The following is a 54,113-nucleotide window of genomic DNA, read 5'->3' as shown; positions in this document are numbered from 1 at the left end:
TGGTGGGTGGACAGCAGCACGGCCATGCCGCGTGCACGCAGCGCGGCAATCTGGTCCAGCACGCGGATCTGGTTGCCGAAGTCCAGGCTGGCCGTGGGCTCGTCCATGACCAACAGCGCGGGCTCCTGGGCCAGGGCGCGTGCGATCAGCACCAGCTGGCGCTCGCCGCCGCTCAGCTCGGTATAGGGGCGCAGCGCCAGATGGGCGATGCCCAACTGCTCAAGGCAGCCCAGCGCCAGGGCACGGTCGGCACTTGAAGGCCGGGCCAGCGCAGGCAGGCGCGCGGCACGGCCCATGAGCACCATGTCCAGCGCTTCGAAGCCGAAGACGCCGGCCTGAGCCTGGGGCACATAGCCCACGCGCCGCGCAAACTCGGCACGCGGCCAGCTGTGCACGGGCTGGCCCTGCACGCGCACCTCTCCGGCCAGCGGCGCCAGCAGGCCCAGCACGGTGCGGAACAGCGTGGTCTTGCCGCAGCCGTTGGGGCCCAGCAGGCACAGCACCTCGCCTGCGGCAATGGCCAGGTCAAGCCCCTGGCTGACGCGCCGGCGCCCATGGCCCGTGGCCAGGGCCAGCGTCTGCAGCACGGGTGGGGCCTGCACTTCAGTCATTGCGCCCCGTGCGCGACAGCAGGTAGAGAAAGAAGGGCGCGCCGACCAGGGCCGTGAGAATGCCCAGCGGCAGCTCGATGCGTGCCGCGCTGCGCGCCAGCGTGTCGGCCGCAACCACGAAGCCCGCGCCCAGCAGCGCCGAGGCCGGCAGCAGGCGCACGAAATTGGGGCCGACCAGCAGGCGCGCCACATGCGGCACCACCAGCCCCACCCAGCCCACGATGCCGGCCAGCGATACGGCGGCCGCCGTGCCCAGCGTGGCACAGGCCACCAGCAGCAGGCGCAGGCGTGCCACGGGCACGCCCAGGGCCAGCGCCTCCTCGTCAGGCAGGCCCAGCAGGTTGATGCGCCAGCGCAGCAGCATCAGGGGCAGCAGGGCGCACAGCATCACGGGCGCCGTGGCACCCAGCTCGGGCAGCGTCACGGCGCTCAGGCCGCCCATGAGCCAGAAGGTGATGGATGGCAGCTGCGTATTGGGGTCGGCCAGCGTCTTGACCAGGGCGATGCCCGCGCCCAGCAGCGCGCCCAGCGCAATGCCGGCCAGCACCAGAACCAGCACCGGGTCATGGCGGCGCACGCTGGCGCTGATGGCCACCACCGCGGCCACGGCGGCCAGCCCGCCGCCAAAGGCCAGGGCCTGCACGGCCGCCATGGTCCAGCCCAGGAAGATGCCCAGCACCGCGCCCAGGCCGGCACCGGCCGAGACGCCCAGGATGTCGGGCGAGACCAGCGGGTTGCGGAACATGCCCTGGTAGGCCGCGCCTGCCGCCGCCAGCGTGGCGCCCACGGCCAGGCCTGCGGCGATGCGCGGCAGGCGGATGTTCCAGAGCACGGTCTCGGCGCTGGCGGACAAGGGGGATGCCGTGCCCATTGCGCGCGCCAGCAGCGACTGCCACAGCTGCTGCGGCGCGATGGAGAACTGACCCGCCGCCAGCGCCCACAGCAGCACGGCGGCCAGCAAGCCCAGCGCGAGCACCCACCCCATGCGGCGGCCTGTGGCAGGCATCAACGCGCAGTCTCCATCAGCCTGCCCAGCGCTGCGGGCGACAGGTCGGCGCCGTAGAACAGGCGGTAGAAGTCGCGCACCTCGCGTTCCAACGGCGGCAGTCCCTGCAGTGCCGGCGCCTGCGGGTGGAGCTTTTCCAGCAGCCAGCGCACGCCGATCAGCCGGTTGACGCCGGGCGGACCATCCAGCCAGCCGAAGGGCCAGACCGGCGCGCAGTGCACGCGGCCCGAGCGCACGGCGGCCACGCCGCGCCACAGCGGGTCCTGGCGCATGCGCTCGGCAAGGCCGGGTTCCTGCGTGACGATGACCTGCGGGTCCCAGGCCAGGATCTGCTCCATGGACACGCGCGTGAGCCCGCCACGCCCTGCATCCGTCGCCACATTGCGCCCGCCCGCATATTCGACGGCTTCCACATTGATAGAGCCCGCCAGCCCTGTTTCCAGCCCATTGGCGCTGCGTGCGAAGTACACGCGCGGGTGCTCGGCCGGTGCCATGCCCTTGGTGGCACGCTGCGCCAGCGCCGCCACGGCATCGGCATGGCGGGCCAGGGGTTCGCCGCGTGCGGCCTCGCCCAGCAGGGCGCCGACCTCGCGCAACTGGCGTGCGTGGTCGGGCAGCGAGCCCTGGATCAGCACGCAGGGCAGGCCGGTCTGGCGCGCCAGCCGCTCGGTGGCCGAGATATAGGTGGCATCGGCCGTGCCGGCGTCCAGCACCAGGTCGGGCTGCAGCTTCAGCAGCGATTCCAGCGACATGGTGCTGCCGCGCCCGGACAGGCGGCCCAGATGCGGCAGCGCCTGCAGTGTGGGCCCCAGATAGGCGCGCGAGACATCGTCCAACTGCTGGGGCCAGCCCAGCAGCTTGTGCGGTGCCAGCGTGGCCACCAGCACGCCTGCGGGCGGGCCGGCCGCGAATACGCGGCGCAGCCTGGCAGGGTCCGGCATCTGTCCCATGCGGGCGGCAATCGTGGTTGCCTGGGCATGGCCGGGAACAAGAGCCGATGAGGCCAGCGCCGCCATGGCCTGGCCCAGCCAGCGGCGGCGGGTGAACAGAAGATCGGTCATGAAAATCAGGGGATGGGGCTGGCGCAGCCACGGCGCTCAAGCTGTGCCTGGCACCATTGCTCGATCTGCACCTCATCGGCTGCCAGCTCGGCATGCAGGCTGCCGGTATACCTGCGCCAGTCTTCAAGATGACGGGCCGCGACGGCCGTGAGCACGGGCGTGCCGGCCTCGACAAAGGCCGCGAATTCGGCGGCAAAGCCTTGCCCCGAGGCCTCGACGATGCCGAAGCGGTTGATCACCACCAGATCCACGCCATCGTCCAGCGCCTGGCGCAGCACGGCGCTGGCCTGGGCCAGGGCCTGGGGGTTGAGACTGCAGGCGCGCGAGGCGCAGCCCAGGTCCTGGGACAGCTCGAATTGGCGGTCACTGCGCAGGTCGAACAACTGCATGCGCTTGTTGCCGTTGGCATAGCGGTCCTGGCGATGCACCAGGCCGCCCACGCGCCAGCCCGCGCCTTGCAGGCGGCGTGCCACGTGTTCGAGCAGCAGCTCCATTGCATGCTCGTCGTCGGGATGGACCAGGGCGGCCAGGGGCAGGGTGGCAGGTGAGTTCATGGCATGCGGTGCTTGTGGAATCCAGGCAGGTTTTTACTCCTGGCCGCCGCCGGTGTCGTTGACCGGGGGCATGCTGTCGCGCCCGAAGATCCAGGGACCTCCGGCTGCCACATTGGCCAGCGCCAGTTCCTGCTGGCCCGGTGCGGACAGCAGATGCTCGGCCAGCTTTTGCGCGCTGCGGCGCTGGCCAGCGTCGGCCGGATGGCGCGGCCCGGGCGTGAGCAGCACATAGGGCCGGCGCATCAGCGGGTCGCCGTGCAGCAGCAGCTCGATGCCGGGTGCGCCCATTTTGCCGAAATGCAGCGGGATATGGCCGACCACGGCATAGGCCTGGAGCTCGGCCGCCAACTGCAGCACGGCCTGGGGGCGCGGCCCGGTGTCGGCGCGCAGCCAGCGGACGTCCGGCCGTATGCCGGCGCGGCGCCACAGCCGCTGGACCACGGTATAGCTGCCGGGGTCGCGCAGCGCGATGAAGGGCGAGCCGCTGGCAACGATGCGACGCATGGCCTCCACGCCATCGGCCGCGCCGCGCACGCGGGCCGGGTCGTGCGAAGGGCCAGCGAACACATGCTCGTTCCAGCCCCAGACCCGCGCGGCCGATGCCAGGCCGGCAGCCTCCAGCGACATGGCTTCGTCGCTCGCGTGAATGAGCAGCAGCTGGGCGCGGCCCTGGGCCATGGCAGGGATCACTCCCTCCTTGGGCGCGGCAACGGCGGTGCGCACGGACAGGCCCAGGCTGCGGTCCGCCATGTCGGCCAGGCGCGGCCAGACGCCGCACAGCGACAGGCCACCAACCACGGCCACGTCGACGCTGACAGCTTCTGCCGGCAGGCTGGCGCAGCCGCTCAGGGCTGCCAGCGCGGGCAGGGCGCCCAGCAGGCGGCGGCGAGGGTGGCAGATCGGTTCCATGGAATCGGGTACGGGCACAGTCTCCGACCCGGTTTCAGAAGCGATAGCCCAGGTTGACATACCAGCTGCGGCCCGGCATGGGCAGTCCGTCATCGAACTGGTACCACTTGTCGCCGATATTGGCCACGCCGAAGTCCACGGTGATGTCGCTGCGCGGCTTGTAGCGTGCACGCAGGTTGGCAATGCCGTAGCCCGACAGCTTGAGCGTCTGCAGCTGGCCGCTGCCCGACAGCGGCACGTAGCGGCCCTTCTCGGTCTCGACCTCGGCATTGAATTCCCACTGCGCCAGCGGACGCCACTGGACACCGGCCAGCAGGCGGTGGCGCGGCGTGTTGGTCAGCGTGATGCTGGAGTCGCTGGTGTTGCGGCGGTTCAGGTAGGTGTAGCTGGCGTTCATGCTCCACTGTGCCGACAGCTGCTGGGCCAGGGACAGCTCCATGCCGATGTTGCGCGTGCGCCCCACGTTCTGCGCCTGGTTGCAGGTGGTGCCGCCGCATTCGGCCGAGGCCACGACCACGGTCTGGATCTGGTTGCGCACGCGGCTGTAGAACAGCGCGGCCTGGCCCTGGCCGCCCTGCCAGGGCGAGCCGCTGACGCCCAGCTCCAAGTGGTTGGCCGTCTCGGGCTGCAGGTCGGGGTTGGCCAGGGCCGTGCCCATGCGTGCCGAGTAGCGGTCCTTGATGGTGGGAAAGCGCGTCTTGTGCGAGGCGATGAAATACGCCTCGCTGCCGCCGCCCAGCGCATAGCCGAGCTTGGCCACGCCATTGGTGGCGCTGGCGGAGCCCGTGGGCCACTGGTAGACCTCGCGCGCATCGCGCTGGTCGTGGCTGAGCGCCAGGTTCAGGCTCCAGCGCTCGGCCAGGGAGATCGTGTCCTCGACCACCAGGGAGCGCGTCACGTCGCGGTAGTGCTTGCTGGGGTCCTTGGCCGAGGCGGCATCGGTGTGCTCGTCGATCTTGTAGTGCGCGCCCAGGCGCAGCGCATGGCCCTTGAAACTGTAGTTGGCCCACTCGACGCTGGCGCCCTGGCTCACGTCCTTGTAGCTGCTGGTGGGGTCATGGCGCGTGTAGCTCGCGTCCGTGTACATGTCCAGGCCGTTTTGGTAGGTGTCGTGGTAGATGCGTGTCTTGAGCAGGTTGTCGGCATTGATGCGCGTGGTGCTCAGAAAGTACACGCTGTCCTTGTCCCAATAGGGCCAGCGCCAGTAGCGGATGACGTTCTTGCCCGTGGCGCTGCCGGTATACACGGGGTTGCCCTTCTCGCCTTCCTGGCGCACATAGCCCAGCGCGTATTCGTCCGTGGCATTGGGCGTGAGGCCCAGCTTGAACGACAGCCGCTTGTCCGTGCGGTAGGCGTTGTCGCGGTAGTTGCCCGTGTCGGTGGGCTGCTTCTTGAAGTCCTTGAAGCCCTTGGGCAGCGGAAAACTGTCCGCGTCCAGGTAGGAGGCGCCCAGCTGGTAGTACCAGGAGCCCAGGTTGCCGCCCAGGTTCACGGCGGCCTTGCGTTCGCCGCCTGCGCCTGCGCCGATGCGCGCATCGCCCTCGAACGATTTGACGGGCTTGCGCGTGACCAGGTTGATGGCGCCGCCCAGCGTATTGGGGCCATACATCAGCGAGGCGCCGGCCTTGGCCACGCGGATCTCGGACAGGTCGAAGGTGGTGAAGCGGCCGAAGTCCACATAGCCGTCATAGGGCACGTACAGCGGCACGCCGTCCACGAAGACCGGCACCTGGCGCGGATCGAAGCCGCGCAGGTAAATCATTTCCTCGTTGCGATTGTTGCGCGACAGCGTGGCGCCCGGCAGCAGGCGCACGGCGTCGGCCACGGTGTCGGCATTGCGCTGGCGCATCTCGGCGGCGCCCAGTCGCTGTTCATCGCCGGATATGGCCTGTGCTTCATCACGCGCACCGTGCACATCGACCGTGCCCAACTGGAAGGTCTGCGAAGCCTGGGCTGCAGGCGCACCCGATTGGGCCTCGACCTGGGCTTGCGCCTGCGTGCTGGCGGCCAGGCCTGCGAGCAGCAGGGCGTGTGTCAGTGCGGAGCGAAGGCGGAACGAGGGTGAGCAGAGGGCGGGTGAGGATGCGGGAGCGCAGGAGCGGGGCTGGCGGGTCACGGTTTCAGGTTCTTGTGTGGTTGAACGCGGGGAGCGGCTGGTTGTTTCCTTTTGAAAACAGGTTCCGGATTCTAGCGATATGCACTAGAAAACATAACGAGTGACAAAAAACCGTCTGCGGGAAGACTCGGGTTTTCTTTCTGGCCGTTGTGTGAATGCCCGGCCGTTCAGCGGCCGGGCGGTTCAATGGCTCAGCGCCTGCGGCCCAGGCGCTCGCTGGCCAGGGCAGCCGCCAGCCTGGCGTCCAGGGGCAGCGGTTCGTCGTGCAGGCGTGCTGCCAGCAGCTCGCCGCACAGCAGCGACAGGGTGAGCCCGCGCGAGCCCATGGCCGTCAGCGCCCACAGGCCGGGAGCCTGATCGGACACCGGTCCGACCACGGGCAGCCGGTCTGGCGAGGCCACGCGCACGGCGCCCCAGGTGGCGCGCGGTGGCGCGTCGAAGAAGCCTTGCAGGCCCTGGTAGGCACGTGGCAGCAGCTGCGCCAGCTTGGCGCCATTGGCTGCATGGGCGGCGGCCTGGTCTTCGGGACTTGGCGGCAGCACGGTCTCGTCGCGCTCGAAGGTCGATCCCATGACCCAGCCTGGCCCGGCTGCATCGCCGGGCAGCGGCATGGCAGGCACCAGGTTGCCATGGCCGTTGACGGGAAAGGGCGGCATGGCCTGCGCGCTGGCCGGGGTGTGCACATCCCAGCTGACCTGGCCGCGAATGGGCTGCAGCGGCCAGGCGGCCTGGGCGCCCAGGCTGTGCTCCAGCAGCGTATTCGTTGCGGGGCCCAGTGCGAGAACGACCAGTTCAGCCTCGGCCAGCAGATTGCCCTGTTCATCCAGGGCCTGCCAGACGGGCGCGCCACCTGCTGTGTCGGTGCATGCAAGACGCGCCACGCAGGCACGGCCCTGCCAGCGCACGCCCGGCAGCGCCAGCTGCGCCTGCACCAGCCGCGCCGGGCGTACCCAGCCGGCCTGCGCATGCCAGCAGGCCGGGGCGTCGGCGGGCAGGCGGGCCGCCGAGAGTTGATCGGCGCTTGCGGGCCGGCTCCAGTGGTCGCCAGGGCCGGGGGATTGCCAGTCGCGCGGCAGCCGCGGGGCGGCTTCCACGCCGTGCTCCAGCACGCCGGTATCGCACCAGTCCGTGCCCGGTTGCAGTAGGCCCTGGCCGGAGAGCATTTGCAACTGCGCCAGGGTCAGGCGTGCGCCGTCGCGGCTCAGGCGGGACAGCAGGCTGTCATCGGGCGAGACATGGGGGCAGAACAGGCCCGCGGGCAGGGCCGAGGCGCCCGCTGCAGGCGCGTCGGCAGCATCCAGCACGGTTACCTGCCAGCCACGGCGCGACAGGCTGGCGGCGGCGGCCGCACCGGCGATGCCTGCACCCAGCACCATGCAGCGCTGTGGGGTGATGGGTTCCTGCGGCTGTGCACGCGGCCCGCGCGGCCCACGCGGTTGCCAGGCCGGGTCGAAGACAGCATGCAGGTTGTGGCGCTTGGGGCGCACGCCATCCACCTTGCGCACCTGAAAGCCGTGCTGGGCCAGGGCATCGCGCACCGTGCGTGCCACGCACCAGGTGGACAGCTGCGTGCCGCGCCGGCAATGGCGCGCCAGCGCGCGCAGGGTGTCGGCGCTCCAGAGGTCGGGGTTGAGTTCCGGCGTGAAGCCGTCCAGGTAGATGCTGTCGGCCGTGAGCTGCTGGCGCCGCAGCATCGCCTGGGCATCGCCGATGTACAGCGTCAGCAGCACGCGCCCCTGCTCGAAGGCGAGGCGGTGCACGCCGGGCAGCAGGCCCTGGAATCGGGTGGCCAGCTCCTCGGCCAGCAGGCGCAATCCTGGCTCGCGCGGCATGGCCTGGCGCATGGCGTCGGCACTGACGGGAAAGGCCTCGGCCGAGACGAAATGCAGCAGCCTCGGGCGCCGGGGATCGGCCTTCCAGGCTTCCCAGGCCACGAGGAAATTCAGCCCGAACCCGAAACCGGTCTCCAGGATGCGCCATTGCGGCGCATCGGCCCAGGCCGCCGGCAGGCCGCAGCCGCCCAGAAAGACGTGGCGGGCCTGGTCCAGGCCGCCGAGTTCGCTGTGGTAGCGGTCGCCGAAGCGCGGGCTGTAGGGCGTGCCATCGGGCAGCCATTCAATGGGTTCGGACATGGGCAAGGGGCAGAACTACTCCTCCCAGCGCTGCTGGTAGGAGAACACGGGCAGCCGCCACTTGAAGCGGATGGCGGCCAGGCGCAGCGTGAGTCCGCCGGCAAAGCAGACGACGGTGCTGAGGTTGGAGCCCACTTCCAGCGTGCGAAGGCCCAGGAACAGCAGGCACACGGCCAGCGACACGCTGGCGTACAGCTCGCGACGGAAGACGACCGGCACCTGGTTGCACAGCACGTCGCGCAGAATGCCGCCGCTGATGCCGGTCAGCATGCCCGACATCACCACCACCACGGGCGGGTAGCCCAGCTCCAGCGCCACGTTGCAGCCGATCAGCGAGAAGGCGATCAGCCCCATGGCGTCCAGCAGCAGAAAGACCTGCTTGAGATGGTGCATGTGGCGCGCCACGACGATGGTCAGCAGCCCGGCCGAGATGACCAGGTAGACATATTCAGGGTGCTGCGTCCAGCCGATGGGGTAGTGGCCCAGCACCATGTCGCGGATGGTGCCGCCGCCCAGCGCGGTGACGAAGGCGATCACGGCCACGCCGAAGATGTCCATGTTGCGCCGGCCCGCCGCCAGCGCGCCCGACATGGCTTCGGCCGTGATGGCCACGAGGTAGATCACCAGCATGACGGTGAACTGCGATGCCTGGAACGATTCCAGCAGGGAGACGGATGGAAGCACGGAAAACCTCGGATGAAGACCGGCCCGCGCCGCAGGGTGTGCGGCCACTGCGCCGTCCAGCGCAAGAAGGCGGGCATTGTAGGCGGTCTCTGGGCGGCGGCCGTTTGCGGCACCGCAAATGAAACCGCCCCCGGCGCGGTGCGACGGGGGCGGTGAAAGGGCGCGAAGCGGCTCAGGCCGTAGGAGGCACGTAGCCGGCCGCCGCATCGGCGCCGCCGCCGAAGAAGTGGTTTTCCATCTGGCGGGCCAGGTACTGGCGGGCGCGTGCGTCGGCCAGGTTCAGGCGGTTTTCGTTGACCAGCATCGTCTGGTGCTTGAGCCAGTCGGCCCAGGCCTGCTTGCTCACGCCTTCAAAAATGCGCTTGCCCAGCTCGCCGGGGTAGGGCGGGAAGTCCAGGCCTTCAGCGTCAACGCCAAGCTTGATGCAGTGAACGGTACGTGCCATGGGGAATTGAGTCCTTGTCTTGTGGAGATTCAGATGTTTTGGGAATAACAAACTGAAATCTTATTGGTTTGAGTTTTAAGAGTTGGCTTTGAGAATGCTTTCCACGGCACCAGACCGTCGTCTCCACTCTCTACCGACACTCCAATGAAAATTCGCCGCCACTTTATCAAGTTTCCTGTCGCCGCCGGCCTGATCGCGGGCTTGACCCTGTCGGCTCTGCCGGCGTTGGCCCAGTCGGTGCAACTGCTCAATGTCTCCTACGATCCGACGCGCGAGCTGTACGTGGAATACAACCAGGCCTTCGCCAAGCACTGGAAGGCCAAGAGCGGCCAGGACGTGAGCGTCAAGCAGTCGCATGGCGGCTCGGGCAAGCAGGCGCGTTCCATCATCGACGGCATCGACGCCGACGTGGCCACGCTGGCGCTGGCCGGCGACATCGACGCCCTGGTCAAGAACGGCAACCTGCTCAAGGCCGACTGGCAAAAGCGCCTGCCGCACAACTCGGCGCCCTACAGCTCCACCATCGTCTTCCTGGTGAAGAAGGGCAATCCCAAGAACCTCAAGGACTGGGACGACCTGGTCAAGCCCGGCGTGCAGGTGATCACGCCCAACCCCAAGACCAGCGGCGGTGCGCGCTGGAACTACCTGGCCGCCTGGGAGTTCGCCAAGCGCAAGTACGGCGGCGACGCGCAGGCCAAGGACTTCATCGGCAAGCTGTTCAAGAACGTGCCCGTGCTGGACACGGGCGCGCGCGGTGCCACCATCACCTTCGTGCAGCGCGGCGTGGGCGATGTGCTGCTGGCCTGGGAGAACGAGGCCTTCCTGGCGCTCAAGGAGTTCGGTCCCGAGAAGTTCCAGATCGTCGTGCCTTCGCTGTCCATCCTGGCCGAGCCTTCGGTGGCCGTGGTCGACAAGGTCGTGGACAAGAAGGGCACGCGCGCCGTGGCCGAGGAGTACCTGAAGTACCTGTACTCCGAGGAAGGCCAGCGCATCGCCGGCCGCAACTACTACCGTCCCACGGATGCCAAGGTCAAGGCCGAGTTCGCGGACAAGTTCCCCAAGCTGGAGCTGGTCACCATCGACCAGGCCTTTGGCGGCTGGGCCAAGGCCGACAAGGACCACTTTGCCGACGGCGGCAGCTTCGACCAGATCTACACCAAGAAGTGAGTGCGGCGCGCCGGCCCGGCCGGCGCCCACCCACCCACTGAATTCACCCGCTTTCCCAGACCCCTGCCAATCCCCACGATTCGCCATGTCCATCTTGCTGACTTCCCGCCACTCTTTGCAGGCCGCGCGCCGCACGGCGCAGGCAGGGGTGCGGATGCACAAGGCAGGAGTGGCAGGCAAGGCAGGCAAGGCAGGCGTGGTGGCATCCAGCTCTTTTCCTCGCTTCGAGACCATGGCCTTCGCCAGCCGGCGATGTAGCACCTGACGACTCCGTGCTGCGCGTCTGCAGGCCTGGTCCTGCAGGCGGCCGCCCCTTGCCCCGCCTTCCCTTTTTTTGTTTTCTGGCTGCATGCCGCGCGCATGCATGGGCAGCGCTTTGCCTGCGCCACGCACCACTCTTCCAAGGATGTCCGTCATGGTCTCGTTCGATTCTTTCCCCCGACACACAGCCAACTGGCGCCGACGCCAACTGCTGGGCGCGGGCCTTGCCGCAGCAGTCGCCACGGTGGGCGGCCCGGCCCTGGCCCAGGACAAGGCGGGTGACCGCGTGCTACGCGTGGGCCACCAGAAGGGCTGGCTGTCCATCCTGAAGAGCCGGGGCACGCTGGAAAAGCGGCTGGCGCCGCTGGGCGTGTCGGTGCGCTGGATCGAGTTCAACGCCGGCCCCGTGCAGCTGGAGGCGCTGAACGTGGGCTCCATCGACTTCGGCGATGTGGGCGAGGCCCCGCCCATCTTTGCGCAGGCCGCAGGCGCGCCTTTGGTCTATGCGGGCGCCACCGTGCCGCGCCCCGGGCTGGAGGCGGTGATCGTGCCCAAGGATTCGCCCATCCGCAGCGTGCAGGACCTCAAGGGCAAGCGCGTGGCCTACAACAAAGGCTCGAACGTGCAGTACTTCCTGGTCAAGCTGCTGGAAAAGCATGGCTTGAAGTACGGCGATGTGCAGTCCGTCTTCCTGGCGCCGGCCGATGCGCGTGCCGCCTTCGAGCGCGGCTCCGTCGATGCCTGGCTGATCTGGGACCCCTTCCTGGCTGCCGCGCAAAAGACGCTGGACGCCCGCCTGCTGGCCGATGCCACGGGCGTGGTCAACAACCGCGCCTACTACTTCACCTCGCGCGATTTCGCCACGCGCAATGCCGATGTGCTGCGCATTGCCATCGAAGAGGTCGATGGGATTGACCGCTGGGCCTCGAAGAACCAGACGGCCGCTGCCGCCGAGCTGTCCAGCATCCTGGGCCTGGACAAGTCCATCACCGAGCTGTACCTGAGCCGTGCCCGCTTCGGCACCTCGTCCGTGACGCGCGAGATCCTGGCCGAGCAGCAGCAGATCGCCGACACCTTCTTCGAGCTCAAGCTCATCCCCCGCAAGCTCAACCTGCTGCATGCCGCGCCCGTGGACCTGATCGCGTCGCGCCCCTGAGCCCACTGCAAGGAGTCCGCACCATGAACGCCATCCCCAAGAAGCCCCGCCTGGACCGCGTGCGCCGCCAGGCCCTGCAACTGCTGGGTACCACCGCCTTCAGCTGGAGCCTGGCTGGCCAGTACGCACGCGCCGAGACGCCGGCCGCCGTGGCCGGGCCCGAGCAGTTGCGCATCGGCTACCAGAAGTCGGCCGTCAACCTGGTCATCCTCAAGCAGCAGGGCGTGCTGGAAAAGCGCTTTGCGGGCACCAAGGTCAGCTGGCTGGAGTTCCCGGCCGGTCCCCAGCTGCTGGAGGCCCTGGCCGCCGGCAGCCTGGATTTCGGCCTGACCGGCGATTCACCCCCGGTCTTTGCCCAGGCCGCGGGCCGTGACCTGCTGTACGTGGGCGCCGAGCCGCCCAAGCCCGAGAGCTCGGCGATTCTCGTGCCATCGGACTCGCCGCTGCGTGCCCTGGCCGATCTCAAGGGCCGGCGCGTGGCGCTGCAAAAAGGCTCCAGCGCCCATTACCTGCTGGTGCGTGCGCTGGACAAGGCGGGCCTGGCCTGGAACGAGATCCAGCCCGTGTACTTGGCCCCGGCCGATGCGCGCGCCGCCTTCGAGCGCAAGAGCGTGGACGCCTGGGCCATCTGGGACCCGTTCTACGCGGCCACCGAGCTGGCGATTCGCCCGCGCGTGCTGGCCAATGGCGAAGGCCTGTCGGGCAACGCCTCGTTCTACCTGGCCTCTCGCGGCCTGGTGGAGCGCCATCCGCAGGTGCTGCGCGCGCTGTTCGATGAGCTCACGCGCGCCGATCGCCTGGCCCAGAGCGCACGCCAGGAGGCCGTGGCCCTGGTGGCCGGCTTCAGCGGCCTGGATGCGGCGGTGGTCAGCCGCTTCATTGCGCGCCGGCCCAGCTCCCCCGTGGGCCTGCTGGCTGCGCAGACCGTGGTGGACCAGCAGCGCGTGGCCGATGCATTTTTTCGGCTGGGCCTGATTCCGCGCCAGGTGCAGGTGGCCGACATCGTCTGGCGGCCCTCGGCGGCCGAGTACGCGCGGCTGGCCGAGCCTGCGGCGGCACGGCCTTCTTCCGCCCTTTGATTTCCTTCCTCGATTCCGTCCTCTGACTGGAGCAGCGCATGCAGGTTTTCTGGTTCATTCCCACCCACGGCGACAGCCGCTACCTCGGCACGGCCGAGGGCGCCCGCCCGCTCAGCCACGACTATGTCAAGCAGGTCGCCATCGCGGCCGACAGCCTGGGCTACGAGGGCGTGCTGATTCCCACGGGCCGCTCCTGCGAGGACCCCTGGGTCGTCGCCTCCAGCCTGATTCCGGTCACCAAGCGCCTGAAGTTCCTGGTCGCCGTGCGGCCCGGCCTGCATCAGCCCAGCCTGGCGGCGCGCATGGCGGCCTCGTTCGACCGCCTGTCGGGCGGGCGGCTGCTGATCAACCTGGTCACGGGCGGCGACCGTGCCGAGCTGGAGGGAGACGGCGTCTTCCTCGACCATGCGCAGCGCTACGAGCAATCGGCCGAGTTCATCCGCATCTGGCGCGAGATCCTTGAGCGCAGCCATGAGGGCGGCACGCTCGACTACGAAGGTGAACACCTCTCGGTCAAGGGCGCCAAGCTGTTGTTCCCGCCGCTGCAAAAGCCGTATCCGCCCGTGTACTTCGGCGGTTCGTCCGAGGCCGCGCACGACCTGGCCGCCGAGCAGGTCGATGCCTACCTGACCTGGGGCGAGCCCCCGGCCGAGGTGGCCAAAAAGATTGCCGATGTGCGCGAGAAGGCGGCGCGCCATGGCCGCAGCGTGAAGTTCGGCATCCGCCTGCACGTCATCGTGCGCGAGACCGAGGACGAGGCCTGGGCCGATGCCGATCGCCTGATCAGCCGCCTCAAGGACGAGACCGTGGTCCAGGCCCAGGCCGCCTTCGCGCGCATGGACTCGGAAGGTCAGCGCCGCATGGCCGCCCTGCATGCCGGCGGCAGCCGCCGCACGCGGGCCGAGCTGGAGATCAGCCCCAACCTCTGGGCCGGCGTGGGCCTGGTGCGCGGCGGCGCGGGCACGGCCCTGGTGGGCGATGCGCAGACCGTGGCCGACCGCATCAAGGAGTACGCGGACCTGGGCATAGACACCTTCGTGCTGTCCGGCTATCCGCACCTGGAAGAGGCCTACCGCTTTGCCGAACTGGTCTTCCCGCTGCTGCCGCTGTCCGTGCGCGACAGGCTGGCTGGCGGCGTGGGCGGGCCGCTGGGCGAGACCGTTGCCAACCTGTACTCGCCGCGCGCGTCGCAAAGCTGAGGGAGTCACGCATGTCCGATGCACGTACCGTTACTGCGCTGCCGGCCTCCTCGGCCCCCCCGGCCGGCGATGCCTGGTCGCCGCTGCTGCGCTTTGCGGCCGGCGTGGGCCGCCGCCTGGTGCCCTGGCTGGTGCCGCTGGCGCTGATCGCCGTCTGGCAGGCCGCCTCGGCGTGGGGCTGGCTGTCCACGCGGGTGCTGCCCGCTCCGCTGGATGTGCTGCGCGCCGCGCAGGCGCTGGCCGAGTCGGGAGAGCTGCTCAAGCATGTGCAGGTGAGCGCGGGCCGCGCGCTGGGCGGCCTGGCCATCGGCGGCGGGCTGGGGCTGGCACTGGGCCTGCTCACGGGCTCGCTGCGCTGGGCGGAGACGCTGCTGGACTCCACCATCCAGATGGTGCGCAACATCCCCGCGCTGGCGCTGATTCCGCTGGTCATCCTGTGGTTCGGCATCGACGAGAGCGCCAAGCTGTTCCTGATCAGCGTGTCGGTGTTCTTTCCCATCTACCTGAACACCTTCCACGGCATACGCAATGTGGATCCGGCGCTGATCGAGATGGGGCGCAGCTACGGCCTCACGCGCTGGCAGCTGTACCGCGAGGTCATCCTGCCGGGCGCGCTGTCCTCCATCCTCGTCGGCCTGCGTTTTTCGCTGGGCCTGATGTGGGTGATCCTCATCGTGGCCGAGACCATCTCGGCGCAGTCGGGCATCGGCTACCTGACCATGAACGCCCGCGAGTTCCTGCAGACCGACGTGGTGCTGGTCGGCATCCTGCTGTACGCCCTGCTGGGCAAGCTGGCCGACTGGTTTGCGCGTGCGCTGGAGCACTGGTGGCTGCGCTGGCATCCGGGCTACCAGCCCAAGTGACACAAGGAGCACGACATGAGCCGATGGAACCGCATGAAGACCACGCTGGCACAGGCCGTGGAGCTGAACACCACCGCGCCGGCGATGGCCTGGGAGGCCTCGTTCGACGCCGATGGCCTGGACGTCAGCGACCGCCTGGCCCAGAACGACGATGCGCCGCAGTCCGCATCCCCCCAATCCGCACCGCGCCGTGGCGTGCGCCTGCAGGCCGGCGGGCTGACCAAGCGCTACGGCCAGCGCGAGGTGCTGCACGAAGTGCAGCTGCAGGTGGAGCCTGGCGAATTCGTCGCCATCGTGGGCCGCAGCGGCTGCGGCAAGAGCACCTTGCTGCGCCTGGTCGCAGGCCTGGAGCAGGCCACGGCCGGCACCCTGCTGCTGGACGGCGAGCCCGCCCGCGCCGTGCAGGGCGCCCAGGGCGGCACGCGCATCATGTTCCAGGATGCGCGCCTGCTGCCCTGGCGGCGCGTGCTGGCCAATGTGACGCTGGGCCTGCCCGCCTCGGCCCAGGAGCGTGGCCGCGAAGTGCTGGCCCAGGTTGGCCTGGCCGACCGCGAGGGCGAATGGCCGGCGCGCCTGTCCGGCGGCCAGCGCCAGCGCGTGGCCCTGGCGCGCGCCCTGGTGCACCGCCCGCAACTGCTGCTGCTGGACGAGCCGCTGGGCGCGCTCGATGCGCTCACCCGCATAGAGATGCACCGCCTGATCGAAGGCCTGTGGCAGCGCCACGGCTTCACGGCCCTGCTGGTCACGCATGACGTACAGGAGGCCGTGGCCCTGGCCGACCGCGTGGTGCTGATCGAGGACGGCCGCATTGCGCTGGATGAACGCATCGCCCTGCCACGGCCGCGCGTGCACGGCAGCGTGGCGCTGGCGGCCATCGAGCAACGCATTCTCGACCGCGTGCTGCAAAAGCCCGCCGCCGAACCAGAAGCCAATCCGCTGACCGACACCACGGCCTGGCCCGGCGTGCCGGCCCATGGCCTGCGCTGGGCCGTCTGACTTTTCGTTTTCCCCAACCTTCCTTTGATTCCTTTTGATCCCCAGGAGAAAAACATGTCCATTCAAGCCATCAACGTGCGCAACCAGTTCAAGGGCCAGGTGCGCGAAATCATCCGTGGCGATGTCGTCTCCGAAGTCGATGTGCAGACGCCCTGGGGCGTGGTCACCTCGGTGATCACCACGCGCTCGGTGGACGAGCTGGGCTTGGTTGTGGGCTCCGACGTGGTGGCCCTGGTCAAGTCCACCGAAGTGTCCATTGCCAAGCTCTGAGGCCAAGCTCTGAGGCCAGGCACTGAAGGTGCTGCCGATGCTCAACCGCCCCAGAGCATCGGCTTGTTGACCATCAGGTAGTAGGTCACGGCCATGGCGATGAAGGCCGGGTAGCCCAGCGCCTCCCAGCGCCGGGCATAGACGGCATACAGCGCGGGCAGGGCGGCCTGCGCTGCGTGCGCGCCGCGCGCCATGGCGGCCATGCGCACCTGCAGCCAGACCACGGGCAGCCAACAGGCGCCGGCCAGCAGGTACAGGCCCAGCGACAGTGCCAGCCACGGCGTGGTCAACGGCCAGCCCGCCATGTGGGCCAGGGCAATGCCGCTCACAGGCTGTATGACCACGCAGGGCGTGGTGAACCACCAGTCCGCACGCACCACCAGGCGGCTGACCACGGCCTGGGCAGCGACGCTGCCGCTGCGGTTGGCGAAGAACATGTAGAAGGCCGAGCCCAGGCCGGTGCCGACCAGCAGCACGCTGGACGCGATATGCAGCGTCTTGAGCAACAGGTAGAGATTCATGCGGACTCCTTCGGGGTGACAGGTGCCGACATCAGGTGCAGAAGCATGGCGGCGATCGGCAGGTTCTTGAGCAGCGGCCCCAGCGGATGCAGCCACAGCGTGGGCTGCAGCACTGTGGCCAGCACGGTCATGGCGGCCATCAGCAGCAAGGCCGCCAGATAGCTCTCCCGGCCCGGCCGCAGCCACAGCGCCAGGCCCACGGCCAGGTCGGCGAGCAGGCCGCTCCAGATCAGGAATGTCTGCCAGCGCGCATCGTGGATGCCGGCATCAGCCAGCACCTGTACGCTCAGGCCGCGGTGTTCGATGGCACTGACCAGGGCCGTGCCCAGCCAGACGGCGATCAGGCTGAGGTGCATGGTGCGCTGTGAAGGGGGAACCTGGCGCAGGCGGTGTTCACCCATGGCGCAGCGTGGCCAGCAACTGGGCGGGAGCAATGCCGGGCCGGCCGAGCAGGGCTTGCAATCCGGCCGGATCGGTGACGTTGTCGCTGGCCAGCATGGCCAGTGTCTCGCTGCACCACGGTGAGGCGCTGACCCAGTCGCCAGCGCGTGCGCTGGCGCGGGTGAGCCAGCCGGGCAGCGTGCCCACGCGGGCCGGAGCGCGGCCCATCTGCGCGCGCAGGCTGGCAATCAGCGCGGCCAGCGGCAAGGGCAGGGGGCCGCCGATCTCGATCATGCCCACGGGTTCGGGGCTCGTCACCAGGCCGGCCACGGCCTCGGCCAGGTCGCGCACGGCCACCGGCTGCACGCGGGCCTGCAGCACGGGGCGCGGCAGCAGCAGCGCCGGCAGGCGCGCCATGGACAGGAACATCTCGCTGCTGGCGCCGCCGGCGCCGAACACCACGCTGGGGCGGACCACGCAGCCTTGCAGGTGGCCCGCCGCCGTGAGCGCCAGCAGGTGCTCGTCAGCGGCGCGCTTGGTGGTGGCGTAGCGCGTGGCACTGCCTTCTATGCCCAGGGCAGAGATCTGTACCACGCGCCGCACGCCGGCCGCCGCGCAGGCATCGAACAGGGCGATGGGGGCCTGGGCGTGCATTGCATCGATGGGCCGGGAGGCGCTGTCGCGAAGCACGCCCACGGCATTGACCACGGCATCCACGCCCGCCAGGTGCGGCAGCCAGGCGTCGGGCGTGGTGGCCTTGGCGTAGTCGAGCGCAGGCAGGGAATGGCGGCTGCGCGCCACGGGATCATGGCCGGCCAGGGCCAGCAGGTTGACGATATGGCGGCCGATGAAGCCGTTGCCGCCGCAGACCAGAATGCGCATGGTGACCTCCAGTTTCTCTTGTGACGGAAATTTCAGGCTCGGCGTCCGCGCTTGACGCGGGTGTCAGCGGCCTCGGAGCGCACGAAGCGCTGCACGCTGGCACCCAGGCGCAGCAGCTTGTCCAGCGTGGAGGGCGACAGCCGCAGCATCTCATCGGTCCAGATGCCCAGCGACTCCATGAGGCGCAGCGTCTCGTGCACGCGGTCCTGGGTGTCGGGGGATTCGGCATCGAAGCCAGGCTCGGCGATCAGTTCGCGCAGCATCTCGGAGGTCGGGTCGAACTCGCGCTGCTTGCGCTCTCGCACGATGGTGCGCAGCAGCTCCCAGACATCGGACGAGGTCTCGAAATAGTCGCGGCGGTCGCCAGGCCTGCGGCTGGTGCGGATCAGCTCCCAGCCTTGCAGTTCCTTGAGGCTGTTGCTCACGTTGGAGCGAGCGGCGCCCAGCGTGTCGGCAATCTCTTCAGCGTTGAGCGGGCGGCCATGGAAAAACAGCAGGGCGTGGATCTGGGCGACCGTGCGGTTCACTCCCCAGGAGCTGCCCATGTCTCCCCAATGGTGGATGAAACGGTGTGCGATGGGACTCAGTTGCATGGCCTCAGTGTCTGCAGGCTTGAAATTTCTGTCAAGAGAGAAATTTGAGAAAGCTTAAAAATCAAAACCGGCTGCAGCGCGGAGGCGGCACCTGGCGGGGCGCTGCATGTGCTGCTCCATAATGCTGGGCAGCCTGGCCTGCCACCCAGTACATACACAGGCGGGCCGCCGTTTTGAGGGGAACACCATGACTGCTGTGCAAAACCTGCGTGCCATCACCGTGCTGGCCGCCTGCGCGCTGGCGCAGGCCGCGTCTGCCGCCTGCTATTCCGTCTACACGCCCGAGCAGGAACTGATCTACCGCTCCAACCGCCCGCCGGTGGACCTGACCTTGCCGCTGCACCAGACCGTGGACAAGATCGAGCGCGGTGCCACCATGGTGTTCACGCTGGACGAATTCAACTGCATCACCGAAATCAACCTGCTGGCCGAACGCGAGCAACTGGCCCGGGCGCGCCAGGAGCGGCAGCGGGACCTGGGCCGCAGCAGCACTCCGCGGTCCTGAGAGGCAAAAGCGAGTTGGGGGCTTTTTTGGGGAGCCGCCAACAGGGCAAGGGGAGAGCCTGAGACAATCGTGCCCCATGAGTGAACCCCGCGACAACAAGATCCCCGACAACCTGCCCGAAGCCGACATCGACGCCCCTGCACTGCCCGAAGGCTGGCTGCAGGTGCTGTCCATGGATATGGACGCCCAGGGCGTGGCCCGCAAGAGCGATGGCAAGGTGGTATTCATCGACGGCGCCCTGCCTACCGAACTGGTCAGCGCCAACACCCATCGCAAGAAAAACAACTGGGAAGCCGCCAGCCTGACGGCCATCCACCGCGAATCTTCCCAGCGCGTGCGCCCCGGCTGCCCGAATTTCGGTCTACATGCCGGCGCCTGCGGCGGCTGCAAGATGCAGCATCTGCACGTGGGCGCCCAGGTGGCCATCAAGCAGCGCGTGCTGGAAGACAATCTCTGGCATCTGGCCAAGGTCAAGCCCGAGACGCTGCTGCGCCCCATCGAAGGTCCGTCCTGGGCCTACCGTTTCCGCTCGCGCCTGTCGGTGCGCTATGTGGCCAAGAAGGGCAAGGTGCTGGTGGGCTTTCACGAGCGCAAGAGCCGCTACATCGCCGACATGGAGACCTGCAAGATCCTGCCGCCCCATGTGGACGCCATGCTGCTGCCCATGCGCGCACTGATCGCCTCCATGGATGCGCGCGAAACCTGCCCGCAGATCGAGGTTGCCTGCGGCGACTCCGTCACGGCCCTGGTGCTGCGCCATCTGGAGCCGCTGTCCGAGGACGACCAGGCCCGTCTGCGGGCCTTCGCAGTCGAGCACAACGTTCAGTGGTGGCTGCAGCCCAAGGGCCCGGACACCGTGCACCTCATGGAGCAGGGAGGCGCCCAGCTCGACTACGGCCTGCCCGATTTCGGCATCACCATGCCGTTCAAGCCCACGGACTTCACCCAGGTCAATCCGCACATCAACCGCGTGCTGGTCACGCGCGCGCTGCGCCTGCTGGATGTCAAGAAGGACGAGCGCGTGATCGACTGGTTCTGCGGTCTGGGCAACTTCACCCTGCCCCTGGCCACGCAGGCGCGCGAGGTGCTGGGCATCGAGGGCAGCGATACCCTGGTCAAGCGCTCTCATGAAAACTACGCGGCCAACAACGCACAGCGCGCAGAGGGCGACAAGCTCGCGCCCACGCGCTTTGTGGCGCGCAACCTGTTCGAGATGACGCCCGAGATGCTGTTCGCCGACGGCGTGGCCGGCAAGTGGCTGGTGGATCCGCCGCGTGAAGGCGCGTTTGCGCTGTCCAAGGCCCTGGCCGACATCCACCAGGCGCGCATCGGTGCCGAAGGCGCCGAGGCCCTGCCGGCAGGGCATGAGGCCTGGCGCTTTCCCGAGCGCATCGTCTATGTCAGCTGCAATCCCGCAACGCTGGCGCGCGATGCCGGCCTTCTGGTGCATCTGGCCGGCTATCGCTGTGTATCGGCAGGCGTGGTCAACATGTTCCCGCACACGGCCCACGTGGAGAGCATGGCGGTGTTCGAGCGCTGCGCAGACTGACGGCTTGGCTGCCTGCGCCATGAAAAAAGCCGTGGAGCCCTCGGGCGGCCACGGCTTTTTGACGGGTGGATCCAGATCTCAAATCCGGATCTCAAAAGGGGTCAGCTGCGATTGCGGCCTGAGGTCGGCTCGGCAGGCGCCTCATCCTTGTCGCTGCGGCGGCGGTCGCTCTGGCCCAGGACCGAAGGCGTGCCCTCCATCTTGTTGGCGCGCATGTATTCGTCCATATCCTTCCAGCCTGCAAACACCAGGGCCTTGGACGATTTGGGGTTGAGCGTGTAGCAATCCTCCAGCCCGCGCAGGGCATGGCGGCACGCCCCGCCGATGGCCTTGGCCTCGGCCTCCTTGGCGACGGTGCGGGGGTCCGGTCCCAGGCCCGGAATATCATCCAGCTTGCAGCCGGCGAGCAGCGTGGGCAGCAGCAGGATGGCGAAGGTGCGGGGAAGATTAGGCATGGTCATCTTGAGGAGATTATCGGCAGGCCCTGGAAGAAGTTGAGTCCGCTTTGCACAAATGATGATCCCGGACATGCAAAAGGCCTCCCGAAGGAGGCCTTTTGTGTGCAGCAGGGAAGGCGAAGCCTTCCGCGCGCGGCATCAGTCGCGTTCGCCGCCCATGATGCCCAGCAGGGCCAGCAGGCTCTGGAACACGTTGAACAGGTCCAGGTACAGAGCCAGCGTGGCGCTGATGTAGTTGGTCTCGCCGCCGTCCATGATCTGCTTGAGGTCATAGAGCATGTAGGCGCTGAAAATGCCGATGGCCGCCACCGAGATCGCCATCATGCCGGCCGTGGAGCCGATGAAGACGTTGATGATGGAGCCCACGAACAGCACCAGCACGCCGACGAACAGGAACTTGCCCATGCCCGACAGGTCGCGCTTGATCACCGTGGCCAGCGAGGCCATGACCAGGAACACGCCGGCCGTGCCTGCAAAGGCGGTCATGATCAGCTCGGAGCCGTTCTTGAAGCCCAGGATCATGCCGATCATGCGCGACAGCATCAGGCCCATGAAGAACGTGAAGCCCAGGAGCACGGGAATGCCGGCTGCCGAGTGCTTTGTCTTCTCGATGGCGAACATGAAGCCGAAGGCGCCGCCCAGGAAGACGATGAGCCCCAACCCGCCGCTCAGCGAGCGCGTGATGCCCGTGGCCACGCCCAGCCAAGCGCCCAGCACGGTGGGGAGAAGACTCAGGGCCAGCAGCCAGTAGGTGTTGCGCAATACGCGATTGCGCTCTTGCTGCGAGACACCGTAGCCCGCAGAGCCCAGTGTGGTGACTTGATCATTCATGTGGCCAGTCCTCCGAAGGAGTGTTGTTGCGACTTGCCCATTCTAGGTGGCGGCTTGCGCGCGACTTGCAATACCCCGAGCCGCCGCCATGGTTTGGTTTCGAATGTTTTGTTCTGCGCATGCATTGTCAGTCCTCATACGATTGCTATGCTTATAGGACATTTGTGATGGAATGGATAATTGGAATCTTATGAAGACCAAGCATGAACTCGAACTGGCCGACGTGAAGGCCATTGCCGCCGCCGCAGAAGCCGAGGCGCTGAAGAACAAGTGGGCCGTGACCATTGCCATCGTCGATGACGGCGGCCACCTGCTGTGGCTGCAGCGCCTGGATGGCGCCGCCGCCGTGTCGGCCCACATCGCTCCGTCCAAGGCCCGCTCGGCGGCCCTGGGCCGCCGCGATACCAAGGGCTATGAAGACATGATCAACAACGGCCGCACGGCCTTCCTGAGCGTGCCCACGCTGGACGGCCTGCTCGAAGGTGGCGTGGCCATCATGAAGGATGGCCAATGCCTGGGCGCCGTGGGCGTCAGCGGCGTCAAGGCCAGCGAGGATGCGCAGGTTGCCAGCGCCGGCATTGCTGCTCTGGGCCTGTAATAGCCCCTGGTGCACCCATGCTGCATGAATCGGTCCCTGGGGACTGATCCATGCAACCAAGAAAAAGCCCCTGTGCCGATGGACAGGGGCTTTTTCTTTGGTCAATCTGCGCTGCAGCGCGGGGAAAAAATGCTTGGCTACGCAAAATCCGAAGATTTTGTTGGCTGGCTAATCGACCTTTGAGACTGGAAGTCCCAAGGTCGCCCCACGATGAAACGAAGAAGCCGCCGGTCGGGCATCCGACGACGGCCGGAATCTTGCTTATTTGGTCAGGATGAGCTTGCCCAGCTTGGTGGCCTGCAGGCGGTAGGGCGTGCCGTTGTGCACGATGGTCACAGCCTTTTGTCCATTGAGCAGCAAGGTGCTGTCGAGTCCGCTGGCGGCCCCGGTCAGGGCTGCAGATGCTGCGGCCTGCAGCGCTGCAAAGGCCTGGGCGTTGGAGTTGCCGGACAGATGCGAGGTGGCGGCGGAAGTGGCAGACATGCAGGGAATTCCTCAAAAATTGGAAAGTTTTGTGAATGATAACAATTCTCAATTGAAAATCAAGTGAGACTTACTCGCATTGTGGTTTCTGGGACCAGTCCTATCCCTGCGACCCGATGCACTGCCAACGCAAAGAGAATGAAAAACGGCCCCGAAGGGCCGTTGTCGTTGATCGCCAGGCAAGGAATGCCTGCCACGGCCTACTTGGCCGGGTCCGTCACGAAGCCGATCTTGCGCACGCCTGCACGCTGTGCGGCAGCCATGGCCTGGGCCACGCGCTCGTAGCGCACTTCCTTGTCACCCTGGATATGCAGGTCAGGTTGCGGCTCCTTGGCCGCCTCGGCCTTGAGGTTCTCCTCGAACTGCGTATCGCTGACGGCAACGCCATTCCAGTGGTACTGGCCATCGGCGGAGACGGCCAGGCGCACGGTGGCGGGCTTGACGTCCTCGGGCTGGTTGGTGGCGCGGGGCAGGTCCACGTTCACCGAATGCTTCATCACCGGCACGGTGATGATGAAGATGATCAGGAGCACCAGCATGACGTCGACCAGCGGCGTCATGTTGATCTCGTTCATCACCTCTTCGCCGTCATCATCCATTGTTCCGAATGCCATGGCTTACGCGCCTTTCTTCAGCGGCAGCACGTTGCCGGCTTCCTTGCCGTCGATGGACACGCGGGCGCCGGTCACGAAGTAGGCGTGCATGTCGTGGGCAAAGCTGTTGAGGGCGTTGAGGATGGACTTGTTGCCACGCACCACGGCGTTGTAGCCGAGCACGGCGGGAATCGCCACGGCCAGGCCCAGGGCGGTCATGATCAGCGCTTCACCGATGGGGCCCGCGACCTTGTCGATCGAGGACTGGCCGGACAGGCCGATGGCGACCAGCGCGTGGTAGATGCCCCAGACGGTGCCGAACAGGCCGATGAAGGGGGCGGTCGAGCCCACGGAAGCCAGAATGGCCAGGCCCGATTGCAGACGGGCGGTGAACTCGCTGATGCCGTTGCGCATGCAGCGGGTCACCCAGTCGCTGATGTCCAGCGTGTCATGCAGGTGGGCGCTGGTCTTGCGGTGGTGGGCGGTGGCTTCGCGGCCTTCGAGCACCAGGTAGCGGAAGGGGTTGGAGCGGTCATCGCCCAGCTTTTCCAGGCCGCTGGCCAGGTCGGGGCTGTGCCAGAAGTCCTGGGCGTTGCGCGCCAGCTTCTTGAACTTCACGATGTCCAGGGCCTTGATGATCATCACGAGCCAAGAGGCCACCGACATGGCCAGCAGGATGATGGCGACGGCACGGGTGACGAAGTCTCCCTGCGTCCAGACGTGGGCAATGCCGAATTGGGAATCCATGGATACTCCTGAGAATCAATTGAGGGTGAATTTGACCGGGACGGTGACCCACATGGGGGTTGGCGTGCCGTTGCTCTTGCCGGGGACGAATTTCCAGTTCTTGACGCCGTCCACGGCCTGCTGGTCCAGACGGTCGTAGCCGCTGGATTTGCTGACCTCGATCTTTTGAGGCAGGCCTTGCGCGTCCACGAAGATGCGCAGCGTGACCGTTCCCTGTTCCCCCATGCGTCTGCTGATGGCGGGGTAGTTGGGGGCCGGGTTGTTGAGGTAGGCCGCGTTGTTGGACGGCAATTCGATCTTGGGCGGAGCCGGTGGCGCCGGGGGCGCGGGAGGCGCTGGCGGCGCAGGAGGGGCGGGCGGTGCCGGCGGTGCTTCCACCACGGGCTTGGGCTCGTCGTCCAGCGTGCCGCGCGGCGCCGCAGGTGCAGGCTTGGGGTCGGCAATGGCCTTGGGCAGCGGCGGTGCCTTCTTCACGACCGGCTGCGGTTTGGGAGGTGGTGGCGGAGGAGGGGGCTTGGGTGCCTCGGGCTCGGGAGCGGGTGGCGAAATGAATTCCGCAATCACCTGGGCTGGCACGATGACCTCTTCGGGTGCGCGCTGGAGCAGGCCATGCTGCATCGCCCAAAGGGTTGCTGCATGCAAGACCACGACCGAACCCGCGATGGCCACGTTACGGCCAAGGCCCCCGGGGGGGCCAAAACGATCAGACTGGGACATAGAGACAGAAGGAGCGGTCAGCGTATGGGAGCCGGGTGCTGTCGCTCGGAAGACGGAGTATCAGCTGCGCAGAATCCACCAGGTGCATGTAACGACGAGGATCAGGCTGCCGACAAGTGCTGAGAGGAGGACCATGCTTTGCTCTCCAGAATGTTGTTGGCAAGCTGGACGGTCTGGGCCGCGACCTCGTTGTGGATGGCCGCCACGGGCTGGCTGGCGCAGCATTGCGCCACCACATCCCGGGCGCAGCTTTCGCAGCGGCCGCACTGCATGGCGATACCCAATTCGAATTGGATCTCGTCAAAGCTCATGCCCGCATGAGCGTGGCGTGCGATCTCACGGTCGGAAACCCGGCGGCATACACAGACGATCATGGCTACAGGCAGTAGTGGCTGGCTATTGATAGGATGAAAAATTATAAATGAGAATTCATCGCATTTGCAATTCTTGGTTGTCTGTAGGGCTGTAAGGCGCTCGGCTTTACTCGGTATCCAGTAGTTCCACAGTGGCCTGGGCAAGGGTGGCACACCCTGTCAGCGCCATGGCGATCTCCAGTTCATCGCGCAGCAACCTGAGCACATGGGCCACGCCGGCGGCGCCCGCATTGGCCAGCCCCCAGAGTACGGGGCGGCCTATCAGAACCGCCGTCGCACCGAGGGCGATCGCCTTGAGCACGTCTGTGCCGCGCCGTATGCCCCCGTCGGCCAGCAAGGGGAGCTCGTGGCCCGCGCCGCGCACGGCCCTGGCCACGCGGGCTAGGGCTGTTGCCGTGGCCGGTGCGGTGTCCAGCGTGCGCCCTCCATGGTTGGAGACGATGATGCCCGCGACTCCCAATCTCGCGGCCTGCAGCGCATCGGCCGGGTGGAGCACGCCCTTGAGCAGCAGCGGCAGCCGTGTCTGCTGCTGCAGCCAGGCGACGTCATCCCAGGTAGGGGCATGGTGCAGCAGGCCGTCGAACAGGGGGCTCTGGCCTGGTGCGAGTTGCATGGCTGCAAGTGGCGCCATCCCCTGCAGATTGACGGCAGACACTCCCGGTGGAAGACAAAAGCGCGCGCGGCGTTCACGGTCCCGCACACCGCTGGTGGGCGCGTCCACCGTCAGCACCAGCGCTTCGTAGCCTGCGGCCTCTGCGCGCTTGATCAGTTGCGTGGTGAAGCCACGGTCATGCTGCAGATAGAGTTGGAACCACAAAGGGCCATGGCCAGGCGTGAGCCGTGCTGCCTGTGCCACTGTCTCCAGCGGCAGGCTGGCCTGTGTGCTGAGCACCATGCCCGCCCCCAGCGCCGCTGCGGCATAGGCCGTTGCAAGCTCTGCGTCCGCATGGGCCATGCGCTGGAAGGCCATGGGAGCCACCAGCAGCGGGCAGGCCAGCTCCCTGCCCAGCAACTGAAGCCGGGTATGGCCGCCTGCAAGGGGGCGGAGCACGCGCGGCCACAGTGTGAGCGCGTCCCAGGCGCTGCGGTTTGCCGCAAGACTGCGCTCATCGGCCGCGCCGCCCGAGAAATAGGCCCAGGCGTTGTCGTCCATCCGCTGCCGCGCATGCGCCTCATGGTCGGCCAGATTGATGATGCCGTCGGGAACGGCTTGCAGCGCGGGCACTTGACTCATGGCATTGGAATGTTGTCGGTGTGCAGCATCTTCGGCAAGAAGAGGAGATGGAATCCCGGAAAAAAGAAAAGCCGGCCCAGGGGCCGGCTTTCATCCGTCGTGGCGCAGGCCCGAGGATTACTTGACGTGCTTGCCGATCAGGCCAGCCATCTCGAACATCGAGACTTGGGGCTTGCCGAACACTTCCTTGAGCTTCGCGTCGGCGTTGATCATGCGCTTGTTGGCAGCGTCTTGCAGCTTGTTGGCCTTGATGTAGACCCACAGCTTGCTGATGATCTCGGTGCGGGGCAGGGGAGTGGAACCCACCACGGCAGCCAGAGCGGGGCTGGGGGTGAGGGGTTTCATGAAGGCGGCGTTGGGAGTGCGCTTCTTTGCGGGAGCTGCCGGAGCAGCCGTTGCCTTCTTTGCAGTTGCCATGTTGCTTGTTCCTAGTATGGAGTGGATTCTTTACCAGCGAAAAACCGTCGCTATCCACTGGCAGGCTGATGCTAATGGGAAAAAAACGCTCTTCCAAGCTTACCCGTCAAATTTTTGCCTCGATTTGTTGCTGTGGCGCTGTTTTTTGAGGAGTTTTTGCATTCTGGCTCGCTTTCGAGGGCCGCACTGGCAGGTTGGCCGTCGGCGGCAGCGTCTTCAGAGGGGGCTGGCACCGCTCGCGGAAGGGTGTTGTGCAAGGCGTTTTCTGCCCGGCCAGGTGGCCACGAGAATGCCCAGCAGGGCGATCGCAAAGGCCAGCGCCTGCATGGATGTGACCCGTTCGCCCAGCACGCACATGCCGACCACGGCAGCGCTGATCGGCAGCAGTACCGTAAAGGTGCCGGCCTGGGAGGCTGGCACGTTGCGCAAGCCCGTCATCCACAACCACACGGTCCACACGCAGGCGGCAAGGGCGTAGAACAGCAACAGACCCCAGATGCTCCATGCCACGCTGCCGAAGTCGAAGCGCCAGGCCAGATACAGCCCGAAGGGCGTTGACAGCGCGAATCCCCAGACATTGACGATGGATGTGATGCGCTTGGGCCCCAGGGACGTGGTCAGGCGCTTGCCTATGACGGCGTAGAACGCCTCGCAAAGCACGGCACCGACCAGCAGCATCTGCCCCAGCCACGCCTGCGGTGAGGCTGATGCTGCCGAGGCGGCGCCAGCGTCCGGGCGGGACAGTGCATACAGGCCGATGCCCGCCACGGCCAGCGCAATGGCCAGCCAGGTGCGCGCAGCCACGCGCTCGCGCAGAAACAGCCAGCTCATCAAGGCCACGGCAGCAGGGATGGCAGCCATGGTCACGCCGGCCGTGACGGCGCTTGTCAGGCTCACGCCAGTCACCATACAGATGGTGAAGAGAAAGTTGCCGAACAGCGACTCAAGAAACAGCAGGCCCTGCGTGCGCCGAGACAGGGGTGGCTCGTCAGCCGGCTTGCGCAGCCAGCGCAGCATGGCGATGGCCCCGATGCCAAAGCGCAGCCAGGCCAGCAGCAGCACCGGAAAAATGGCCGCCAGAGGCTTGGAGAGGGCGACATAGCTGCCGACCAGGGACATGCTCAGCGCCAGGCAGGCATAGGCAGATCTGCGATGGGAGGTGTTCACGGCAAGTGCAGGTTTGAGAGGCGGGAGCGCCGCCTGAACGCGCGATGGTACCTGTGAGCGCGTCCGGTGTGCGTGACATGTGCCTGTCGCGGACGCTTGCCATGCTGTGGTGACTTTTCATGGCATGGAATTCATGTTTTGCATTGTGAAATATTGAAATGCTGCAATGCGCCAATTTTTCTCAATACGAGAAATGTGATTTCATATTGAAAAACATGAAAATAACTCGTTGATTTATATGATGAAAAATTTAGTCTTGTATAAGACACAAGATGTTGATGAGGTCTTCTATAAGACTTAAATTTGATCCCAAGGCCGACGCAAGAAAGCCGCTTGTTTCAACCACCTCCCAGGAGAGCAACATGCCCCAATCCCTGACCCAGCAACTGAGCCGTGAACAGCAGATTTCCGCCCTTGAGAAAGACTGGGCGCAGAACCCCCGTTGGAAGGGCGTCAAGCGCGGCTACAGCGCCGCCGACGTGGTGCGCCTGCGCGGCAGCCTGCAGCCCGAGTACACGCTGGCCCAGCGTGGCGCGGAACTGCTCTGGGACAGGATCAACGGCGGTGCCAAGAAGGGCTACGTGAATGCCTTTGGCGCCATCTCCGCAGGCCAGGCCATGCAACAGGCCAAGGCTGGCCTGGAAGCGGTGTACCTGTCGGGCTGGCAGGTGGCTGCCGATGGCAACACCAGCGAAACCATGTACCCCGACCAGTCGCTGTACGCCTATGACTCGGTGCCCACCATGGTGCGCCGCATCAACAACACCTTCAAGCGTGCCGACGAAATCCAGTGGGGCCGTGGCATCAACCCCGGCGACAAGGAATTCATCGACTACTTCCTGCCTATCGTCGCCGATGCGGAAGCCGGTTTTGGCGGCGTGCTCAACGCTTTCGAACTGATGAAGAACATGATTGCCGCTGGCGCAGCCGGCGTGCACTTCGAGGACCAACTGGCTGCCGTGAAGAAGTGCGGTCACATGGGCGGCAAGGTTCTGGTGCCCACCCAGGAAGCCGTCGAGAAGCTGATCTCCGCCCGCTTTGCCGCTGACGTGATGGGCGTGCCTACCATCGTGCTGGCCCGCACCGATGCTGAAGCCGCCAACCTGATCACCTCCGATCACGACGCCAACGACAAGCCGTTCCTGACCGGCGAGCGCACACAGGAAGGCTTCTACCGTGTCCGCAATGGCATGGAACAGTCCATCAGCCGCGGCGTGGCCTATGCGCCCTATGCCGACCTGGTGTGGTGCGAAACCGGCGTGCCCGACATCGGCTTTGCCCGCGAGTTCGCCCAGGCCGTGCATGCCGCCTGCCCAGGCAAGCTGCTGAGCTACAACTGCTCGCCTTCGTTCAACTGGAAGAAGAACCTCAACGACAGCCAGATCGCGTCCTTCCAGGAAGACCTGTCTGCTCTGGGCTACAAGTTCCAGTTCATCACGCTGGCCGGCATTCACATCAACTGGTTCAACACGTTCAAGTTTGCCCACGCCTACGCCAACGGCGAAGGCATGAAGCACTACGTGAACATGGTTCAGGAGCCCGAATTCGCAGCCCGCGAACAAGGCTACACCTTCGTGTCGCACCAGCAGGAAGTGGGTGCAGGCTACTTCGACGACGTGACCACGGTGATCCAGGGTGGCTCGTCCAGCGTCAAGGCACTGACCGGCTCCACGGAAGAGGAGCAATTCCACTGAAGCGCGGCTTCGGTGAGTGCAACTTCAGGTAGATAGGGGTGAGAAAGCGTCCGGGGCCTTGTGCTTCGGGCGCTTTTTCTTTGCTGGGGTTAAAATGGCGGAAGTTTTCAATTGACAACAACTGACAAGGGCGAGAAAGGCATCATGGTTATGACACCGCGAACTACATCGGAGATGTACACCGGCCGCTAGCGGCTGGCGGTTCGCGCCTGCACGAGATCCACTCGACCCCAAGAAAGCGCGGACCTGGCTCCGCGCTTTTTGCTTTTGGGGGATGCGCGCCCCCTGAGAAATATTTTAGGAATCCCATGATCCACATTACGCTTCCCGATGGTTCGCAACGTGAGTACCCCGGCCCGGTCACCGTGGCCGAAGTGGCCGCATCCATAGGCACGGGCCTTGCCAAGGCTGCACTGGCTGGCAAGGTTGGCACGGGCGACGACGCCAAGGTGGTGGACACCAGCTTCGTCATCGACAAGGACATGCCCTTGTCCATCGTGACGGCCAAGGACCCCGATGGCCTGGAGGTGATCCGCCATTCCACGGCCCACTTGCTGGCCTATGCGGTCAAGGAACTGTTCCCGGAGGCCCAGGTCACCATCGGTCCCGTGATCGAGAACGGCTTCTACTACGACTTCTCGTACAAGCGCCCCTTCACGCCCGAGGACCTGGTTGCCATCGAAAAACGCATGGCCGAACTGGCCGCCAAGGATGAGCCCGTGGTGCGCCGCGTGCTGCCGCGCGACGAGGCCGTTGCGTACTTCAAGGGCATTGGCGAGAACTACAAGGCCGAGATCATCGCCAGCATCCCCTCCAATGAGGATGTGAGCCTGTACCGCGAAGGCAGCTTCGAGGATCTGTGCCGCGGCCCGCACGTGCCCAGCACCGGCAAGCTCAAGTTCTTCAAGCTGATGAAGGTGGCTGGCGCCTACTGGCGTGGCGACCATCGCAACGAGATGCTGCAGCGCGTGTACGGCACGGCCTGGGCATCGAAAGACGACCTGCAGCAGTACCTGCACATGCTGGAGGAGGCTGAAAAGCGCGACCACCGCAAGCTGGGCCGTGAACTGGATCTGTTCCACATCGACGAGCATTCGCCGGGCACCGTGTTCTGGCACCCGAAGGGCTGGTCCCTGTGGCAAGAGGTCGAGCAGTACATGCGCCGCGTGTACCGCGACAACGGCTACCAGGAAGTCAAGGGTCCGCAGATCCTGGACAAGACCCTGTGGGAGAAGACGGGTCACTGGGACAAGTACCGCGAGAACATGTTCACGACCGAGTCGGAAAAGCGCGACTACGCGCTCAAGCCGATGAACTGCCCCGGCCACATCCTGATCTTCAAGCAGGGCATCAAGAGCTACCGCGACCTGCCGCTGCGCTACGGCGAATTCGGCCAGTGCCACCGCAACGAGCCCACGGGCGGCCTGCACGGCATCATGCGCGTGCGCGGCTTCACGCAGGATGACGGCCACGTCTTCTGTACCGAAGACCAGATCCAGCCCGAAGTGCTGGCCTTCACCACGCTGCTGCAAAAGGTCTACGCGGACTTCGGCTTCAGCGACATCATCTACAAGGTCGCCACGCGCCCCGAGGCGCGCATCGGCTCCGATGAAAGCTGGGACAAGGCAGAAGCTGCGCTGATCAACAGCCTGGAGGCTTCGGGCTGCGAGTACGTGATCTCGCCCGGCGATGGCGCGTTCTACGGCCCCAAGATCGAGTACACGCTCAAGGACGCCATCGGCCGCCAGTGGCAGTGCGGAACCATCCAGGTGGATTTCTCCATGCCCGAGCGCCTGGATGCGGAGTACGTGGGCGAGGATGGCGACCGCCATCGCCCCGTGATGCTGCACCGTGCCATCGTTGGCAGCCTGGAGCGTTTCATCGGCATTCTCATCGAGCAGCACGCTGGCGCCATGCCGACCTGGCTGGCTCCCGTGCAGGCTGCCGTGCTCAATATCACCGACGCGCAGGCGGACTATGTGCGGGAAGTCGCACAAAAGCTGCAAAAAGCATTTCCGAATCAAGGCCTTAGGGTGGCGACAGATCTGCGCAACGAAAAGATTACGTATAAAATACGGGAGCATTCGTTGCAAAAGCTGCCTTACATCCTTGTTGCTGGCGACAAGGAGAAGGCCGCTGGTGCAGTGGCAGTGCGCGCACGGGGCAACAAGGACCTCGGTGTGATGTCGGTCGATGCGTTCATTGAACTCGTGGCCAAGGACATCGCGGCGAAGGCCTGATGGAGCATCTCCAAAGGCGGTAGCCGCTTGCGTGTACTGCACACAAGCGGCTACGCTGTTGTAGCAACTTAAATCCAAGGGTGAGAACCATAGCTACTGAATTTCGTGATCGGCGCCACCGTGAAGAGCGCAAGCATCGTCTCAACCGTGAAATCATGGCGCCTGAAGTGCGTCTGTCCGGCCCGGAGAACGAGCCGCTGGGCATCGTGCCTCTGCAGGAAGCGCTGCGCATGGCGGGCGAGCTGGACGTGGACCTGGTGGAAATTGCCGCCACTGCCACTCCGCCTGTCTGCCGGTTGATGGACTATGGCAAGTTCAAGTACCTTGAACAGAAGAAGGCTGCCGAAGCCAAGGCCAAGCAGACCGTCATCGAAATCAAGGAAGTGAAATTCCGCCCTGGTACCGACGACGGCGACTACAACATCAAGCTGCGCAACATCCGCCGTTTCCTGGCCGATGGTGACAAGTGCAAGATCACGCTGCGGTTCCGCGGCCGTGAAATCACGCACCAGCAGATTGGTCTGGACCTGCTGAACCGTCTGCGTGACGATCTGGCGGATTCCATCCAGGTGGAGCAGTTCCCCAAGCTGGAAGGCCGCCAGATGGTGATGATGATCGCCCCTGCGCGCAAGAAGCCCACAGCTGGCGGCAAGCCGGCAGAAGTTTCTGCTGCACCTGCGGTGGCTGATAAGGCATAATCGCGGTTTCGCCCTTCGTTGAGGGGCGACAGAATTTGCAGGCCGTGCGCGAGTTGATTGCGCGGGGCGTGCGATGCAAGGGACATGGTTTCCATGTCCCTTGTTCTTGCCGGCCTCCGGGCTGGCACAGAAGTGTCTCGGGGCCAGCAAGTGCGCGCAGTGTTGCGAGCCGCCTCACGAGCACAAACAACAGGAGCATTCAAATGCCCAAAATGAAGACCAAGAGCAGCGCGAAGAAGCGTTTTCGCGTTCGTCCCGGTGGCACCGTCAAGCGCGGTCAAGCCTTCAAGCGTCACATCTTGACCAAGAAGACCACCAAGAACAAGCGTCACCTGCGTGGTGCAGTGTCTGTGCATGAGACCAACATGGGCTCTATCGCACAAATGCTGCCGATGGCTGGCCTGTAATTCACTGACGAACAAGGAGAAAACACATGCCTCGCGTCAAACGTGGTGTAACGGCCCGCGCCCGTCACAAAAAAGTTCTGGCCCTTTCCAAGGGTTTCCGCGGCCGCCGCGGCAATGTCTTCCGCATCGCCAAGCAGGCGGTGATGAAGGCTGGGCAATATGCCTACCGTGACCGCCGTGCCAAGAAGCGCGTGTTCCGCCGTCTGTGGATCGCCCGTATCAACGCCGCTGCACGTGAACTGGGCCTGACCTACAGCCAGTTCGCCAACGGCCTGAAGAAGGCAGCCATCGAGATCGACCGCAAGATGCTGGCCGATATCGCGGTGCACGACAAGGCTGCGTTTAGCAGCATCGTTGATCAAGTCAAGGCCAAGCTGGCTGCTTGAGATAACGGTCTGCGGCCATCCTCGTGATGGTCTGCAGCGCAAACAGCAAGGGCTAGGGCTTGAAAAGGCTGCTAGCCCTTGTTTCTTTTCACAGTCGATAAAGAGTCGATATGAACGAGTTGGATTCTCTGGTCGAGAGCGCGCAGCAGCTGTTCGCGCAGGCACAAACCCCCGCTGATCTGGAAAACGCCAAGGCGCAGTTTCTGGGCAAGTCGGGCAAGGTGACCGAGCTCATGAAGGGCATGGCGCAGCTTTCCGTCGAAGAGAAGAAGTCGCGCGGAGCCGCCATCAACGTGGCCAAGCAAGGCATTGAGGCCGCGCTGACCGCGCGCCGCAAGGCCCTGGCCGATGCCGAACTGCAGGCCCACCTGAAGGCCGAGGTGCTGGATGTGACCTTGCCGGGCCGCCGCCGTGGCCAGGGCGGCCTGCACCCCGTGTCGCTGACGCTGGAGCGCATCGAGGGCATCTTCGGCTCCATGGGTTTCGATGTGGCCGAGGGCCCCGAGATCGAGTCCGACTGGTTCAACTTCACGGCGCTGAACACGCCGGAAGACCATCCCGCCCGTTCCATGCACGACACCTTCTACGTGGAAGGCGGCACGGAGCAGGCCCCCAATCTGCTGCGCACGCACACCAGCCCCATGCAGGTGCGCCACGCCGTGCAGCACGTCAAGAAATACCGTGAGCGGCTGGACGCCGGCCAGGGCATGCCCGAGATCCGCGTGATCGCGCCGGGCCGCACCTACCGCGTGGACAGCGATGCCACGCACTCGCCCATGTTCCACCAGTGCGAAGGCCTGTGGATTGGCGAGAACGTCAGCTTCAAGGACCTGAAGGTGGTCTTCACCGACTTCTGCAAGACCTTCTTCGAGAGCGACGACCTGGTGCTGCGCTTCCGTCCCAGCTTCTTCCCCTTCACCGAGCCCAGCGCCGAGATCGACATCCAGTTCCAGAGCGGCCCGCTGGCCGGCCGCTGGCTGGAAGTGGCCGGCTCCGGCCAGGTGCACCCCAACGTGGTGCGCAACATGGGGCTGGACCCCGAAAAGTACATCGGCTTTGCCTTTGGCATGGGGCCTGACCGCCTGACCATGCTGCGCTATGGCGTCAACGATCTGCGACTGTTTTTTGACGGCGATATCCGCTTCCTGTCGCAATTCCGTTGATCCGGCTGCAAGCCTTCGCCAAAGAGTCCGCCAGCGCCACGGCGCGCGGACCGAACCAACGCCAAAGAGTCTGATATGCAATTTCCCGAATCCTGGCTGCGCGAGTTCTGCAATCCGCCGCTGACCACCCAAGAACTGGCCGACACCCTGACCATGGCCGGCCTGGAGGTGGAGGAGCTGGAGCCCGTGGCGCCGCCGTTCACCAAGATCGTCGTCGGTGAGATCAAGGCTGCCGAGCAGCATCCCAATGCCGATCGCCTGCGCGTGTGCCAGGTCGATGTGGGCGGACCCGAGCTGCTGACCATCGTCTGCGGCGCGCCCAACGCGCGCGTGGGCATCCGCGTGCCCTGCGCCACGGTGGGCGCCGAGCTGCCGCCCGGTGAAGATGGCAAGCCTTTCCTGATCAAGATCGGCAAGCTGCGCGGTGTGGAGAGCTTCGGCATGCTGTGCTCGGCACGCGAGCTCAAGCTGTCCGAGGACCATGGCGGCCTGATGGAGCTGCCGCTGGACGCGCCCCTGGGCCAGAACATCCGCGAGTACCTGAACCTGGATGACACGCTGCTCACGCTCAAGCTCACGCCCAATCTGGCGCATTGCCTGAGCGTCTACGGCGTGGCGCGCGAAGTGGCTGCGCTGACCGGCGCGCCGCTCAAGCCCCAGTCGTTCACGCCTGCCGCCGTGGGCGTGCAGGACAGGCTGGCCGTGAAGATCGAGGCGCCCGACCTGTGCGGACGCTTCTCGGGCCGCGTGGTGCGCAATGTCAACACCCAGGCGAAGACGCCGCAGTGGATGGTCGATCGCCTGGCGCGCTGCGGCCAGCGCAGCGTGGCGCCGCTGGTGGACATCTCCAACTATGTGATGTTCGAGCTGGGCCGTCCTTCGCACATCTTCGACCTGGACAAGATCCACGGCGGCCTGCAGGTGCGCTGGGGCAAGGAAGGCGAGCAGCTCAAGCTGCTCAACGGCAACACCGTCACCGTGGATGGACAGGTGGGCGTGATCGCCGATGACCGCGAAGTCGAGTCGCTCGCCGGCATCATGGGCGGCGACGCCACGGCCGTGTCCGACGACACGCGTCACATCTACATCGAGGCCGCATTCTGGTGGCCCAAGTCGATTGCCGGCCGTTCGCGCCGCTACAACTTCTCCACCGATGCGGGCCACCGCTTCGAGCGGGGTGTCGATCCCGAACTGACGGTCGAGCACATCGAGCGCATTACCGAGCTGGTGCTGCAGATCTGCGGCACGCCCGAGACCGTCTGCGGCCCCATCGACGACCAGCAGGCCAACATGCCCCAGCCCAAGCCCGTCACGCTGCGCGTGGCGCGTGCGGCCAAGGTCATCGGCATGCCGCTCACGCAGCAGCAGTGCCACGATGCGCTGGCCGGCCTGGGCCTGCCGGTGGAGCAGGGCGATGGCGTGCTCACCGTCACGCCGCCCAGCTTCCGCTTCGACATCAACATCGAGGAAGACCTGATCGAGGAAGTGGCGCGCATGGTGGGTTACGAGAACCTGCCCACGACCAAGCCGCTGGCGCCCATTGCGCCCAAGCTGCGCGCCGAAAACCGCCGCAGCCAGTTCGCCGTGCGCCGCGCGCTGGCCGATCTGGGCTACCAGGAAACCATCAACTTCAGCTTTGTGGAAGCCGCATGGGAGAAGGATCTGGCCGGCAACGCCAATCCCATCCAGCTGCTCAACCCCATCGCAAGCCAGCTCAGCGTGATGCGCTCCAGCCTCATCGGCTCGCTGATGCAGGTGCTCAAGTTCAATGCCGACCGCAAGGCCGAGCGCGTGCGCGTGTTCGAGCTGGGCCGTGTCTTCCTCAAGGATGACAGCGTTGTTGACAGCGACACCACGGTCAAGGGCTTCTACCAGCCCATGCGCGTGGCGGGCCTGGCCTGGGGTGCTGGAGAGCAGCTGCAATGGGGCCGTGCCGAAGCCAAGGTGGACTTCTACGACGTCAAGGGCGATGTCGAGGCGCTGCTGGCGCCGCGCAAGCCCGTGTTCGAGCCGGCCGAGCATCCGGCCATGCACCCGGGCCGCTGCGCGCGCGTGCTGCTCGATGGCCAGTCCATCGGCTTCATCGGCGAGCTGCATCCCCAGTGGCGCCAGCAATGGGATCTGGCACAGGCGCCCGTGCTGTTCGAGCTGGAGCTCGATGCCGTGCTGGCGCGCGAGGTGCCGGTGTTCAAGCCCGTGGCCAAGCACCAGGCCGTGGAGCGCGACATTGCCGTGGTCGTGAACGAAAAGGCCACGCATGCCCAGCTGATGCAGGCGGTGGAAGCTGCCCAGACCGGCGGCCTGCTGCGCTCTGCCGTTCTGTTCGATGTATTCCGCCCCAAGGCGCTCAAGGCCGGCGAGACAGCGGCACCGGGCGCGCTGGCGCAGGACGAAAAGAGCCTGGCCGTGCGCCTGACGCTGGGCAATGACGACAGCTCGCTGACCGATGTGCAGATCGAACAGGCCGTGCAGGCCGTGCTCGAGCAGCTGCAGCAACGCCTGGGCGCGCGCCTGCGCGCCTGATGGAAGGCCCATGCCGTGAAAGGAGATCCCGTGATGGAACTGACGGTGGAAAGTCTTGATTCGCCCGCGCTGACCAAGGCGCAGCTGGCGGACCTGCTGTTCGACGAGATCGGCCTGAACAAGCGCGAATCCAAGGAAATGGTGGATGCGTTCTTCGAGCTGATCTCGCAAAGCCTGGTGACGGGCGAGGATGTGAAGCTGTCGGGCTTCGGCAACTTCCAGATCCGCACCAAGGCGCCGCGTCCGGGGCGCAACCCGCGCACGGGCGAGGCCATTCCGATCGAGGCGCGCCGCGTCGTGACCTTCCATGCGAGCAGCAAGCTCAAGGAGCAGATCCAGGAAGGCACGACGGGCTCCGCGTCCTGAAGGGTCGCCCCCCGGGGCCCGGCTTGCCGTGGCCCAGCTGTCGTCAGCCTGTCTGCCTTGCGGTGGATGGGCTGTTTTTACGACAGGGTGCTGGCCTGCAAGCGAGCTGTGCAGTAGGCTCGGCCTTCTTCCCGGATCGGCATCCGCGCACCAGCGGCATTGCACATCCTGACCTCATCCACATTTGCCATGGCTTCACTTCTGCCCCAGATTCCCGCCAAGCGCTACTTCACCATCGGTGAGGTCGCGGATCTGTGCGACGTCAAGCCGCATGTGCTGCGCTATTGGGAGCAGGAGTTCACGCAGCTGCGTCCCATGAAGCGGCGCGGCAATCGCCGCTACTACCAGCACCACGAAGTGCTCATGATCCGGCGCATCCGTGAGCTGCTGTACGAACAGGGCTTCACCATCAACGGCGCGCGCAACCGCCTGCGCGAAGCCTCGGGGTCTGCCGTGGTTCCCGCGCTGCAGGCCGGTGTCGTGGTGTCGGCGCCGGCTGCCGCGCCGCTGCTCGGCGGCGATGCCGCGGCCAGCGTTCCGCTGGAGCCGGAGGCCGTGCGCGAGGAGCTTTTGCAGATTCGTGCGCTGCTTTCTATTTGAGAGCAAAAAGCTGTATATAATTGAATTCTTCGGCGTGTAGCGCAGCCTGGTAGCGCACTTGCATGGGGTGCAAGGGGTCGCGAGTTCGAATCCCGCCACGCCGACCATAAATGAATACGGACCACAGCTTCTGGCTGTGGTCCGTTTTTCTTTGTGCCATCGCCAACCGCTACCAACCGCTGAAGGGGAGCGGCCGTTGCGCAGGAATCAACCCTGAGCGCAGGTTGCAAGCAGCCATTGCCGGAAGGCTGCCAGCGCCGGCAGTGTCGCGTTCCTCTCGGGATAGACCAGGTAGTAGCTGCGCTGGCTGGGGATGGCGTCTCCCACCACGTGCAGCTCACCGCGCGCCATCTCCTCTTCCACCAGCACCCGTGGCACCAGGCCCACGCCCATGCCTGCCAGCACGGCCTGTATCAGGTGCGAGGTCAGCTCGAAGCTGGGCCCTATCCGCATCTGCCGGTGATCGAGCCGATAGTGCGTGAACCACTCGCTCCAGGCCTGCCGGTTGCTGGCCACCGTGAGCAGCACCTGCTGGCCCGCCCAGTCCGGCGAGGCTGCTGCCTGCCCGGCCTGCTGCAGCGCCTGCGGGCTGGCCACCGCCACCAGAAACTCGTGGTACAGGCGATGCGCGGTCAGCCCGGGCCAGTCTCCCGTGCCCACGGTGATGGCGGCGTCTATCTCTGCGCTGTCGAAATCGATATCGCCGATGCGCGAGTGGATGTGCATCGTCACCCCGGGCTGCGCCTGGTAGAAGCCATGCAGGTGCGGCAGCAGCCATTTGGAGCCGAAGGTGGGCAGGGTGGCCAGGTTGAGGGTGCCACCGCCGGACTGGCGTGACATGGCCTGCAGGGTGGCGCTGCGTATGCGGCCCAGCGCGGCGCCCAGGTCGATGAAGTAGCGGCGTCCCACGTCGGTCAGGCGCACCGTGCGGCCCTCGCGGCGGAACAGGCTGATGCCCAGCTGCGCCTCCAGCGTCTGCACCTGCCGGCTGATGGCGCTCTGGCTGAGCGACAGCTCCTCGGCCGCACGCGCATAGCTTTCGTGGCGCGCGGCCGCCTCGAAGACCAGCAGCAGGGACATGGAGGGCGTCAGGCGTCGGTAATTCATGAGTTTTATGCAGTGTTTGCGGTAGCAATTTTCGTTTGTTCCAGAGGAAGAGTGTAGAGATACTTGCGGCCATGGTCGGCCTGAAATCGTGTATTGCATGCATGGGTTTCCTGGGCTGATCGCCTGCAACAAAACTCCCCACCTTGCCCTCCATGTCGATTGCCCCACTGCCCCACGCCGGCGCCCCCGTGCCTGCCCAATACCTTGAGTTTCTTGAAGCACTGAAGGCCACCGGCTTCGAGGGCGACGTGGACACGGACCATGCCAGCCGCACCGTGCTGGCCACGGACAACTCCATCTACCAGCGCATGCCGCAGGCGGCCATCTACCCGCGTCACGCCGAGGATGTGGCCAGGGCGGCGCAGGTGCTGGCGCGGCCTGAGTTCCGCGATGTGGTGCTGACACCGCGCGGCGGCGGCACGGGCACCAACGGGCAGTCGCTCACGCATGGCGTGACCATGGACTTGTCGCGGCACATGAACGGCATCCTCGAAATCAATGCCGAGCAGCGCTGGGTGCGCGTGCAGGCCGGCGTGGTCAAGGACCAGCTCAACGCCGCGCTCAAGCCATACGGGCTGTTCTTTGCCCCCGAGCTGTCCACCTCCAACCGCGCCACCATCGGCGGGATGATCAACACCGATGCCAGCGGGCAGGGCAGCTGCACCTATGGCAAGACGCGCGACCACGTGCTGGCGCTGGACTTCGTGCTGCTGGGCGGCGAGCGCCTGCACAGCGCGCCGCTGGATGCCGAGGCGCTGGAGCGCATGTGCGCCGATTCGGGCCGCATCGGCAAGGTGCACCGCACGGCGCGGCGCATCAGCGAGGACCAGGCGGAGTTGATCGAGGCCAGATTCCCCAAGCTCAACCGCTGCCTCACCGGCTATGACCTGGCCCATCTGCGCGTAGGCGACGGGCGCTTCAACCTCAACAGCGTGCTGTGCGGCGCCGAAGGCTCGCTGGGCTTCGTGGTGGAGGCGAAGCTCAATGTGCTGGCCATTCCCCGCTATTCGGTCCTGGTCAACGTGCGCTATGCGGGCTTCATGGATGCGCTGCGCGATGCGCGCGCGCTGATGGCGCACCGGCCGCTGTCCATTGAGACGGTGGATTCCAAGGTGCTGTTGCTGGCCATGAAGGACTTCGTCTGGAGCAGCGTGGCCGAGTACTTCCCGCAGGACGGGCAGCGCCCCACGCTGGGCATCAACCTGGTGGAATTCAGCGGCGACGATCCGCAGGAGGTCGATGGCCGCGTGCAGGCCTTCCTCGCGCACCTGGGCGCGGATACTTCCGTGGAGCGGCTGGGCCATACGCTGGCGGCCGGCAATGCGGCGGTCCACCGCGTCTATGCCATGCGCAAGCGCGCCGTGGGCCTGCTGGGCAACGTGGCGGGCGAGGCGCGGCCCCAGCCCTTTGTCGAAGACACGGCCGTGCCGCCCGAGAACCTGCCCGAGTTCATTGCCGAGTTCCGCGCGCTGCTGGACAGCCACGGCCTGCAGTACGGCATGTTCGGCCACGTCGATGCCGGCGTGCTGCATGTGCGCCCCATCCTGGACATGAAGAACCCCGTGGACGCCGCCCTGGTGCGCCCCATCTCCGACGCGGTGGCCGAACTCACGCAGCGCCACGGCGGCCTGCTGTGGGGCGAGCACGGCAAGGGCCTGCGCTCCGAATATGTGCCGGCCTTCTTCGGCGAGCTGTATCCCTCGCTGCAGCAGCTCAAGGCCGCCTTCGACCCGCACAACCAGCTCAACCCCGGCAAGATCGCCACGCCGCCGGCCAGCAAGACCTTGCTGCTCAAGGTGGACGGCGTCACCACGCGCGGCGAGCTGGACCGGCAGATCGACGAGCGCGTATGGCAAAGCTATGGCGCGGCCATGCACTGCAACGGCAACGGCGCCTGCTACAACTTCGATCCGGACGACGCCATGTGCCCGTCCTGGAAGGCCACGCGCCAGCGCGTGCATTCGCCCAAGGGGCGGGCATCGCTGATGCGCGAATGGCTGCGCCTGCAGGGGCAGGCCGGCGTGAACGTGCTGGAGGTCGCGCAGCGGCCCCAGCCCTTCCTGTCCAGCCTGGCCGCGCGCTGGCGCAACAGCCGCGCGGCGCGCCGCGGCGAGGCCGATTTCTCTCACGAGGTCTATGACGCCATGGCCGGCTGCCTGGCCTGCAAGTCCTGCGCCGGGCAGTGTCCCGTCAAGGTCAACGTGCCCGAATTCCGCTCGCGCTTTCTGGAGCTCTACCACCGCCGCTACCTGCGGCCCGTGCGCGACTACCTGATCGGCTCGCTGGAGTTCACCATGCCGTGGCTGGCGCGCATGCCCGCGCTCTACAACGGGGTGATGGGCTCGCCATGGATGCGCGATGTGCTCAGCCGTCGCATCGGCATGGTCGATGGCCCGCTGCTGAGCCGGCTGGACCTGGCAGCCACCTTGCGGCAATGGAAGGTGCGCGCGGCCGATGCGCAGGCGCTGGCTGCGCTCACGCCCGAGCAGCGCGCACGCAGCGTGGTCATCGTGCAGGACAGCTTTACCCGCTACTTCGAGACCGGCCAGCTGCAGGTGCTGATCGAGCTGGCGGCGCGCCTGGGATTCCAGGTCTGGCTGGCGCCGCTGCTGCCCAATGGCAAGCCGCTGCATGTGCAGGGATTCATGGGCGCCTTTGCCAAGGCGGCCATCCGCAATGCCGCGCAGCTGGCGCAACTGGCGCAGTCCGGCGTTGCGCTGGTGGGGCTGGACCCGGCCATGACGCTGGCCTATCGGCAGGAATACCTCAAGGTGCCGGGCATGGGCAAGGTGCCGAAGGTCGCGCTGCCCCAGGAGTGGCTGCTGCAGGTGCTGCCCGAGGCTGTGACCAGCGTGGCCAGCGTGGCCTACCGGCTGCTGCCGCACTGCACTGAAAAGACCAATGCGCCCGACAGCGGCAAGCAGTGGACGCAGCTTTTCGAGCGACGGGGGCTGCGCCTGAGCGTGGAGGCCACGGGCTGCTGCGGCATGTCGGGCACCTACGGGCATGAGGCGCGCAACCTCGAAACCTCCAAGACCATCTATGCCCAGTCATGGGAGAAACAGATCGAGAGCAAGCAGAACCTGGGCGAGCCGCTGGCCACCGGCTATTCCTGCCGCAGCCAGGTCAAGCGACTGTCTGCACGGCAGCTGCGCCATCCGTTGGAGGCCTTGCTGGACCACGTGCGCGCCACGCATCAGGGGTGAGAAGATGCGGGGGCTGATCGTCGCCATTTCAGGAATTTGCAGACATTTTTGAAAAATCTCTGCGTTTTCCCTGAAGGCCTGTTTTTAGTCCCTATAATTCAATGCTTCGGCGTGTAGCGCAGCCTGGTAGCGCACTTGCATGGGGTGCAAGGGGTCGCGAGTTCGAATCCCGCCACGCCGACCAAAACGCAAAGCTCCTGACGGAAACGTCAGGAGCTTTTTGCTTTGTACGTTCGTTTTTTTGCGCGTTCGATTTTGCGCGCGATGGCGCCTTGCCGCGAAGAGAAAGTGCAGCTTCGCCAGGCAGGTCCATCACGGATGGCGAGGGCAGCCAGCGCATGAAAAGTCCATGCACCGCGAAGATGCGCGTCCCGGTCTGGGCACGTAAAACCTGCACCTACAATGGCGTCTTTTGTAACTGACGATTTCTTCCTGGTCTCGCACATGATGGATGGACTGATTACCGGCAGACTCACCGGTACGCCCGAACACCGCAGCGACCGCAATCGGCGCCCCTTCATGGTGGCCCGCGTGCGCTCCGAGGCATCCGATGGCACCTCCATCCCGGTCAACGTGGTTGCATTCGATGCCCAGGCCTGCGAGGTGCTGCGCAATCTGATCGAAGGCGATGCCGTGGCGCTGCGTGGCAGCTTCACGCCCAAGGTCTGGATAGACCGCCAGGAGCAACCCCATCCCGTACTGGATGTCGTGGCCCACCAGGTCATGGCAACGCCCGAGTTCCAGGACCGCTGACGCCCGCGCTGCGGCGCCGGTTGTGAGCTACTGAAAAAACTGTCTAGCCGCAGTGTGCCGCTACGGCCGCCGCGCGCTGTGTTGGCGCTACAGTGTGCGCCTGTGTTTTTGACAGGTTACAAGGAACCGCATCCATGCCCACCAAGCGCCATTTCCTCCGCCGCACGCTCACGGCCGCCGCGATTGCCAGCACCGCAGCCATGACCCTGCTGGCCATGCCCGCGCAGGCGCAGGACAAGCCCATCAAGGTCGGCGTCACGGCCGGCCCGCACGCCCAGATCATGGAACAGGTCAAGAAGGCCGCCGAGAAGAACGGCCTGAAGATCCAGATCGTGGAATTCGGCGACTACGTGCAGCCCAATGCCGCGCTGTCTGCCGGTGACCTGGACGCCAACAGCTACCAGCACCGCCCCTACCTCGACGCCCAGGTGCGCGACCGCGGCTACAAGATCGGCTGGGTGGCCGACACGGTGAATTTCCCCATCGGCATCTATTCCAAGAAGATCAAGCAGCTGGCAGACCTGCCCCAGGGCGCCAAGTTCGGCATCCCCAACGATCCCACTAACGGTGGCCGCGTGCTGCTGCTGCTGCAGGCCCAGGGCCTGATCAAGCTCAAGGAAAGCGCGGGCCTGAAGGCCACGCCGCTGGACGTGGTCTCCAACCCCAAGAAGCTGCGCTTCGTGGAGCTGGACGCAGCCCAGCTGCCACGCTCGCTGGATGACCTAGACGCCTCGGCCATCAACACCAACTTCGCGATCTCGGCAGGCCTGAACCCCAAGACCGATGCCATTGCGCAGGAAAACGCCAAGAACCCCTATGTGAACATCCTGGTCGCGCGCGATGCCGACAAGGGCAAGCCCTGGGTGGCGCAGCTGATCAAGGCCTACCACTCCGATGAAGTGCGCCAGTTCATCGATGTGCAGTTCAAGGGATCGGTGATTCCTGCGTTCTGAAGAACGCACCCCCTGAGGCGCTGACGCGCCTTCCCCCTCTCTACCCGCTTCGCGGGGGAGGGGGACGACACCCTCGGTGCGGGGCTGCCCTTCCTCGGTGTCCCCGAGTTGGGCCTTGGTGGTGCCATCGCCATGACCCGTACTAGTGGGCGCGAGCTCGCAAAGCTGCCGATTTCGGCAGCTTTTTTTATTCTCCCAGCACTCTGAAGTATTCGGTCAGCGGTGCGCGGGTGGTCTGGGTGCGGTTGACGGGGGCGGCCTCGTCGGGCCAGCCCAGGGCCAGGCCGCAGACGATGTGCTCGCCGGGCGGCAGGTCGAGCACGCGGCGCACGGTGTCGGGGTAGGAGGCCAGGGCGCCGATGGCGCAGCTGCCCAGGCCCTGGGCGGCTGCGGCCATTTGCAGGCCGTACAGGGTCATGCCCAGGTCCATGTAGCCGCCTGCGCCGAAGCGGGCGTCGATGCTCACGACCAGGGCCACGGGCGCGTCGAAGAAGCGGTAGTTGCGGCCGAACTGCGCGTCGCGCCCGGCACGGTCCTCGCGGGCCACGCCCAGGGCGCTGTACAGGGCCTGGGCCGACGCCACCTGGCGCTTGCGCAGCGCCATGGGCATGGGGCGGGGGAAGTAGCCGTAGTCCTCGCGCTCAGGCGCTCCGCCTTGCCAGTCGGCCAGCAGTGCCTGTGTGAGTGCGCCGCGCAGGCTGCCGCGCACCTGGATGAACTGGCCGGGCTGCAGGTTGCCGCCGCTGGGCGCCCGGCGGGCCGATTGCAGCAACTGGTGCAGCAGCGCGTCCGGCACAGGATCGGGCCGGTAGGCGCGCACGGAGCGGCGCGCGTGCACCAGGGCCTCATGCGCATCGCCAAAGGGAAGGGTGTCGGACGGTGGGTTGGCGGACATGGGAAATGCGGAGTCCATGGATTCAAAGCGCCTGCACCAGGCAGGCCGCACCTATGCCGCCCGCCCCTGCAATGGCGGCCAGGCCCAGAGCCGGTCTGTGGGCTGCTGGCGTGCGGTGCAGGTCTGAGAGCATGCGCACCAGCGCAACCGCGCCCGATGCGCCAATGGGATGGCCGCGCGCCAGGCCACCGCCGCCGGTGTTGAGCTGCTGCAGCGGCAGGCCCAGGGTTTCGGCAAAGGCCAGGGCCTGCACGGCGAAGGCATCGTGCAGCTCCACAGCCTGGAGCTCTGCCGCAGTCAGGCGAGGAAGCTGCAGCGCTGCGGCTGCACGCTCCAGCACCTGCTGGGCCGCCAGTGCGGCGGCGACCAGCGGTGTTTCCGGCGCATGGCCCAGCGAGGCACTGGCCACCCAGCGGGCGCGTGGCTGCAGGCCCAGGCGTGCACAGGCCTGCGGCGTGGCCAGCAGCACCAGGGCTGCGCCATCGGCCTTGGGCGAGATGGTGGGCGTGCTCAGCGCATGGCGCTGGCGTGCATGGGCGTCAACGGCGCCAGCCGCTTCGGCCACCACGGGCATGCGGGCAACGCGGGCCGGGTTCAAGGCGCGCGGATAGGCGTCGTGGTCCAGCCCCGCCATGGGCACGATCTCTTGGGCCAGCCGGTCGCGGTGCGCGAGCGCAAGCGCGTGGCTGTGGATGGCATGGGCCTCCTGAACGGCGCGGGTGATGCCGTGGGCCAGTGCATGGTCTGCGGCCGATTGCAGCAGGTCCGGGTCGCGTACGGGGTCGGGAGCGAACGCGGGGCGGTCATAGGTGACGGGCAACTCGCCTGCATGGCGCGGGCGTGTCTGGCGGATGGGGGCACGGCTCCAGGCCTCGGCACCACCGGCCACCACGATATCGGCCTGGCCCGACAGCAGCAGGCCCGCAGCCAGGGCCACGCTGTCCAGGCCAGAGCAGCATTGAGTGTCCACGCTGTGGGCCGCGCAGCGCTCCGGCAGGCCCGCAGCCAGGGCCAGCATGCGGGCCGGGTTGCCGCCTGCGCCCAGGGCGTTGCCTAAGACCACGGCATCCACGGCCCGGGCAGGCAGGCCGGCCCGGGCCAGCAGGGCCTGGAGCACGGGCGCGCCCAGTTCGTGCGCCGCAAGCTCGCGCAGCGCACCGCCCACGGGGGCGACGGGGCTGCGCGCCCAGGCCAGGATGACGGGGGCGTCTTGCGGGTTCATGGCAGGGGCAGCAGCGCGGGTTCGCCGGGCAGTGGCTGGCCAGTGTCCGTGGCCGCCAGCATGCGCGCCAGCCGGCCATGGTCGGTCTTTCCGCTGGCGGTCTGCGGCCAGTCGGCGCAGCTCCACCATTGGCGCGGCAGCTTGTAGCTTTCCAGCCGCTCGCGCAGCCAGGCCGCCAGCGCCTGTGCGGAGCCTGCGGGCGCGGCGCCGTGCCATTGCACGACGGCGTGCACCTGCATGCCGCGCAGGGCGTCGGGCAGGCCTTGGATGGAGACCTGGGCCACGCCCGGGTGCGCGGCCAGCAGGGTCTCGACTTCTTCGGGAAACAGGTTCTTGCCTTGGGTGACGAGCATGCGGCTCTGGCGTCCGGCCAGGCACAGCTGGCCGCCGCCATCGATATGGCCCATGTCGCGCACGGACAGCCATTCGCCGTCGCGCAGCGCGGCCGTGCCGTCGCGGGCCTCGCCCACATAGTCCATGAACAGCATGGGGCTGCGCATGTAGATCAGGCCGTCCTCGCCTGGCTGCAGGGGCTGGTCGCCGGGCTGCTGCGTGGCGGGGCGGATCTGCAACTGCACATTGCTGAAGGGCCGGCCCACGGCCTGGGGCGGGGCCTGTTCGTCGGCCTCCATCCAGGCGATGAAGCTGGCCTCCGAGGCACCGTAGAACTCGATGATGCGTGCGCGCGGAAACAGCGCGCGCAGGGCCGGGGTCTGGGCGCGCATCCAGCGCGCGCCGCTGATCATGATCAGCTCCACGTCGGGGATGGGCGCCAGCGCGCGGTGTGCGGCCCATTGCAGCATCAGCAGCAACTGGCTGGGCACGGCGACCAGGCAGGGCGCCTCGCCGCGCGCCAGGCTGGCCAGGCAGCGCGCCGCTGAGAACCGCTCCTGCACCACGGCGCCTTCGCCGCACCACAGGCCCTGCATCACGCCGAACAGGAACAGCGAATGCGAGATGCGCCCGGGCGCCATGGTGCGCTGCGCGGCCACGGGGCCGAAGTCCTGCAGGCAGACGCGAAAGCTCTCTGTCCACGAACGGTGGTGGCGCATGAAGCCCTTGGGCAGGCCGGTGCTGCCCGAGGTGAAGCCGGTGTAGAAGGCGCAGGTGGCCGTGGCCTCGGCCAGTGGGCTGGGCGCGGTGGGCAGCCAGCTTTCGATGCGCTGGCGCACGGCATCGGGCCAATCGGGGTCGGCCACGGCGGCGCAGCGGCCGCTGTGCAGGATGGCGAGGAATTCGACGATGGCATCCACGGTGCTGGCGCTGCCGCCCGTGTCCAGCAGCAGCATCTCTGGCGCCTGGCCGGCCACCAGCGCGGCCGAGCGCTGCAGCACGGCGGCATGCAGCGCGGCAAAGCTCCATTGGCCCGCCTCGCTTTGCAGCGCCATCGCATCGGGGCGCTGCCGGGCCCAATGCTCCAGCGGGCCATGGACCAGGGTCCACGGGTGCTGCAGCGGCGCGGCCAGCGGGTGGGGCGCGAGTGGCTCAACCATGCTGGCGGCCTCCGAACGGCCAGTCCGGCATGCCGCGCGCCACCGTGTGCACCACCAGGGCGCACAGCACGCACTTGATCAGATCTCCGGGCACGAACAGCAAGGTGGCCATGAAGGCCTGCGACAGGCTGAGCTTGGCCATCAGCATGAGGCCCAGCACGCCAAAGGCATGCAGGGCCACCAGCCCGCCCAGCGCCGAGGCCGCAAAGGCGCTGAACGCCGCGCGCCGGGGCGAGCCCTGGGGCAGGGCACGCATGACCAGGCCGGCAATGCAGGCCGCCAGCGGGTAGCCCAGCAGGTAGCCGGCCGAGGGCGCCATGAAGACGGCAATGCCGCCGCGCCCGCCCGACAGCAGGGGCAGGCCCACGGCCACGGCCGCGAGGAACAGCAGCATGGACTGCATGCCGCGCCAGGGGCCGAGCATCACGCCGGCCAGCATCACGCCCAGCGACTGGATGGTGATGGGCACGCCCAGCGGCAGGTCGATCTTGGGAATCAGGCCCATGACCGCCATCAGCGCCGCAAACAGCGAGACCTGGGCCATGGAGCGCGCGGAGGCGCGTGAGACGGTGGAGGGGGCGGTCATGGACGGTTCTCGGAAGGTTCTCGCAAGGCTTTTGCGTATGGATCGGTCGGGAAATGGGGCAGGGCAGGCCTCAGCGGCCCAGGCGCGCCCACAGCGCATCGGACACGCGGCGCGTGGCCTGCAGCATGTGGATGGTCAGCGGCGCAATCAGGCGCAGGCCGCCGGCGCGGCCCGTGCGCAGCCGGTGGGCGTCGTCCATGCGCTTCCACTGCACGAAGAAATGCTCGGTGAAACGCAGCATCAATGCCAGCTGCAGGGCCACCTGTTCGGGGGAGATGCCGATGCGCTCCAGCGGCGCCAGCAGCCGCTCCAGCACATCGACCAGATCGCTGGGGCGTGTGCTCACGGTCAGCGCCATGCCCAGCGTGGAGGCGCAGACCAGGCGCAGCGCGCTGGCGGCGGCCAGGGCGTAGTGCTGCATCCACACATGGAAGGCAGCGACCAGCAAGGCGGCCACGGTGACCGACAGCATGAGCCGCCGTGCGCCCTCGGTGGCGCGTCCCAGCGACAGCCACAGCAGGCCGCAGGCGGCGCCAGCCAGGGCCAGCAGCCACGGTGAATCGATGAGGAACAGGCCCGTTCCCAGCAGCGCCATGAGCAGCAGCTTGCGGCCCGCGCTCCAGGCATGGAGCCAACTGGTGTATTCGCTGTAGAGGCTTCCCATGGTGGCCGGCTCCTGCGTCAGTCCTGCGCTTGCAGCCGGCGTGCCACGTCGGCTTCATAGGCCGCGCAGACCGCGTGGCCGGGGCCGTCTGCGCGCACTTGGCCGCGCTCCAGCCAGAGCACGCGGCCAAAGCTGCGCACGTGGTCCAGCACGTGGGTGGAGACCAGCACCTGCTGCTCGGCGGCCGCGATGTCCCGGGCCAGCCGCGCCTGGCCCGGCAGGTCCAGGCTGGCGAAGGGCTCGTCCAGCAGCAGCACGCGCGGCGCGGCAATGAGCAGGGCCAGCCAGCACACCTGCTGGCGCTGGCCCTGGCTGAGCCCGGCCACGGCGCGCGGTGCCCAGTCGGCCAGGCCGCGGCTGGCCAGCAGGGCACGGGCGCGCTCCGTGGCCTCGCGCCGCGAGATGCCCGAAGGGCGCAGACCCAGGGCCAGCTCTTCCTCCACGGTGGGGAAGATGATCTGGTCGTCGGGGTTCTGGAACATCAGCCCGACCTGGCCCGGGCGCTGTGCACGGGCCTCGTGCAGTTCGGTGCCGTCCAGCAGCACGCGCCCGGCCTCGGGCGCATCCAGTCCGCACAGCAGGCGGAACAGGCTGGTCTTGCCGGCGCCGTTGTCGCCGATGAGGCCCACGCGCGGCTCGTCCAGCCGCAGGTCGAGGCCGTCAAAGACTGTTGTGATGCCGCGCCGCAGGCGCACGGCTTCCACGCACAGGCTGGCGGTGCTGGCAGGACGGTCGGCAGTTCGGGAGGATTCGGGCATGGCAAAGGAAAGCGGGCACTTACCTGTAATGCACGCAACCGCAAGGGATCTTGCCGTTGTACAGGCCTGTCGGGGGCGGATTCTAGCAATGCCGTCCAGGCCGTACATCAAGGCTTGAAAGACGGCAATCGATATAAGCACCGTATTTTTTATTCTTTTGTTTGAACAACGTTTTGCAACACACTCGTTAGAACACTAATGACGGCAGATCCAGGGGATTCGCCTGTGCTTGGCGACGACGCAAGACAACGCATGCCCATCGGCTTGCAACTGCGTCCAACTCCTCAGCACAGGGCCCGGAAATTGCGCGCCATTGCCTGGAGATGGCGGTGCAAAGGCTGCCGTTGCCGATCCCAGGACCGTTTTCACTGCCGAACCGAGACTCCATGACCGTCCAGACCGCCCATTTGGCCCCGGAAAACGCGCTGATCCGCCTGCGCGACCTGCAAAAGAAATTTGTAACAGCCGATGGCAAGCACTTCGATGCCGTGCGTTCGGTATCGCTGGACATCGGCCAGGGCACGGTCTTCGGCCTGATCGGCAAGAGCGGTGCGGGCAAGTCCACGCTGCTGCGCCTGATCAACCTGCTGGAGCGTCCCGACAGCGGCGAGGTGGTGGTGGCAGGCCAGCGCCTGACCGACCTGGGCCGCCGCGCGTTGCGCGAGGCGCGCCAGAACATCGGCATGATCTTTCAGCAGTTCAACCTGCTGCAGAACGCCACCGTGTTCGAGAACGTGGCCTTTCCGCTGCGCATCCACGGTGGCCATTCGCGTGCCCAGATCGAGCAGCGCGTGCGCGAGTGCCTGGACATCGTCGGCCTGACCGACAAGGCGGCCAGCCATCCTGCCCAGCTGTCGGGCGGCCAGAAGCAGCGCGTGGCGATTGCGCGCGCCTTGGCGCCGCGCCCGCAGGTGCTGCTGTGCGACGAGCCCACCTCGGCGCTGGACAGCGAGACCACGCGCTCCATCCTGGCCACGCTGGCCGACATCAACAGCCGCTTGGGCGTGACCATCGTCATCGTCACGCACGAGCTGGCCGTGGTCGATGCGCTGTGCAGCGAGGTGGCCATCATCGAACAGGGCCAGGTGGCCGAACGCTTCACGCTGCCCGCCCTGCCGCAGGGCCGTGCCTACGAGGCGCCGCAGCGCGCCACGCTGCTGGGCAGCGAACTCGAGGCCCTGCGCGTGGAGCGTGCCGACAAGGCCCTGCGCGAGCGCGGCGCCACCCGTCCCGTGGTGCTGCGCGCCGTGGGCGGCTCCGAGCACTGATGGGGTCTTCGCCCCTTCCCGTTTTTCCCTTCTTTTCGATTCCGCATTCCCATGTCTGAAAACATCGTCGAAATCCTGCCCGAGCTGTGGCTGGCCATGGGCCAGACCCTTTTGATGCTGGGCATCGGCCTGTCGGCCGCCGTGCTCATTGGCGGCCCGCTGGGCGTGCTGCTGTTCCTGCTGGGCCCCGGCCAGTCGCTGGACAACCGCCCGGCCTTCGCCGTGCTGAACTGGACGGTCAACACCGTGCGGTCCTTCCCCTTCATCATCTTGCTGGTCGCGCTGGTGCCCTTCACGCGCTGGCTGGCTGGCACCTCCATCGGCCCGCTGGCTGCGGCCGTGCCGCTGTCCGTGGCGGCCATCCCGTACCTGGCACGCCTGGTGGACCAGTGCCTGCGCGATGTGCCGCGCGGCGTGATCGAGGCCGCGCACGCCATGGGCGCCTCGGAGCTGCAGATCGTCTGGCGCGTGCTCATCGTCGAGGCGCGTTCGGGCCTGGTGCTGGCGCTGACCGTGCTGGCCGTGAGCTTTCTGTCGTACTCCGCCATTGCCGGCGTGGTGGGCGGCGGCGGCATTGGCGATCTGGCCATCCGCTACGGCTACTACCGCTTCCAGACCGATGTGATGGTGCTCACCGTGACCATCCTCGTGGCCATGGTCCAGGTCATCCAGTTCGTGGGCAACACGGCGGCCCGCCGCCTGGACAAGCGCGGCTGAGTGCGCTGTCCAGACCCGCTTTCTTCTTTCTTCCCGCTCTCTCCCAAAAAAAGGATTCCGACATGACCGCATCCCTTTCCTTCGTGCGCCGCCACCTGCTGGCCTCGGCCGCCGCCCTTGCCGCTGCCAGCGTGCTGGCGCTGCCCGCCCACGCCCAGGCCGACAAGAAGCAGCTGGTGATCGGCGGCACGGCAGGCTCCAACATCGACCAGCTCAAGCAGGGCATCGTGCCGCTGCTGCAAAAGAAGGGCTACCAGGTCAAGCTGGTGGAGTTCAACGACTACGTGCAGCCCAACCTGGCGCTGGCCCAGGGCTCGCTGGATGCCAACTTCTTCCAGCACCGCGTCTACCTGCAGAAGTTCGCGGCCGACCAGAAGCTGGATCTGGTGGAGCTGGTGCAAGGCCCCATCGCCCCGCTGGGCGTGTACTCCAAGACCCGCAAGACCCTGGCCGAGGCCAAGGAAGGCGACCGCGTGACCCTGCCCAACGACCCCAGCAACCTGGCGCGTGCGCTGGTGCTGCTGGAGCAGGCCGGGCTGATCAAGGCCAAGCCCGGCATCGATCCGCTGCGCGTGTCTGAAAAGGACCTGGCCGAGAATCCGCGCAAGCTCAAGTTCATCCCGCTGGAAGCCGCACAGCTGCCGCGTTCGCTGGGCGACACCGAGTACGCCATCATCAACGGCAACTTCGCCATCTCTTCGGGCCTGAAGCTGACCGAGGCCGTCTCGCTGGAAAAGACCCCCGACCACTACCTGAACGTGGTGGCCATCAAGAAGAAGGACCAGGGCACGGCATGGGCCAAGGACCTGGCCGAGGTCTACCGCTCCGCCGAATTCAAGGCCGTGGTGGACAGCAAGTTCCAGGGCTACGCCAAGCCCTCCTTCCTACAGTGAGCCTGCTGAACGCGGCCACATAATGGCTGCTTGCGGGAGGTGCCCCTCCCGCCTCTTTCCCGCCCGTTTCCCGCCATTTCCTCCAGGAGCAATGCATGAGCCAGATCAAGGTCGCTGTCATCGTGGGCAGCCTGCGCAAGGATTCCTTCAACCGCAAATTCGCCGACGCCATTGCGCGCCTGGCACCCGAAGGCCTGGTCTTCGAGCAGGTCGCCATCGACAACCTGCCCCTTTACAACCAGGACCATGACGGCAATGAGGTGGACGTGGTCAAGCAGTTCCGCGCCCAGATCCAGTCGGCCCAGGCCGTGCTGTTCCTGACGCCCGAGTACAACCGCTCGATTCCCGGCGTGCTCAAGAATGCGTTGGACCAGGGCTCGCGCCCCTACGGCAAGAGCGTCTGGGCCGGCAAGCCCGCTGCCGTGGCCGGCGTCTCCGTGGGTGCCATCGGCACGGCGCTCGCACAGCAGCATCTGCGCAATGTGCTGGCCTACCTGGACATGCCCACGCTGGCCCAGCCCGAAATCTTCATCCAGGCCAAGGATGGCCTGTTTGCCGAAGACGGCTCCATCGGCGCCGGCAGCCGCGACTTCGTGAACGGCTTCGTGCAGAAGTTCGCTGCCTGGGCGCGCAAGCACCAGTGAGCGGTGCGGCAAGGCCGCTCAAGACACAAAAAAGCCCGGCAATGCCGGGCTTTTGCGTTGCGGCTCCTGTGAGCGCAGAGGTCAGGAAGCGTCAGAAGCGTCAGGAAGCGGGAGAGGGGTTGGCAATCGCCGCAGCAGGGCGCGCGGCGGACGATGCCTTCTCGCGCGCCTGGGCCTGGTCGATGGCGTCGATGATCACCACGCCGGTCGACTTGACACCGGGCGCCGAAAAGCCGGCACCGGGCGTCACGCCGGGATGGGCCAGCAGCTTGCGCGTCATTTCCTGGTTCAGCTGCTGCTGGCTGGGCTTGGCGGGGG

General features: G+C 66.6%; 56 protein-coding genes, 2 tRNA genes and 1 pseudogene (1 of these 59 running past the window's edge). 28 read left to right on the top strand and 31 right to left on the bottom strand.

Going from position 1 to position 54,113, the window contains the following annotated elements; all coding sequences use genetic code 11:
* The 9 genes from BW39_RS06390 to BW39_RS06350 all read right to left on the bottom strand — a co-directional run.
* Positions 1-611, bottom strand: the 5' portion of a protein-coding gene (locus tag BW39_RS06390; RefSeq protein ID WP_043820598.1) for an ABC transporter ATP-binding protein. It extends 223 nt beyond the left edge of the window; the window shows 611 of its 834 coding nt (coding positions 1-611); the start codon lies at positions 609-611; its stop codon lies beyond the left edge, outside the window.
* Positions 604-1,617 (bottom strand): FecCD family ABC transporter permease, encoded by a 1,014-nt coding sequence (locus BW39_RS06385; protein ID WP_043820595.1) that lies wholly within the window; start codon positions 1,615-1,617, stop codon positions 604-606. Before BW39_RS06385 ends, BW39_RS06390 begins: the two co-directional genes overlap by 8 nt.
* Positions 1,617-2,678: an iron ABC transporter substrate-binding protein gene (locus BW39_RS06380; RefSeq protein WP_043820593.1), complete on the bottom strand. Its 1,062-nt coding sequence runs from the start codon at positions 2,676-2,678 to the stop codon at positions 1,617-1,619. The genes BW39_RS06385 and BW39_RS06380 overlap by 1 nt, the downstream gene beginning before the upstream one ends.
* A 5-nt stretch (positions 2,679-2,683) precedes the next feature.
* Entirely contained in the window at positions 2,684-3,232 is a 549-nt protein-coding gene (locus tag BW39_RS06375) for a DUF2478 domain-containing protein (RefSeq protein WP_043820591.1), read from the bottom strand.
* A gap of 33 nt (positions 3,233-3,265) precedes the next feature.
* On the bottom strand, positions 3,266-4,141 hold the full coding sequence (locus BW39_RS06370) for a tungsten ABC transporter permease (RefSeq protein WP_043820588.1): 876 nt from the start codon (positions 4,139-4,141) through the stop codon (positions 3,266-3,268).
* 34 nt (positions 4,142-4,175) lie between these two features.
* Positions 4,176-6,257 carry a TonB-dependent receptor plug domain-containing protein gene (locus BW39_RS06365; protein ID WP_043820586.1) on the bottom strand — a complete coding sequence of 694 codons (2,082 nt, stop codon included), beginning with the start codon at positions 6,255-6,257 and terminating at the stop codon, positions 4,176-4,178.
* A 191-nt stretch (positions 6,258-6,448) separates the two neighbouring features.
* On the bottom strand, positions 6,449-8,389 hold the full coding sequence (mnmC, locus tag BW39_RS06360) for an FAD-dependent 5-carboxymethylaminomethyl-2-thiouridine(34) oxidoreductase MnmC (protein WP_043820583.1): 1,941 nt from the start codon (positions 8,387-8,389) through the stop codon (positions 6,449-6,451).
* A 15-nt stretch (positions 8,390-8,404) separates the two neighbouring features.
* Entirely contained in the window at positions 8,405-9,073 is a 669-nt protein-coding gene (locus BW39_RS06355) for a trimeric intracellular cation channel family protein (RefSeq protein ID WP_012206442.1), read from the bottom strand.
* Between the two features lie 172 nt (positions 9,074-9,245).
* Complete coding sequence (locus tag BW39_RS06350; RefSeq protein ID WP_012206441.1) at positions 9,246-9,518, bottom strand: oxidative damage protection protein; 273 nt, start codon at positions 9,516-9,518, stop codon at positions 9,246-9,248.
* A 144-nt stretch (positions 9,519-9,662) separates the two neighbouring features.
* Here BW39_RS06350 and BW39_RS06345 point away from each other — a divergent pair, with 144 nt between their 5' ends.
* The 7 genes from BW39_RS06345 to BW39_RS06310 all read left to right on the top strand — a co-directional run bounded on the left by BW39_RS06345 (position 9,663) and on the right by BW39_RS06310 (position 16,509).
* Complete coding sequence (locus tag BW39_RS06345; protein WP_013801660.1) at positions 9,663-10,685, top strand: sulfate ABC transporter substrate-binding protein; 1,023 nt, start codon at positions 9,663-9,665, stop codon at positions 10,683-10,685.
* Between the two features lie 415 nt (positions 10,686-11,100).
* Positions 11,101-12,102: a sulfonate ABC transporter substrate-binding protein gene (locus BW39_RS06335; protein ID WP_016448337.1), complete on the top strand. Its 1,002-nt coding sequence runs from the start codon at positions 11,101-11,103 to the stop codon at positions 12,100-12,102.
* Positions 12,103-12,125: 23 nt separating this feature from the next.
* Positions 12,126-13,181: an aliphatic sulfonate ABC transporter substrate-binding protein gene (locus tag BW39_RS06330; protein ID WP_043820577.1), complete on the top strand. Its 1,056-nt coding sequence runs from the start codon at positions 12,126-12,128 to the stop codon at positions 13,179-13,181.
* 38 nt (positions 13,182-13,219) lie between these two features.
* Positions 13,220-14,380, top strand: coding sequence for an FMNH2-dependent alkanesulfonate monooxygenase (gene ssuD, locus BW39_RS06325; protein WP_034395335.1), 1,161 nt, complete (start codon positions 13,220-13,222; stop codon positions 14,378-14,380).
* Positions 14,381-14,391: 11 nt separating this feature from the next.
* Complete coding sequence (ssuC, locus tag BW39_RS06320) at positions 14,392-15,243, top strand: aliphatic sulfonate ABC transporter permease SsuC (RefSeq protein ID WP_012206436.1); 852 nt, start codon at positions 14,392-14,394, stop codon at positions 15,241-15,243.
* A gap of 15 nt (positions 15,244-15,258) precedes the next feature.
* Positions 15,259-16,239, top strand: coding sequence for an ATP-binding cassette domain-containing protein (locus BW39_RS06315; RefSeq protein WP_012206435.1), 981 nt, complete (start codon positions 15,259-15,261; stop codon positions 16,237-16,239).
* Between the two features lie 54 nt (positions 16,240-16,293).
* Entirely contained in the window at positions 16,294-16,509 is a 216-nt protein-coding gene (locus tag BW39_RS06310; protein WP_012206434.1) for a TOBE domain-containing protein, read from the top strand.
* A 41-nt stretch (positions 16,510-16,550) separates the two neighbouring features.
* On the opposite strand, the gene BW39_RS06305 is transcribed toward BW39_RS06310, so the two are convergent.
* From BW39_RS06305 to BW39_RS06290, 4 genes are read right to left on the bottom strand one after another with little or no spacing between them, the layout of a single operon-like run.
* Positions 16,551-17,030, bottom strand: a complete 480-nt coding sequence (locus tag BW39_RS06305) for a DUF2269 family protein (protein ID WP_012206433.1) — start codon at positions 17,028-17,030, stop codon at positions 16,551-16,553.
* A complete protein-coding gene (locus BW39_RS06300; protein ID WP_012206432.1) occupies positions 17,027-17,431 on the bottom strand; it encodes a DoxX-like family protein in 405 nt (134 codons plus the stop codon). Before BW39_RS06300 ends, BW39_RS06305 begins: the two co-directional genes overlap by 4 nt.
* A complete protein-coding gene (locus tag BW39_RS06295; RefSeq protein WP_043820576.1) occupies positions 17,424-18,293 on the bottom strand; it encodes an NAD-dependent epimerase/dehydratase family protein in 870 nt (289 codons plus the stop codon). The genes BW39_RS06300 and BW39_RS06295 overlap by 8 nt, the downstream gene beginning before the upstream one ends.
* A 32-nt stretch (positions 18,294-18,325) precedes the next feature.
* Entirely contained in the window at positions 18,326-18,886 is a 561-nt protein-coding gene (locus tag BW39_RS06290) for a GbsR/MarR family transcriptional regulator (protein WP_012206430.1), read from the bottom strand.
* Positions 18,887-19,073: 187 nt separating this feature from the next.
* Here BW39_RS06290 and BW39_RS06285 point away from each other — a divergent pair, with 187 nt between their 5' ends.
* Both BW39_RS06285 and rlmD read left to right on the top strand, forming a co-directional pair.
* Complete coding sequence (locus BW39_RS06285) at positions 19,074-19,391, top strand: hypothetical protein (RefSeq protein ID WP_013801667.1); 318 nt, start codon at positions 19,074-19,076, stop codon at positions 19,389-19,391.
* A 76-nt stretch (positions 19,392-19,467) separates the two neighbouring features.
* Positions 19,468-20,940: a 23S rRNA (uracil(1939)-C(5))-methyltransferase RlmD gene (gene rlmD, locus BW39_RS06280; protein ID WP_043820573.1), complete on the top strand. Its 1,473-nt coding sequence runs from the start codon at positions 19,468-19,470 to the stop codon at positions 20,938-20,940.
* A 101-nt stretch (positions 20,941-21,041) separates the two neighbouring features.
* Here rlmD and BW39_RS06275 read toward each other — a convergent pair whose 3' ends face one another.
* Positions 21,042-21,470 (bottom strand): hypothetical protein, encoded by a 429-nt coding sequence (locus BW39_RS06275; protein WP_012206427.1) that lies wholly within the window; start codon positions 21,468-21,470, stop codon positions 21,042-21,044.
* Positions 21,471-21,536: 66 nt separating this feature from the next.
* Positions 21,537-22,229, bottom strand: coding sequence for a Bax inhibitor-1/YccA family protein (locus tag BW39_RS06270; RefSeq protein ID WP_012206426.1), 693 nt, complete (start codon positions 22,227-22,229; stop codon positions 21,537-21,539).
* 190 nt (positions 22,230-22,419) lie between these two features.
* Between BW39_RS06270 and BW39_RS06265 the strand changes: the two genes are divergently transcribed.
* Entirely contained in the window at positions 22,420-22,827 is a 408-nt protein-coding gene (locus BW39_RS06265) for a GlcG/HbpS family heme-binding protein (RefSeq protein ID WP_043820571.1), read from the top strand.
* Between the two features lie 261 nt (positions 22,828-23,088).
* Here BW39_RS06265 and hemP read toward each other — a convergent pair whose 3' ends face one another.
* The 8 genes from hemP to BW39_RS06225 form a co-directional block, all read right to left on the bottom strand.
* Entirely contained in the window at positions 23,089-23,310 is a 222-nt protein-coding gene (gene hemP, locus BW39_RS06260; RefSeq protein ID WP_012206424.1) for a hemin uptake protein HemP, read from the bottom strand.
* A gap of 200 nt (positions 23,311-23,510) precedes the next feature.
* Entirely contained in the window at positions 23,511-23,924 is a 414-nt protein-coding gene (locus BW39_RS06255) for an ExbD/TolR family protein (RefSeq protein WP_013801671.1), read from the bottom strand.
* Between the two features lie 3 nt (positions 23,925-23,927).
* Entirely contained in the window at positions 23,928-24,650 is a 723-nt protein-coding gene (locus BW39_RS06250) for a MotA/TolQ/ExbB proton channel family protein (protein ID WP_012206422.1), read from the bottom strand.
* Positions 24,651-24,665: 15 nt separating this feature from the next.
* Positions 24,666-25,367, bottom strand: coding sequence for an energy transducer TonB (locus BW39_RS06245; protein WP_013801672.1), 702 nt, complete (start codon positions 25,365-25,367; stop codon positions 24,666-24,668).
* Positions 25,368-25,468: 101 nt separating this feature from the next.
* Positions 25,469-25,741: a (2Fe-2S)-binding protein gene (locus BW39_RS06240; protein WP_012206420.1), complete on the bottom strand. Its 273-nt coding sequence runs from the start codon at positions 25,739-25,741 to the stop codon at positions 25,469-25,471.
* 106 nt (positions 25,742-25,847) lie between these two features.
* The gene (locus tag BW39_RS06235) at positions 25,848-26,975 is read right to left on the bottom strand and encodes an alpha-hydroxy acid oxidase (RefSeq protein ID WP_043820569.1); all 1,128 of its coding nucleotides are present in this window, start codon (positions 26,973-26,975) and stop codon (positions 25,848-25,850) included.
* Between the two features lie 117 nt (positions 26,976-27,092).
* On the bottom strand, positions 27,093-27,392 hold the full coding sequence (locus BW39_RS06230) for an SWIB/MDM2 domain-containing protein (protein WP_012206418.1): 300 nt from the start codon (positions 27,390-27,392) through the stop codon (positions 27,093-27,095).
* A 216-nt stretch (positions 27,393-27,608) separates the two neighbouring features.
* Positions 27,609-28,559, bottom strand: a complete 951-nt coding sequence (locus BW39_RS06225) for a DMT family transporter (protein ID WP_043820566.1) — start codon at positions 28,557-28,559, stop codon at positions 27,609-27,611.
* A 362-nt stretch (positions 28,560-28,921) separates the two neighbouring features.
* On the opposite strand from BW39_RS06225, the gene aceA reads away from it, so the two are divergent.
* The 10 genes from aceA (at position 28,922) to BW39_RS06175 (ending at position 38,743) form a co-directional block, all read left to right on the top strand.
* Positions 28,922-30,253: an isocitrate lyase gene (aceA, locus tag BW39_RS06220; RefSeq protein WP_013801675.1), complete on the top strand. Its 1,332-nt coding sequence runs from the start codon at positions 28,922-28,924 to the stop codon at positions 30,251-30,253.
* 308 nt (positions 30,254-30,561) lie between these two features.
* A complete protein-coding gene (thrS, locus tag BW39_RS06215; RefSeq protein ID WP_043820564.1) occupies positions 30,562-32,493 on the top strand; it encodes a threonine--tRNA ligase in 1,932 nt (643 codons plus the stop codon).
* A gap of 80 nt (positions 32,494-32,573) precedes the next feature.
* Positions 32,574-33,191, top strand: a complete 618-nt coding sequence (gene infC, locus BW39_RS06210) for a translation initiation factor IF-3 (RefSeq protein ID WP_012206414.1) — start codon at positions 32,574-32,576, stop codon at positions 33,189-33,191.
* A 203-nt stretch (positions 33,192-33,394) separates the two neighbouring features.
* A complete protein-coding gene (gene rpmI, locus BW39_RS06205; protein ID WP_012206413.1) occupies positions 33,395-33,598 on the top strand; it encodes a 50S ribosomal protein L35 in 204 nt (67 codons plus the stop codon).
* A gap of 26 nt (positions 33,599-33,624) precedes the next feature.
* Positions 33,625-33,984 carry a 50S ribosomal protein L20 gene (gene rplT / locus BW39_RS06200; RefSeq protein WP_012206412.1) on the top strand — a complete coding sequence of 120 codons (360 nt, stop codon included), beginning with the start codon at positions 33,625-33,627 and terminating at the stop codon, positions 33,982-33,984.
* A 110-nt stretch (positions 33,985-34,094) separates the two neighbouring features.
* Positions 34,095-35,147: a phenylalanine--tRNA ligase subunit alpha gene (gene pheS, locus BW39_RS06195; RefSeq protein WP_012206411.1), complete on the top strand. Its 1,053-nt coding sequence runs from the start codon at positions 34,095-34,097 to the stop codon at positions 35,145-35,147.
* 75 nt (positions 35,148-35,222) lie between these two features.
* Positions 35,223-37,670, top strand: a complete 2,448-nt coding sequence (gene pheT / locus BW39_RS06190; RefSeq protein ID WP_043820563.1) for a phenylalanine--tRNA ligase subunit beta — start codon at positions 35,223-35,225, stop codon at positions 37,668-37,670.
* Between the two features lie 33 nt (positions 37,671-37,703).
* Entirely contained in the window at positions 37,704-38,036 is a 333-nt protein-coding gene (locus BW39_RS06185) for an integration host factor subunit alpha (RefSeq protein ID WP_012206409.1), read from the top strand.
* Between the two features lie 189 nt (positions 38,037-38,225).
* A complete protein-coding gene (locus BW39_RS06180) occupies positions 38,226-38,636 on the top strand; it encodes a MerR family transcriptional regulator (RefSeq protein ID WP_013801679.1) in 411 nt (136 codons plus the stop codon).
* Between the two features lie 30 nt (positions 38,637-38,666).
* Positions 38,667-38,743: transfer RNA gene (locus BW39_RS06175), tRNA-Pro, on the top strand.
* Between the two features lie 100 nt (positions 38,744-38,843).
* On the opposite strand, the gene BW39_RS06170 is transcribed toward BW39_RS06175, so the two are convergent.
* Complete coding sequence (locus BW39_RS06170) at positions 38,844-39,842, bottom strand: LysR substrate-binding domain-containing protein (RefSeq protein ID WP_081816134.1); 999 nt, start codon at positions 39,840-39,842, stop codon at positions 38,844-38,846.
* Positions 39,843-39,895: 53 nt separating this feature from the next.
* Between BW39_RS06170 and ydiJ the strand changes: the two genes are divergently transcribed.
* From ydiJ to BW39_RS06150, 4 genes are all read left to right on the top strand, one after another.
* Complete coding sequence (gene ydiJ / locus BW39_RS06165; protein WP_043820560.1) at positions 39,896-42,949, top strand: D-2-hydroxyglutarate dehydrogenase YdiJ; 3,054 nt, start codon at positions 39,896-39,898, stop codon at positions 42,947-42,949.
* A gap of 107 nt (positions 42,950-43,056) precedes the next feature.
* Positions 43,057-43,133, top strand: a tRNA-Pro gene (locus BW39_RS06160).
* Between the two features lie 218 nt (positions 43,134-43,351).
* Positions 43,352-43,702, top strand: a complete 351-nt coding sequence (locus BW39_RS06155) for a single-stranded DNA-binding protein (protein WP_012206405.1) — start codon at positions 43,352-43,354, stop codon at positions 43,700-43,702.
* Positions 43,703-43,836: 134 nt separating this feature from the next.
* On the top strand, positions 43,837-44,655 hold the full coding sequence (locus BW39_RS06150) for a MetQ/NlpA family ABC transporter substrate-binding protein (protein ID WP_043820558.1): 819 nt from the start codon (positions 43,837-43,839) through the stop codon (positions 44,653-44,655).
* A 187-nt stretch (positions 44,656-44,842) separates the two neighbouring features.
* Here BW39_RS06150 and BW39_RS06145 read toward each other — a convergent pair whose 3' ends face one another.
* The 6 genes from BW39_RS06145 to BW39_RS06120 all read right to left on the bottom strand — a co-directional run bounded on the left by BW39_RS06145 (position 44,843) and on the right by BW39_RS06120 (position 50,273).
* Complete coding sequence (locus tag BW39_RS06145; protein WP_043820555.1) at positions 44,843-45,568, bottom strand: nitroreductase; 726 nt, start codon at positions 45,566-45,568, stop codon at positions 44,843-44,845.
* 4 nt (positions 45,569-45,572) lie between these two features.
* Positions 45,573-46,772: a thiolase family protein gene (locus BW39_RS06140; protein WP_043820553.1), complete on the bottom strand. Its 1,200-nt coding sequence runs from the start codon at positions 46,770-46,772 to the stop codon at positions 45,573-45,575.
* Complete coding sequence (locus BW39_RS06135) at positions 46,769-48,265, bottom strand: AMP-binding protein (protein WP_043820552.1); 1,497 nt, start codon at positions 48,263-48,265, stop codon at positions 46,769-46,771. Before BW39_RS06135 ends, BW39_RS06140 begins: the two co-directional genes overlap by 4 nt.
* Positions 48,258-48,851 carry a biotin transporter BioY gene (locus BW39_RS06130; protein WP_013801685.1) on the bottom strand — a complete coding sequence of 198 codons (594 nt, stop codon included), beginning with the start codon at positions 48,849-48,851 and terminating at the stop codon, positions 48,258-48,260. Before BW39_RS06130 ends, BW39_RS06135 begins: the two co-directional genes overlap by 8 nt.
* 70 nt (positions 48,852-48,921) lie before the next feature.
* Complete coding sequence (locus tag BW39_RS06125) at positions 48,922-49,515, bottom strand: energy-coupling factor transporter transmembrane component T family protein (RefSeq protein ID WP_043820550.1); 594 nt, start codon at positions 49,513-49,515, stop codon at positions 48,922-48,924.
* Between the two features lie 17 nt (positions 49,516-49,532).
* On the bottom strand, positions 49,533-50,273 hold the full coding sequence (locus tag BW39_RS06120) for an energy-coupling factor ABC transporter ATP-binding protein (protein WP_043820548.1): 741 nt from the start codon (positions 50,271-50,273) through the stop codon (positions 49,533-49,535).
* Between the two features lie 386 nt (positions 50,274-50,659).
* Here BW39_RS06120 and BW39_RS06115 point away from each other — a divergent pair, with 386 nt between their 5' ends.
* The 4 genes from BW39_RS06115 to BW39_RS06100 all read left to right on the top strand — a co-directional run bounded on the left by BW39_RS06115 (position 50,660) and on the right by BW39_RS06100 (position 53,795).
* The gene (locus BW39_RS06115) at positions 50,660-51,541 is read left to right on the top strand and encodes a methionine ABC transporter ATP-binding protein (RefSeq protein ID WP_034395395.1); all 882 of its coding nucleotides are present in this window, start codon (positions 50,660-50,662) and stop codon (positions 51,539-51,541) included.
* Positions 51,542-51,592: 51 nt separating this feature from the next.
* On the top strand, positions 51,593-52,258 hold the full coding sequence (locus BW39_RS06110; protein ID WP_012206396.1) for a methionine ABC transporter permease: 666 nt from the start codon (positions 51,593-51,595) through the stop codon (positions 52,256-52,258).
* Between the two features lie 62 nt (positions 52,259-52,320).
* Positions 52,321-53,151, top strand: coding sequence for a MetQ/NlpA family ABC transporter substrate-binding protein (locus BW39_RS06105; protein ID WP_013801689.1), 831 nt, complete (start codon positions 52,321-52,323; stop codon positions 53,149-53,151).
* Positions 53,152-53,246: 95 nt separating this feature from the next.
* Positions 53,247-53,795 (top strand): NADPH-dependent FMN reductase, encoded by a 549-nt coding sequence (locus tag BW39_RS06100; protein ID WP_012206394.1) that lies wholly within the window; start codon positions 53,247-53,249, stop codon positions 53,793-53,795.
* Positions 53,796-53,895: 100 nt separating this feature from the next.
* Here BW39_RS06100 and BW39_RS06095 read toward each other — a convergent pair.
* A pseudogene (locus BW39_RS06095) lies at positions 53,896-54,113 on the bottom strand (hypothetical protein); the annotation flags it as partial.

Source organism: Delftia sp. RIT313, assembly GCF_000632165.1.
Lineage (GTDB): Bacteria > Pseudomonadota > Gammaproteobacteria > Burkholderiales > Burkholderiaceae_C > Comamonas > Comamonas acidovorans.
Note: the sequence above shows the minus strand (reverse complement) of the source record. Positions and strands in the feature narration are given on the sequence as shown.

Excerpts from the sequence above, each read along its gene's own strand:
- BW39_RS06385 (WP_043820595.1), bottom strand. The coding sequence starts at position 1,617 with ATGCCTGCCACAGGCCGCCGCATGGGGTGGGTGCTCGCGCTGGGCTTG.
- BW39_RS06380 (WP_043820593.1), bottom strand. The coding sequence starts at position 2,678 with ATGACCGATCTTCTGTTCACCCGCCGCCGCTGGCTGGGCCAGGCCATG.
- BW39_RS06375 (WP_043820591.1), bottom strand. The coding sequence starts at position 3,232 with ATGAACTCACCTGCCACCCTGCCCCTGGCCGCCCTGGTCCATCCCGAC.
- BW39_RS06370 (WP_043820588.1), bottom strand. The coding sequence starts at position 4,141 with ATGGAACCGATCTGCCACCCTCGCCGCCGCCTGCTGGGCGCCCTGCCC.
- mnmC (WP_043820583.1), bottom strand. The coding sequence starts at position 8,389 with ATGTCCGAACCCATTGAATGGCTGCCCGATGGCACGCCCTACAGCCCG.
- BW39_RS06350 (WP_012206441.1), bottom strand. The coding sequence starts at position 9,518 with ATGGCACGTACCGTTCACTGCATCAAGCTTGGCGTTGACGCTGAAGGC.
- BW39_RS06345 (WP_013801660.1), top strand. The coding sequence starts at position 9,663 with ATGAAAATTCGCCGCCACTTTATCAAGTTTCCTGTCGCCGCCGGCCTG.
- BW39_RS06335 (WP_016448337.1), top strand. The coding sequence starts at position 11,101 with ATGGTCTCGTTCGATTCTTTCCCCCGACACACAGCCAACTGGCGCCGA.
- BW39_RS06330 (WP_043820577.1), top strand. The coding sequence starts at position 12,126 with ATGAACGCCATCCCCAAGAAGCCCCGCCTGGACCGCGTGCGCCGCCAG.
- ssuD (WP_034395335.1), top strand. The coding sequence starts at position 13,220 with ATGCAGGTTTTCTGGTTCATTCCCACCCACGGCGACAGCCGCTACCTC.
- ssuC (WP_012206436.1), top strand. The coding sequence starts at position 14,392 with ATGTCCGATGCACGTACCGTTACTGCGCTGCCGGCCTCCTCGGCCCCC.
- BW39_RS06315 (WP_012206435.1), top strand. The coding sequence starts at position 15,259 with ATGAGCCGATGGAACCGCATGAAGACCACGCTGGCACAGGCCGTGGAG.
- BW39_RS06310 (WP_012206434.1), top strand. The coding sequence starts at position 16,294 with ATGTCCATTCAAGCCATCAACGTGCGCAACCAGTTCAAGGGCCAGGTG.
- BW39_RS06305 (WP_012206433.1), bottom strand. The coding sequence starts at position 17,030 with ATGAATCTCTACCTGTTGCTCAAGACGCTGCATATCGCGTCCAGCGTG.
- BW39_RS06300 (WP_012206432.1), bottom strand. The coding sequence starts at position 17,431 with ATGGGTGAACACCGCCTGCGCCAGGTTCCCCCTTCACAGCGCACCATG.
- BW39_RS06295 (WP_043820576.1), bottom strand. The coding sequence starts at position 18,293 with ATGCGCATTCTGGTCTGCGGCGGCAACGGCTTCATCGGCCGCCATATC.
- BW39_RS06290 (WP_012206430.1), bottom strand. The coding sequence starts at position 18,886 with ATGCAACTGAGTCCCATCGCACACCGTTTCATCCACCATTGGGGAGAC.
- BW39_RS06285 (WP_013801667.1), top strand. The coding sequence starts at position 19,074 with ATGACTGCTGTGCAAAACCTGCGTGCCATCACCGTGCTGGCCGCCTGC.
- rlmD (WP_043820573.1), top strand. The coding sequence starts at position 19,468 with ATGAGTGAACCCCGCGACAACAAGATCCCCGACAACCTGCCCGAAGCC.
- BW39_RS06275 (WP_012206427.1), bottom strand. The coding sequence starts at position 21,470 with ATGTCCGGGATCATCATTTGTGCAAAGCGGACTCAACTTCTTCCAGGG.
- BW39_RS06270 (WP_012206426.1), bottom strand. The coding sequence starts at position 22,229 with ATGAATGATCAAGTCACCACACTGGGCTCTGCGGGCTACGGTGTCTCG.
- BW39_RS06265 (WP_043820571.1), top strand. The coding sequence starts at position 22,420 with ATGAAGACCAAGCATGAACTCGAACTGGCCGACGTGAAGGCCATTGCC.
- hemP (WP_012206424.1), bottom strand. The coding sequence starts at position 23,310 with ATGTCTGCCACTTCCGCCGCCACCTCGCATCTGTCCGGCAACTCCAAC.
- BW39_RS06255 (WP_013801671.1), bottom strand. The coding sequence starts at position 23,924 with ATGGCATTCGGAACAATGGATGATGACGGCGAAGAGGTGATGAACGAG.
- BW39_RS06250 (WP_012206422.1), bottom strand. The coding sequence starts at position 24,650 with ATGGATTCCCAATTCGGCATTGCCCACGTCTGGACGCAGGGAGACTTC.
- BW39_RS06245 (WP_013801672.1), bottom strand. The coding sequence starts at position 25,367 with ATGTCCCAGTCTGATCGTTTTGGCCCCCCCGGGGGCCTTGGCCGTAAC.
- BW39_RS06240 (WP_012206420.1), bottom strand. The coding sequence starts at position 25,741 with ATGATCGTCTGTGTATGCCGCCGGGTTTCCGACCGTGAGATCGCACGC.
- BW39_RS06235 (WP_043820569.1), bottom strand. The coding sequence starts at position 26,975 with ATGAGTCAAGTGCCCGCGCTGCAAGCCGTTCCCGACGGCATCATCAAT.
- BW39_RS06230 (WP_012206418.1), bottom strand. The coding sequence starts at position 27,392 with ATGGCAACTGCAAAGAAGGCAACGGCTGCTCCGGCAGCTCCCGCAAAG.
- aceA (WP_013801675.1), top strand. The coding sequence starts at position 28,922 with ATGCCCCAATCCCTGACCCAGCAACTGAGCCGTGAACAGCAGATTTCC.
- thrS (WP_043820564.1), top strand. The coding sequence starts at position 30,562 with ATGATCCACATTACGCTTCCCGATGGTTCGCAACGTGAGTACCCCGGC.
- rpmI (WP_012206413.1), top strand. The coding sequence starts at position 33,395 with ATGCCCAAAATGAAGACCAAGAGCAGCGCGAAGAAGCGTTTTCGCGTT.
- rplT (WP_012206412.1), top strand. The coding sequence starts at position 33,625 with ATGCCTCGCGTCAAACGTGGTGTAACGGCCCGCGCCCGTCACAAAAAA.
- pheS (WP_012206411.1), top strand. The coding sequence starts at position 34,095 with ATGAACGAGTTGGATTCTCTGGTCGAGAGCGCGCAGCAGCTGTTCGCG.
- pheT (WP_043820563.1), top strand. The coding sequence starts at position 35,223 with ATGCAATTTCCCGAATCCTGGCTGCGCGAGTTCTGCAATCCGCCGCTG.
- BW39_RS06185 (WP_012206409.1), top strand. The coding sequence starts at position 37,704 with ATGGAACTGACGGTGGAAAGTCTTGATTCGCCCGCGCTGACCAAGGCG.
- BW39_RS06180 (WP_013801679.1), top strand. The coding sequence starts at position 38,226 with ATGGCTTCACTTCTGCCCCAGATTCCCGCCAAGCGCTACTTCACCATC.
- BW39_RS06170 (WP_081816134.1), bottom strand. The coding sequence starts at position 39,842 with ATGCAATACACGATTTCAGGCCGACCATGGCCGCAAGTATCTCTACAC.
- ydiJ (WP_043820560.1), top strand. The coding sequence starts at position 39,896 with ATGTCGATTGCCCCACTGCCCCACGCCGGCGCCCCCGTGCCTGCCCAA.
- BW39_RS06155 (WP_012206405.1), top strand. The coding sequence starts at position 43,352 with ATGGCGTCTTTTGTAACTGACGATTTCTTCCTGGTCTCGCACATGATG.
- BW39_RS06150 (WP_043820558.1), top strand. The coding sequence starts at position 43,837 with ATGCCCACCAAGCGCCATTTCCTCCGCCGCACGCTCACGGCCGCCGCG.
- BW39_RS06145 (WP_043820555.1), bottom strand. The coding sequence starts at position 45,568 with ATGGACTCCGCATTTCCCATGTCCGCCAACCCACCGTCCGACACCCTT.
- BW39_RS06140 (WP_043820553.1), bottom strand. The coding sequence starts at position 46,772 with ATGAACCCGCAAGACGCCCCCGTCATCCTGGCCTGGGCGCGCAGCCCC.
- BW39_RS06135 (WP_043820552.1), bottom strand. The coding sequence starts at position 48,265 with ATGGTTGAGCCACTCGCGCCCCACCCGCTGGCCGCGCCGCTGCAGCAC.
- BW39_RS06130 (WP_013801685.1), bottom strand. The coding sequence starts at position 48,851 with ATGACCGCCCCCTCCACCGTCTCACGCGCCTCCGCGCGCTCCATGGCC.
- BW39_RS06125 (WP_043820550.1), bottom strand. The coding sequence starts at position 49,515 with ATGGGAAGCCTCTACAGCGAATACACCAGTTGGCTCCATGCCTGGAGC.
- BW39_RS06120 (WP_043820548.1), bottom strand. The coding sequence starts at position 50,273 with ATGCCCGAATCCTCCCGAACTGCCGACCGTCCTGCCAGCACCGCCAGC.
- BW39_RS06115 (WP_034395395.1), top strand. The coding sequence starts at position 50,660 with ATGACCGTCCAGACCGCCCATTTGGCCCCGGAAAACGCGCTGATCCGC.
- BW39_RS06110 (WP_012206396.1), top strand. The coding sequence starts at position 51,593 with ATGTCTGAAAACATCGTCGAAATCCTGCCCGAGCTGTGGCTGGCCATG.
- BW39_RS06105 (WP_013801689.1), top strand. The coding sequence starts at position 52,321 with ATGACCGCATCCCTTTCCTTCGTGCGCCGCCACCTGCTGGCCTCGGCC.
- BW39_RS06100 (WP_012206394.1), top strand. The coding sequence starts at position 53,247 with ATGAGCCAGATCAAGGTCGCTGTCATCGTGGGCAGCCTGCGCAAGGAT.